The organism is Streptococcus parasanguinis, from assembly GCF_047463195.1.
Taxonomy (GTDB): Bacteria; Bacillota; Bacilli; order Lactobacillales; family Streptococcaceae; genus Streptococcus; species Streptococcus parasanguinis_R.
Genome location: NZ_JASHEI010000002.1, coordinates 173,015 through 230,685, shown reverse-complemented (window position 1 = coordinate 230,685; position 57,671 = coordinate 173,015). Strand labels below are relative to the sequence as shown.

Annotated in this window: 53 protein-coding genes and 1 pseudogene (2 of these 54 running past the window's edge); 8 read left to right on the top strand and 46 right to left on the bottom strand. The window is 42.6% G+C overall.

What is annotated here, in order from left to right; all coding sequences use genetic code 11:
* From QM870_RS02670 to dnaG, 4 genes are all read right to left on the bottom strand, one after another.
* Nucleotides 1-426: the 5' portion of an ABC transporter ATP-binding protein gene (locus QM870_RS02670; RefSeq protein ID WP_021152925.1), read on the bottom strand. It extends 282 nt beyond the left edge of the window; 426 of the gene's 708 nt are visible here — the first part of the coding sequence; its start codon is at nt 424-426; the stop codon falls past the left edge of the window.
* 168 nt (nt 427-594) lie between these two features.
* Nucleotides 595-924: a metal-sulfur cluster assembly factor gene (locus QM870_RS02665; RefSeq protein ID WP_004220168.1), complete on the bottom strand. Its 330-nt coding sequence runs from the start codon at nt 922-924 to the stop codon at nt 595-597.
* A gap of 170 nt (nt 925-1,094) precedes the next feature.
* Nucleotides 1,095-2,204 carry an RNA polymerase sigma factor RpoD gene (gene rpoD / locus QM870_RS02660; protein WP_003003251.1) on the bottom strand — a complete coding sequence of 370 codons (1,110 nt, stop codon included), beginning with the start codon at nt 2,202-2,204 and terminating at the stop codon, nt 1,095-1,097.
* A gap of 2 nt (nt 2,205-2,206) precedes the next feature.
* A complete protein-coding gene (dnaG, locus tag QM870_RS02655; protein WP_129299531.1) occupies nt 2,207-3,985 on the bottom strand; it encodes a DNA primase in 1,779 nt (592 codons plus the stop codon).
* A gap of 214 nt (nt 3,986-4,199) precedes the next feature.
* Between dnaG and mscL the strand changes: the two genes are divergently transcribed.
* The gene (mscL, locus tag QM870_RS02650) at nt 4,200-4,580 is read left to right on the top strand and encodes a large conductance mechanosensitive channel protein MscL (protein WP_031573326.1); all 381 of its coding nucleotides are present in this window, start codon (nt 4,200-4,202) and stop codon (nt 4,578-4,580) included.
* A gap of 101 nt (nt 4,581-4,681) precedes the next feature.
* On the opposite strand, the gene rpsU is transcribed toward mscL, so the two are convergent.
* Entirely contained in the window at nt 4,682-4,858 is a 177-nt protein-coding gene (gene rpsU, locus QM870_RS02645) for a 30S ribosomal protein S21 (RefSeq protein WP_000048054.1), read from the bottom strand.
* A 179-nt stretch (nt 4,859-5,037) separates the two neighbouring features.
* Between rpsU and QM870_RS02640 the strand changes: the two genes are divergently transcribed.
* Nucleotides 5,038-6,006, top strand: a complete 969-nt coding sequence (locus tag QM870_RS02640) for an NAD(P)/FAD-dependent oxidoreductase (protein WP_414368488.1) — start codon at nt 5,038-5,040, stop codon at nt 6,004-6,006.
* 454 nt (nt 6,007-6,460) lie between these two features.
* Here QM870_RS02640 and whiA read toward each other — a convergent pair whose 3' ends face one another.
* The 10 genes from whiA to cdaA all read right to left on the bottom strand — a co-directional run bounded on the left by whiA (nt 6,461) and on the right by cdaA (nt 14,603).
* Nucleotides 6,461-7,378: a DNA-binding protein WhiA gene (whiA, locus tag QM870_RS02635; protein WP_049474808.1), complete on the bottom strand. Its 918-nt coding sequence runs from the start codon at nt 7,376-7,378 to the stop codon at nt 6,461-6,463.
* A complete protein-coding gene (locus QM870_RS02630; RefSeq protein ID WP_049523645.1) occupies nt 7,375-8,352 on the bottom strand; it encodes a YvcK family protein in 978 nt (325 codons plus the stop codon). Before QM870_RS02630 ends, whiA begins: the two co-directional genes overlap by 4 nt.
* On the bottom strand, nt 8,349-9,239 hold the full coding sequence (gene rapZ, locus QM870_RS02625) for an RNase adapter RapZ (RefSeq protein ID WP_009732574.1): 891 nt from the start codon (nt 9,237-9,239) through the stop codon (nt 8,349-8,351). The genes QM870_RS02630 and rapZ overlap by 4 nt, the downstream gene beginning before the upstream one ends.
* A gap of 77 nt (nt 9,240-9,316) precedes the next feature.
* On the bottom strand, nt 9,317-9,700 hold the full coding sequence (locus QM870_RS02620; protein ID WP_003006514.1) for a RidA family protein: 384 nt from the start codon (nt 9,698-9,700) through the stop codon (nt 9,317-9,319).
* 18 nt (nt 9,701-9,718) lie between these two features.
* Nucleotides 9,719-9,883, bottom strand: coding sequence for a hypothetical protein (locus QM870_RS02615; RefSeq protein ID WP_003006512.1), 165 nt, complete (start codon nt 9,881-9,883; stop codon nt 9,719-9,721).
* A gap of 51 nt (nt 9,884-9,934) precedes the next feature.
* Nucleotides 9,935-11,248, bottom strand: coding sequence for a GTPase ObgE (obgE, locus tag QM870_RS02610; RefSeq protein WP_023917726.1), 1,314 nt, complete (start codon nt 11,246-11,248; stop codon nt 9,935-9,937).
* 33 nt (nt 11,249-11,281) lie between these two features.
* Nucleotides 11,282-11,413 carry a DUF4044 domain-containing protein gene (locus QM870_RS02605; protein WP_003011566.1) on the bottom strand — a complete coding sequence of 44 codons (132 nt, stop codon included), beginning with the start codon at nt 11,411-11,413 and terminating at the stop codon, nt 11,282-11,284.
* A 223-nt stretch (nt 11,414-11,636) separates the two neighbouring features.
* The gene (glmM, locus tag QM870_RS02600) at nt 11,637-12,986 is read right to left on the bottom strand and encodes a phosphoglucosamine mutase (protein WP_023917722.1); all 1,350 of its coding nucleotides are present in this window, start codon (nt 12,984-12,986) and stop codon (nt 11,637-11,639) included.
* 22 nt (nt 12,987-13,008) lie between these two features.
* Complete coding sequence (locus QM870_RS02595) at nt 13,009-13,758, bottom strand: CdaR family protein (RefSeq protein ID WP_118397085.1); 750 nt, start codon at nt 13,756-13,758, stop codon at nt 13,009-13,011.
* Nucleotides 13,755-14,603 (bottom strand): diadenylate cyclase CdaA, encoded by an 849-nt coding sequence (gene cdaA / locus QM870_RS02590; RefSeq protein WP_414368486.1) that lies wholly within the window; start codon nt 14,601-14,603, stop codon nt 13,755-13,757. Before cdaA ends, QM870_RS02595 begins: the two co-directional genes overlap by 4 nt.
* A 103-nt stretch (nt 14,604-14,706) precedes the next feature.
* On the opposite strand from cdaA, the gene murT reads away from it, so the two are divergent.
* Genes murT through QM870_RS02575 form a run of 3 tightly spaced genes read left to right on the top strand, consistent with a single transcriptional unit; the run spans nt 14,707 to nt 17,133 of the window.
* Complete coding sequence (gene murT, locus QM870_RS02585) at nt 14,707-16,050, top strand: lipid II isoglutaminyl synthase subunit MurT (protein WP_414368485.1); 1,344 nt, start codon at nt 14,707-14,709, stop codon at nt 16,048-16,050.
* The gene (gene gatD / locus QM870_RS02580) at nt 16,050-16,838 is read left to right on the top strand and encodes a lipid II isoglutaminyl synthase subunit GatD (RefSeq protein WP_368404009.1); all 789 of its coding nucleotides are present in this window, start codon (nt 16,050-16,052) and stop codon (nt 16,836-16,838) included. Before murT ends, gatD begins: the two co-directional genes overlap by 1 nt.
* A gap of 10 nt (nt 16,839-16,848) precedes the next feature.
* Nucleotides 16,849-17,133, top strand: coding sequence for a lipopolysaccharide assembly protein LapA domain-containing protein (locus QM870_RS02575; protein WP_024056107.1), 285 nt, complete (start codon nt 16,849-16,851; stop codon nt 17,131-17,133).
* 33 nt (nt 17,134-17,166) lie between these two features.
* On the opposite strand, the gene QM870_RS02570 is transcribed toward QM870_RS02575, so the two are convergent.
* The 25 genes and pseudogenes from QM870_RS02570 to QM870_RS02450 form a co-directional block, all read right to left on the bottom strand.
* Nucleotides 17,167-18,345: an MFS transporter gene (locus tag QM870_RS02570; protein WP_414368483.1), complete on the bottom strand. Its 1,179-nt coding sequence runs from the start codon at nt 18,343-18,345 to the stop codon at nt 17,167-17,169.
* A gap of 33 nt (nt 18,346-18,378) precedes the next feature.
* The gene (locus tag QM870_RS02565; protein WP_414368481.1) at nt 18,379-19,287 is read right to left on the bottom strand and encodes an XRE/MutR family transcriptional regulator; all 909 of its coding nucleotides are present in this window, start codon (nt 19,285-19,287) and stop codon (nt 18,379-18,381) included.
* Nucleotides 19,288-19,291: 4 nt separating this feature from the next.
* Nucleotides 19,292-19,648 (bottom strand): hypothetical protein, encoded by a 357-nt coding sequence (locus QM870_RS02560; RefSeq protein WP_041826267.1) that lies wholly within the window; start codon nt 19,646-19,648, stop codon nt 19,292-19,294.
* Between the two features lie 33 nt (nt 19,649-19,681).
* Nucleotides 19,682-19,780: pseudogene (locus tag QM870_RS02555) on the bottom strand (ATP-binding cassette domain-containing protein); the annotation flags it as partial.
* 76 nt (nt 19,781-19,856) lie between these two features.
* On the bottom strand, nt 19,857-21,764 hold the full coding sequence (locus QM870_RS02550) for an ABC-F family ATP-binding cassette domain-containing protein (RefSeq protein WP_195915431.1): 1,908 nt from the start codon (nt 21,762-21,764) through the stop codon (nt 19,857-19,859).
* Nucleotides 21,765-21,868: 104 nt separating this feature from the next.
* Nucleotides 21,869-22,591 (bottom strand): M57 family metalloprotease, encoded by a 723-nt coding sequence (locus tag QM870_RS02545; RefSeq protein WP_223325364.1) that lies wholly within the window; start codon nt 22,589-22,591, stop codon nt 21,869-21,871.
* 81 nt (nt 22,592-22,672) lie between these two features.
* The gene (locus QM870_RS02540) at nt 22,673-23,512 is read right to left on the bottom strand and encodes a DNA/RNA non-specific endonuclease (protein WP_414368478.1); all 840 of its coding nucleotides are present in this window, start codon (nt 23,510-23,512) and stop codon (nt 22,673-22,675) included.
* An 83-nt stretch (nt 23,513-23,595) separates the two neighbouring features.
* On the bottom strand, nt 23,596-23,784 hold the full coding sequence (locus QM870_RS02535) for a DNA-directed RNA polymerase subunit beta (protein WP_003006464.1): 189 nt from the start codon (nt 23,782-23,784) through the stop codon (nt 23,596-23,598).
* Nucleotides 23,774-25,057 carry a UDP-N-acetylglucosamine 1-carboxyvinyltransferase gene (murA, locus tag QM870_RS02530; RefSeq protein ID WP_049474821.1) on the bottom strand — a complete coding sequence of 428 codons (1,284 nt, stop codon included), beginning with the start codon at nt 25,055-25,057 and terminating at the stop codon, nt 23,774-23,776. The genes QM870_RS02535 and murA overlap by 11 nt, the downstream gene beginning before the upstream one ends.
* Before the next feature lie 66 nt (nt 25,058-25,123).
* The gene (locus QM870_RS02525) at nt 25,124-25,354 is read right to left on the bottom strand and encodes a DUF1146 family protein (protein ID WP_003006458.1); all 231 of its coding nucleotides are present in this window, start codon (nt 25,352-25,354) and stop codon (nt 25,124-25,126) included.
* 97 nt (nt 25,355-25,451) lie between these two features.
* Nucleotides 25,452-25,871: a F0F1 ATP synthase subunit epsilon gene (locus tag QM870_RS02520; protein WP_003002471.1), complete on the bottom strand. Its 420-nt coding sequence runs from the start codon at nt 25,869-25,871 to the stop codon at nt 25,452-25,454.
* 13 nt (nt 25,872-25,884) lie between these two features.
* Nucleotides 25,885-27,291 carry a F0F1 ATP synthase subunit beta gene (gene atpD, locus QM870_RS02515; RefSeq protein ID WP_003006453.1) on the bottom strand — a complete coding sequence of 469 codons (1,407 nt, stop codon included), beginning with the start codon at nt 27,289-27,291 and terminating at the stop codon, nt 25,885-25,887.
* An 85-nt stretch (nt 27,292-27,376) separates the two neighbouring features.
* Complete coding sequence (locus QM870_RS02510; RefSeq protein ID WP_004219777.1) at nt 27,377-28,258, bottom strand: F0F1 ATP synthase subunit gamma; 882 nt, start codon at nt 28,256-28,258, stop codon at nt 27,377-27,379.
* Between the two features lie 15 nt (nt 28,259-28,273).
* Nucleotides 28,274-29,779: a F0F1 ATP synthase subunit alpha gene (gene atpA, locus QM870_RS02505; RefSeq protein WP_414368475.1), complete on the bottom strand. Its 1,506-nt coding sequence runs from the start codon at nt 29,777-29,779 to the stop codon at nt 28,274-28,276.
* A gap of 15 nt (nt 29,780-29,794) precedes the next feature.
* Nucleotides 29,795-30,331: a F0F1 ATP synthase subunit delta gene (locus QM870_RS02500; RefSeq protein WP_118228341.1), complete on the bottom strand. Its 537-nt coding sequence runs from the start codon at nt 30,329-30,331 to the stop codon at nt 29,795-29,797.
* Nucleotides 30,331-30,825: a F0F1 ATP synthase subunit B gene (gene atpF / locus QM870_RS02495; protein ID WP_004219970.1), complete on the bottom strand. Its 495-nt coding sequence runs from the start codon at nt 30,823-30,825 to the stop codon at nt 30,331-30,333. Before atpF ends, QM870_RS02500 begins: the two co-directional genes overlap by 1 nt.
* A 19-nt stretch (nt 30,826-30,844) precedes the next feature.
* Complete coding sequence (gene atpB / locus QM870_RS02490; protein WP_004219958.1) at nt 30,845-31,558, bottom strand: F0F1 ATP synthase subunit A; 714 nt, start codon at nt 31,556-31,558, stop codon at nt 30,845-30,847.
* Nucleotides 31,559-31,591: 33 nt separating this feature from the next.
* Complete coding sequence (locus QM870_RS02485; RefSeq protein WP_003006433.1) at nt 31,592-31,792, bottom strand: F0F1 ATP synthase subunit C; 201 nt, start codon at nt 31,790-31,792, stop codon at nt 31,592-31,594.
* 228 nt (nt 31,793-32,020) lie between these two features.
* Nucleotides 32,021-37,975, bottom strand: a complete 5,955-nt coding sequence (locus tag QM870_RS02480; protein WP_414368472.1) for a ZmpA/ZmpB/ZmpC family metallo-endopeptidase — start codon at nt 37,973-37,975, stop codon at nt 32,021-32,023.
* Nucleotides 37,976-38,208: 233 nt separating this feature from the next.
* Entirely contained in the window at nt 38,209-39,636 is a 1,428-nt protein-coding gene (glgA, locus tag QM870_RS02475; protein WP_003006424.1) for a glycogen synthase GlgA, read from the bottom strand.
* Nucleotides 39,636-40,772 (bottom strand): glucose-1-phosphate adenylyltransferase subunit GlgD, encoded by a 1,137-nt coding sequence (glgD, locus tag QM870_RS02470; RefSeq protein ID WP_414368469.1) that lies wholly within the window; start codon nt 40,770-40,772, stop codon nt 39,636-39,638. Before glgD ends, glgA begins: the two co-directional genes overlap by 1 nt.
* Nucleotides 40,762-41,904, bottom strand: a complete 1,143-nt coding sequence (locus QM870_RS02465; protein ID WP_021152896.1) for a glucose-1-phosphate adenylyltransferase — start codon at nt 41,902-41,904, stop codon at nt 40,762-40,764. The genes glgD and QM870_RS02465 overlap by 11 nt, the downstream gene beginning before the upstream one ends.
* A gap of 50 nt (nt 41,905-41,954) precedes the next feature.
* A complete protein-coding gene (gene glgB, locus QM870_RS02460) occupies nt 41,955-43,862 on the bottom strand; it encodes a 1,4-alpha-glucan branching protein GlgB (protein ID WP_414368467.1) in 1,908 nt (635 codons plus the stop codon).
* Nucleotides 43,863-44,189: 327 nt separating this feature from the next.
* Nucleotides 44,190-45,923 carry a phosphoenolpyruvate--protein phosphotransferase gene (gene ptsP / locus QM870_RS02455; RefSeq protein ID WP_414359278.1) on the bottom strand — a complete coding sequence of 578 codons (1,734 nt, stop codon included), beginning with the start codon at nt 45,921-45,923 and terminating at the stop codon, nt 44,190-44,192.
* Nucleotides 45,924-45,927: 4 nt separating this feature from the next.
* Nucleotides 45,928-46,191, bottom strand: a complete 264-nt coding sequence (locus QM870_RS02450) for a phosphocarrier protein HPr (RefSeq protein WP_003006411.1) — start codon at nt 46,189-46,191, stop codon at nt 45,928-45,930.
* A 475-nt stretch (nt 46,192-46,666) separates the two neighbouring features.
* Here QM870_RS02450 and nrdH point away from each other — a divergent pair, with 475 nt between their 5' ends.
* From nrdH to nrdF, 3 genes are all read left to right on the top strand, one after another.
* Nucleotides 46,667-46,885, top strand: a complete 219-nt coding sequence (gene nrdH / locus QM870_RS02445; protein WP_003006408.1) for a glutaredoxin-like protein NrdH — start codon at nt 46,667-46,669, stop codon at nt 46,883-46,885.
* 114 nt (nt 46,886-46,999) lie between these two features.
* Nucleotides 47,000-49,159, top strand: a complete 2,160-nt coding sequence (gene nrdE, locus QM870_RS02440) for a class 1b ribonucleoside-diphosphate reductase subunit alpha (protein ID WP_414368464.1) — start codon at nt 47,000-47,002, stop codon at nt 49,157-49,159.
* A 123-nt stretch (nt 49,160-49,282) separates the two neighbouring features.
* Nucleotides 49,283-50,242: a class 1b ribonucleoside-diphosphate reductase subunit beta gene (nrdF, locus tag QM870_RS02435; RefSeq protein WP_003011591.1), complete on the top strand. Its 960-nt coding sequence runs from the start codon at nt 49,283-49,285 to the stop codon at nt 50,240-50,242.
* A gap of 111 nt (nt 50,243-50,353) precedes the next feature.
* Here nrdF and alaS read toward each other — a convergent pair whose 3' ends face one another.
* The 6 genes from alaS to QM870_RS02405 form a co-directional block, all read right to left on the bottom strand.
* A complete protein-coding gene (alaS, locus tag QM870_RS02430) occupies nt 50,354-52,972 on the bottom strand; it encodes an alanine--tRNA ligase (protein WP_414368461.1) in 2,619 nt (872 codons plus the stop codon).
* A gap of 24 nt (nt 52,973-52,996) precedes the next feature.
* The gene (locus QM870_RS02425; RefSeq protein WP_003012021.1) at nt 52,997-53,482 is read right to left on the bottom strand and encodes an LURP-one-related/scramblase family protein; all 486 of its coding nucleotides are present in this window, start codon (nt 53,480-53,482) and stop codon (nt 52,997-52,999) included.
* A gap of 253 nt (nt 53,483-53,735) precedes the next feature.
* A complete protein-coding gene (prsA, locus tag QM870_RS02420) occupies nt 53,736-54,680 on the bottom strand; it encodes a peptidylprolyl isomerase PrsA (protein ID WP_251458039.1) in 945 nt (314 codons plus the stop codon).
* A gap of 72 nt (nt 54,681-54,752) precedes the next feature.
* Nucleotides 54,753-55,472, bottom strand: coding sequence for an O-methyltransferase (locus QM870_RS02415; protein ID WP_070595154.1), 720 nt, complete (start codon nt 55,470-55,472; stop codon nt 54,753-54,755).
* Nucleotide 55,473: 1 nt separating this feature from the next.
* Nucleotides 55,474-57,276, bottom strand: a complete 1,803-nt coding sequence (gene pepF, locus QM870_RS02410; protein WP_414368456.1) for an oligoendopeptidase F — start codon at nt 57,274-57,276, stop codon at nt 55,474-55,476.
* Nucleotides 57,277-57,348: 72 nt separating this feature from the next.
* Nucleotides 57,349-57,671, bottom strand: the final stretch of a protein-coding gene (locus QM870_RS02405) for a competence protein CoiA family protein (protein ID WP_070595152.1). It continues 628 nt past the right edge of the window; only the last 323 of its 951 coding nucleotides appear in the window; its start codon lies off the right edge, out of view; the stop codon is at nt 57,349-57,351.

Sequence of the window (57,671 nt, the reverse complement as noted above, 5' to 3'; positions counted from 1 at the left end):
CAAAATCAATTGTACTTTTTCCTTGTTCCCTTTTGAAAGGCTGTTCAATTTTTGATTTGGATGCAAATGCAAATCGTTGAGCAATTGGTAAGCTCGTTGGACATTAAAATCTGAATAAAAATCTTGGAAATAGCTAATAGCATCACTAATTTTTATATTTTCACTCAGATAAGTCGTATCCGGCAAATAGGAAACAACTTTTTTAGAAGCTGGGGATGGTAATTGCCCATGAATATAGATATTTCCAAGGCTTGGTTGCAATAAACCATTAATCAATTTAATGATGGTTGTTTTCCCGCTACCATTAGGCCCCAAAAGGCCAATAATACGGCCAGGTTGGATGTTCAAACTAACATCCATGAGAGCAACTTCATGCCCATAATTCTTTGTCACATGGTCCAAGTAGACCAAAGGATACTGATTCATGTAAATCTCCTTTATTTTCTATTTATGCTATTATACCTTGTCCTCTTGATGATTGCAACTTTATCTGAAAATTTGCTAAGAATTTGAAAATGGTTGTTCAAAAATACAGATGTAAACAAATCAGAGGTTAGGGAAGCCCCTAACCTCTTGTTTTCATGAATAGAATTTTTAACTAATTCCAAGTGCGATCCGTGCATAACGGCTCATCTTTTCAACCGTCCAAGCAGGGTACCAGACCAACTTCACATCCACTGATGTCACTTCTTCTACTTCTGCTAAAACATCATGAATCTGATCTGTCAGAAGATCCGCTAATGGACACCCCATGGTCGTTAGAGTCATATCAATGATGGTTGCTCCAGTTTCACCGTCAAAATGGATCTCGTAGACAAGACCTAAATTGACAATATCAATCCCAAGCTCAGGATCGATTACCTCTTCCAAAGCATTTAAGATTTTATTTTTAATTTCTTCAATTTGCTCAGTTGTATATGCCATATGACTTCCTTTTTTGCTATTTTACTCTCGATAGAATTACTTGGCTCGGGTTAAAAAGATCCGCAGGATCTGGCCACTCTCTTATTTTTGGGTGGCCGTTAAAAATGTCCCCCAGACCTTCCTCGCTTCCGAATTTCTCAGCTCGGGTTAAAAAGATCCACAGGATCTTTTTAATCCTCAATAAAATCACGCAATGGTTTGCTTCTGCTTGGGTGGCGGAGTTTGCGGAGGGCTTTGGCTTCGATCTGACGGATCCGTTCACGGGTCACGTTGAAGACTTTACCCACATCTTCCAAGGTCCGCATTTTTCCATCATCCAAACCGAAACGTAAACGAAGGACGTTTTCTTCACGGTCTGTCAGGGTATCGAGGACTTCATCTAATTGTTCACGTAGAACCACACGAGTGGTGTAGTCTACTGGATTTTCAATCACTTCATCTTCGATGAAATCTCCCAAATGGCTATCGTCTTCTTCCCCGATTGGCGTTTCCAAAGAAACAGGCTCTTGGGCAATCTTCAAGATTTCACGCACCTTATCAGGCGTCATATCCATGCGTTCAGCGATTTGTTCAGGGGTTGGGTCTTGTCCCAATTCTTGCAAGAGATTGCGTTGTTCACGAACCAACTTGTTAATGGTTTCCACCATGTGAACAGGGATCCGAATGGTCCGTGCTTGGTCTGCAATGGCACGAGTGATAGCCTGACGGATCCACCAAGTAGCATAGGTAGAGAACTTGAACCCTTTGGTGTAGTCAAACTTATCAACCGCCTTCATCAAGCCCATGTTTCCTTCTTGGATCAAGTCCAAAAATTGCATCCCACGACCAACGTAGCGTTTCGCAATGGAAACAACCAAACGAAGGTTAGCCTCAGCTAGACGTTGCTTGGCTTCCAAGTCACCTTGTTCCACCAAGATAGCCAATTCTTGTTCTTCCTCATTGGTCAAAAGTGGAACAACCCCAATTTCTTTCAAGTACATCCGTACTGGGTCATTGACCTTAGCAGAGTTGCTTCCAAGCAATTCCTCATCTGACAACTCTGGCTCTTCCTCATTGTTCAACACACGCGCACTTGGGTTGCCGTCTTTATCAGTGATCGAAATCCCTGCATCTTGAATGCGTTGCAAAAGATCTTCAATCCCATCTGCATCGAGCGTGAATGGAATAACCAATTGGTCATTAATTTCATCATCTGTTGCAGTTCCGCTTTTCTTGTGGCTGCGAATAAATTCTGCAATTTGAACGTCCAATGTTGTAATATCTTTTTGTTCTTTAGCCATTCTTACTCCATTCTTCTTTTTTGAGCGATTAAACGCTCGAGTTCCAATAAAGCTTTTTCCGCATCCCCTATTGAGGAAGCTTCCTTCACTTTATTTCCAATTTGTTGACTTTCTTTGCGAAGAAGCTCACGATTCCGCGTCGCTTCTACTTCTTCTAACTCACCATCTGCTATCTCTTCTGGTAAATCTTCTTCTAACATCCGGTACCAGGCGTGCTGGATCCCTTCAGGCTGCTCGGATAAATCCTGAGAGGTGACTTCTCCATTTTGACAGAGCAATTGATACAAGATCTGTAACTCCGGCGTGTCAAAGGCAAAATCAGGTCGCAAACGGTAATCATTGAGCACCATTGGAAAATCCTTCATCCTACTTAATAAATGATTTTCCGCCTTGATCAAGCGCGTCATCCCACGATTCGGCAAGAGCTCTACTGAAAAATTCGACGTTTTTGATCGTCCACCTTTTTGCGCTTCTTGCCGTTGATGCAAGCGACTATTATTGACAATCTGCTCAATCTGCAAGTAATCAAAGTCCGGCAATAAATCAGCCAACTTATAAATATAGGTGTTTTGCGCTGTAATGGAGCGCGTCTGGGCGATCATCGGTGCCAGCTTTTCGACAAACTCAATTTGCGCCTGCAAGTTCTCAATATACTGGGGTTTCCAGTAGTGCATCAAGAATTCAACCTTACTGATTCGAGAATTCTTCAAGAGGGTAGCAAGATCTTCTGGGGACGTCTTTTTGAGGTACTCATCAGGGTCCATCTGATCTGGGATACGGACGATCTCTAACTCCAGATCCTGCAAGACATCCAAGGCCTTAGCTGTTGCTTCAAGCCCTGCCTTATCCCCATCATAGGTCAAGATGACCTTTTTGGTAAAATGAGACAGGTGCTGGACATGCTCTGGTGTCAAGGCTGTCCCCATAGAAGCGACCGCATTTTCAATCCCAGCTCGATATGCCGCAATGACATCCATAAAGCCTTCCATGATATACATTTCATGTTGCTTTTTGGCGCTTGCCTTAGCCTGATCTAAATGATAGAGTTCATAACTTTTATTAAATAGACGGGTACTACGACTATTCTTGTACTTGGCTTGATGACTGCCATCATCCGTCATTTTCCACAGCCTACCAGAAAAGGCAATGACACGTCCACTATCATCTGTCAAGGGAAACATGATCCGATCCTGAAAAGCATCAAAAACCGTTCCAGCATCTGAGATTGTAAACAAACCCGAATCGGTAATCACTTTCTCAGAGAATTTCTCAGAGAGATTGCGATAGAGGTAATTTCCTTCTGCAGGTGCTAAACCCAATTGAAAATGTCGGATGACTTCATCCGTCAGACCACGTTCATGCAGATAGTGTCGCGCTTCTTCCCCCATCTTAGTCGTCATCAAAATCGCCTGATAAAACTTACTAGCTTCCTGATGAATCTCATAAAGTTCTTGGTTTGGATTGACAGACGCTGGTTGAGCCGGCCTTACTTGGTACTGAAGCGCAATGCCAGCTTTTTCTGCTACGATCTGGACCGCATCCATAAAGGCGACTCCACGGTAGTCCTCAATAAACTTAAAGACATCTCCAGAGCGACCACATCCGAAACAATGGTAAAACTGCTTGTCTTCAACGACATTAAAGGAAGGAGTCTTTTCACCATGAAAAGGACAGAGGCCTAAAAAGTTACGGCCCGCCTTGGTCAAAGAAACAACTTCTCCAATGACTTCAACAATGTTTACACTGTTTTTAATCTCTGCAATCAGCTCTTTATCAACCATAAACAGTGCCTCCATTTTACCATAGATTATCACTTTATATTTTATACTAAAAGTTAGTAAAAGTAAATTTTTTCCTACCGATTTCACACAGAAAAGAAAAGATTTTCAACCTTTATCACTAATTTAAAAAAATTGGGCATATTTCTTGTCAGTCACATATTTTTCCGTTATACTATCATAGTAAAAAATTATTATGAAAGGACATATATAGGATATGTTAAAAGATTTGAAAGCTTTTCTCCTTCGTGGAAACGTTGTTGACCTTGCTGTTGCAGTCGTTATCGGAGCTGCATTCGGAGCTATCGTAACATCATTTGTTAACGATATCATCACTCCACTTATTTTGAAACCAGCTTTGAAAGCTGCTCATGTTGAAAATATTGCACAATTGTCATGGAACGGTGTTGCATACGGTAGCTTCTTGAGCGCTGTGATCAACTTCCTTGTTGTTGGTACTGTTCTTTTCTTCGTAGTGAAAGCTGCTGAAAAAGCTCAAAACCTTGGTAAAAAAGAAGAAGCTGTCGAAGAAGAAGCTGCTGCTCCTACTCAAGAAGAGTTGCTTGCTGAAATCCGCGACTTGCTTGCAAACAAATAATCAGATAAAAAGATCCGATCTTCTAGCTGGAAGGTCGGTTTTTTTGTCTTTGATGGATGAGAAAAAACAAAAAACAGACCGAAGTCTGTTTCTGTATTCAATTAGAATTTTTTACGTTTACGAGCTGCTTCTGATTTACGTTTACGTTTTACAGAAGGTTTTTCATAGAATTCACGTTTGCGTGTTTCTTGAAGAGTACCAGCTTTAGTAACCGCACGTTTGAAACGACGAAGAGCATCGTCAAGAGATTCATTCTTACGTACTACTGTTTTTGACATATTTTTCACTCCCTTCAAGCCTAAAATCTTAATCATTTTATCACACTTTAAGGACGCTGTCAAGATCTTTTAAAACTTTTCTAGCCTTCCTAGCCTTCATGCCATTTCTTTTTTCCGACTTTTTCATTCTTTCTATTTTATGATACAATGGAAACATAGAAAACCCTGAAGGAGATACCATGTCAGAAATTTATGATATTACGATTGTTGGGGGCGGACCAGTTGGTCTGTTTGCTGCTTTTTATGGCAATATGCGCCAAGTTAAAGTCAAACTGATTGATTCCTTACCTCAACTTGGAGGACAACCAGCCATTCTCTATCCAGAAAAAAGTATCCTCGATGTACCCGGATTTACCAATTTAACAGGTGAAGAATTGAGCAACCGCTTGATCGAGCAAGTCAAACGATTCGATACACCGATCTTCCTCAATGAAACTGTAGAGGATATCCGAAAAGAAGGCGATCTCTTCACTATCACTACTTCTCGTCAGGTACATCAGTCTAAAGCCGTCATCATTGCCATGGGTGGCGGTGCCTTTAAACCACGTGCTCTTGATATCGAGGGGGCTGAAGACTTCGATAATGTCCACTACCATGTTTCAAACATCCAGCAATATGAAGGACAGCAAGTGACCGTCCTTGGTGGTGGGGACTCTGCTGTGGACTGGGCTCTTGCTTTTGACAAGATTGCTCCAACTACAATCATTCACCGTCGGGACAACTTCCGTGCCTTGGAACATAGCGTTGAAGAACTCAAACAATCTTCTGTCAGCATCAAAACACCATTTGTTCCTAGCCGCTTGATTGGCGAAAATGGTCATGCCACTCATCTTGAAATCACAAAAGTTAAATCCGATGAAACCGAACTTATCCCGATTGATCACTTATTTGTCAACTATGGCTTTAAATCTTCTATCGGAAACTTGAAAGAATGGGGTGTAGAATTGCAACGCCATAAAATCAAGGTGAACCAAAAACAAGAAACCAGCCTTCCTGGAATTTATGCCTGTGGAGACTGCTGCTTCTACGAAGGAAAGATTGATCTCATCGCTACAGGTCTTGGGGAAGCTCCAACAGCCGTAAACAATGCCATCAACTACATCTATCCAGATAAGAAAGTCCAACCAACGCACTCAACTAGTTTATAATAAAAAAGGCCTTTGGCCTTTTTTAAATTGAAGTCAAACTATTTTAAGTTAATCGATTCTGCAAAGAAGTAAAAATGAGTTCCTATTTTTAGTATGAATCAAGAAAATACAAAAACTTTCCGCTGTGAGAAAAGTGCCTGAAACAATACGTTTCAGGCACTCGGAAGTTTTGAGAGTAAAACAGTTTGGGAAACTATTTTAGCCTGAGCCCAGAAATTAAAGAGCGAAGGGGCTCAATACGAATTGAACACGGGCTGCGGCTTGTGTCAAAAAGATAAGTTTTCCTAGAACCTAAGGATTCTGCGTCAAACTTCCTATTTTGACTTGATCCGCAGACGCCCTTAGTATCTTGATTTAGTCATGGAACTTCTATGAAGTTCGCTGACGTCCGTACTCACCTAAGGAAAGTTTTTAAAAAGACTTTAACCTCATTATGAAAGGCCTTTGGCCTTTTTTATTTGTCTAGATCGTCTGCGATCTTATTGATCTTACGCAAGCGGTGGTTAACGCCGCTTTTTGAAATAGGTTGTTGCAAGCTATCTGCGATTTGCTGGATGGAATAATCTGGATGGTTCATCCGGATATAGGCAACTTCTTGCAAGTCACTTGGTAAACTACCTAGGCCGACCGTATCCACAATTTTACTAATATTATTAATGGTTTTCATACTGGCTGTGACTGTGCGCTGGATATTGGCCATTTCGGCATTATTGGCCCGATTGAGGTCATTGCGCGTCTCTCTCATGACCTTGATAGACTCAAATTCCTGCATGGCTTGCATGGCCTCTACTACAATGAGAAAATCAATAATATCTTCCGCTCGTTGCAGATAGGTTACCACTCCTTTTTTCCGCTCGATGGTTTTCGCATCTAGTAAAAATCCTTGCATGAGAAGGGCAATTCCTTCCGCGTGGTCTGTATAAACAGAATGAATTTCCAGCTGGTACTTCCCTTTTTCAGGATCTTTTATCGAACCACTCGACAGAAAAGCTCCCCGAAGATAAGCACGGCTAGCTGCTTCATCTTCTAAAACACTAGCATCAATGCCTGTCTCAATCCCAAAAAAGGCATCTGCCAAATGCAAGTCAGCTAAAATCTCTTCTACCTTTTCATCCAAGAATACTGTGTAGACACGATTCTTTTTCAAATTGGTTTTTTGATGGTGGCGAATATCTGATTTGGCCTCATAAAAATGATGCAATAATTCATAGATATGGCGAGCGATCTTGGCATTTTCTGTCGTTACCGATAGCGTCAAGCCGCCCATTGATATGCCGAGGCTCCCAGACATCTTGATAATAGCAGCTAATTCACTCTTTTCAAATCGCTTGAGAGACAATAATTCTTCTTTGACACGAACCGTAAAACTCATTTTCTCACCTGCACGATCTGCATCAGCTCTTCGACCACTTTTTCACCATCATGAAAAGCTCCCCCGTTGACCAGCTTTAAGAAATCGGAAGAAATCACTTGAGGCACTTGCGATCGCAAGCCCTTAAAATCGTGCTCTACCTGGACCAAGTATTCATCAAATTTATTGCTGTTCATATAAGCTGCGGGAACCTGATTGATATTGACAAGGACGGTGTCGATGAACTTTTCTCCCAAATGTTTATGGAGCACGGCAACGTGGTCACTATCTGTGAAATGCTCGGTTTCTCCTCTTTGGGTCATGATATTACAAACATAGGCTACTTGGGCCTTGGTTTCAAGGATGGCTTTCCCAATCTCATCGATCATCAAATTAGGAAGAATCGAGGTAAAGAGCGAACCAGGACCCAAGACGACCATGTCACTTTCAAGAATAGCTTCCACCACTTTCTTACTAGCCTTTGGACGCTCTTGATCAAAGGTATTGGTCACATAAACATGATCAATCATGCCAGTGTAGTTGGCAATGTGGCTTTCTCCTACTATTTCTTTTCCATCTTGAAAAACGGCATGAAGGGTCAAGGGACTATCACTGGACGGATAGATCTTGCCGGTTGTATGAAAGAACTTGGTCAACAACTGCATGGCATTATAGGTCGAGCCTTGCATCTCTGAAATCCCTGCAATAATCAAGTTTCCCAAAGGGTGCCCAGCCAAAGGGCCATCATCGTCAGCAAAGCGGTATTGAAAGACCTTCTCATAAAAACGAGGCATATCTGACATGGCAACCAGCACATTTCGAAGATCTCCAGGTGGTGTCAATTTTTGGATGTTCTTCCGCAATTCACCTGAACTCCCGCCATCATCTGCAACGGTTACAATAGCAGTAATATCGACCGGTTTCTTTCTCAGACTATCGAGAATAACAGAAATCCCTGTTCCTCCTCCAATAACGGTTACTTTAGGTTTTCTCATGAGCGATTCACCGTTTCTTTCCGTCTGTCCTTGTCTCTATGACTGCAATTGACCTGCCAATTTTTTTCTAAATCATGCGCTAAGCGCTCTGCAAAGGCTACTGAACGGTGTTGCCCACCGGTACAGCCCATAGCGATGGTGAGAACGGACTTACCCTCCCGTTTATAAGACGGTAAAATAGGAACGATCAAGTCATGGAGATGACGGTAAAAGTCCTCTGATTCAGGGTGATCCATGACGTAATCATAGACTGCTGGATCTTGACCGGTTAAATTCCGTAACTCCAATTTGTAGTAGGGATTTGGAAGGAAACGCACGTCAAAGACAAGGTCAGCATCGATCGGAAGGCCATATTTAAACCCAAATGACATGACTTCAACCCGAAAATCTGGCTGATTGTCTTGACTGGCAAATTGCTCTGCAATCGTTTTTCTCAGATTACGAGGCGTCAACTCAGTCGTATCCACAACATTTTGACTGATATTTTTTAATGGCGATAAAAGTTCGCGCTCTAGGGTAATCCCATCTAAGACACGGCCATCTGCCGCTAATGGATGGCTACGACGGGTTTCCTTGTATCGTGCTACCAACTCACTGTCAGTGGCATCCAAGAACAAGACCTTGAAATCGAGGTCTTCTTGGTTGTCCAATTCATCCAAAATGGTGCGAATTTCATTGAAAAAAGAACGGCTCCGCATATCCACAACAACGGCTAATTTATTGTTATCGGGACTGTGGCGCATGAGCTCAATAAATTTCAGCAAGAGCGCCGGTGGCATATTATCGATGGTAAAGTAACCCAAATCCTCAAACGATTGGATGGCGACGGTCTTACCCGCACCGCTCATCCCTGTTACCATGACCAGTTGAATCTTACTTTCTGTCATTTTCTCCTCCCATAAATAAAACAGAGTGGCCTACAGTTTCCTGCTCTCCACTCTGTCTTTTTGTCTTTGAATGGTTATTAGGCTTTGATTTCCGCAATAACTTCAATTTCAACCTTCACATCACGTGGCAGGCGTGCTACTTCAACAGCAGATCGAGCTGGAAACTCTGTAGTAAAGACTGTTTTATAGACCTCATTAAAAGGTACAAAGTCATTCATATCACTTAAGAAACAAGTGGTTTTCACCACGTGGTCAAAGTCTGTTCCAGCCTCTTCCAAAATAGCCCCAATGTTCTTTAAGACTTGCTCTGTTTGTTCTTGGATGGTTTCTCCAATGATTTCACCTGTTTCAGGTGACAAGGGAACTTGTCCACTTGCAAAGAGAAGATTCCCTACGATTTTCCCTTGAACATAAGGTCCAATTGCTGCGGGTGCTTTGTCTGTATGAATTGTTTTTGCCATAGTATTCTCCAAGTCTATTTACTTCTGCTGGTTTTCTTTTGCTAATTTTTCCCTTTGTAAGCGCAATTTTCGCTTAGGATTTAGCGTATTAAAGAGTTCTTCTAGTTTTTCAGCATTCCAAACATCGGCTGCTGAAACAAAATTTCCATTTTCATCTCGAAAAGATATTGGTTTATCTCCCACTGAAAAAGCCTCACTTCTTATTTGGAATCCTTGATCCTCTGGGGATCTATCTTAATCTACAAACTCAAATTCAAATTTACCGATCCGGACGATATCGCCATCTTTTGCCCCACGCGCACGGAGAGCTTCATCAACACCCATGCCACGCAATTGACGAGCAAATTTCATGACCGCTTCATCACGATCGAAATTCGTCATATTAAAGAGTTTTTCAAGTTTTTCACCAGACAAGACCCAAGCGGCATCGTCATCCCGACTGATGTCAAAGGCTGGCTGGTCTTCATCAAAGCCATAGTAGACTTCTTCTTGGGCCATTTCGTCTTCTGAATACAAGAGGAATTCTGGCGTTTTGTCTAACAATTCTGCCGTTGCTTCTAACAAGTTGTCCAAACCTTGATGCGCCAAACTAGAGATCGGAAAGATCTGTGGCAGTTCATCAAACTCATCATAATTGGCCGCCAATTTCTTCTTGAATTCTTTCAAGTTTTCTTGGCTCTCCGGCATATCCATCTTATTTGCCACGATAATCTGAGGACGTTCCATCAAACGAAGATTATAAGTTTCAAGCTCTTTATTGATTTGAACATAATCTTCGTAAGGGTCGCGTCCTTCACTGGCTGACATATCGATGACATGCAAGATAACCCGGGTGCGCTCGATGTGACGAAGGAACTGGGTTCCGAGTCCAACACCTTGGCTAGCTCCTTCAATCAATCCAGGAAGGTCTGCGACTGCAAAGGATTCACCTGACGGCGTCCGAACCATGCCCAAGTTTGGAACGATGGTTGTGAAATGATAAGCTCCAATCTTTGGTTTGGCTGAAGTGATGACACTAAGAAGGGTTGATTTCCCTACTGATGGGAAGCCAACCAAACCAACATCTGCCAAAACCTTAAGTTCTAACTCTAATTCGCGTTCCTGACCCGGTTCCCCATTCTCAGAAATCTCTGGGGCTGGATTCTTAGGAGTAGCAAAACGAATATTTCCACGTCCTCCACGGCCACCGTGTGCGACAATGTACTCTTGTCCATTTTCAACTAGGTCTGTAATGACCTTGCCAGTCTCAGCATCTCGGACGGTCGTCCCTTGAGGGACTCGTACATAGAGATCTTCTGCTCCCCGTCCGTGCATCCCTTTGGTCATTCCTTTTTCCCCATTTTGGGCTTTGAAATGCCGGTTATAACGGAAATCCATCAAGGTACGCAAGCCTTCGTCTACTACGAAGATGACATTGCCACCACGACCTCCATCACCACCCCAAGGTCCGCCATTAGGGACATATTTTTCGCGACGAAAAGCCACCATGCCATCGCCACCATTACCAGCCTTGACCTTAATCTTGGCTGTATCTAAAAACATACTCATAAATAGATGATTTCCTTTATTTCTGCGTGCATCTTAATAAGAAAGAGCACCAATTGCTGTTGCAAAGATTGCACCAACGGTGACAATCAACATGATCACAATAACCACCATCGTGATCATTTCAAATGGTGTTTTTTTACGTTTTCCGTTATCTCCAAAAGCCACTTCTAATACCTCGATTACTATAAATTCATTAGCCCTATTTTACCACGAAATAGGGGATTTTTCAAATCGAGCCTACACAAAAAGACCAGACAGATGTCTGATCTCTTTTTCTCTTTAGGTGTGTCTTTCTCAGAGCGAAAGATAGGAACGCTCATGGGCAGGATCGGTAAGACTGGTCCCTAACTTTTGAACACACAAAGCTCACACCTAGACACATTCATTTTTAAAGTCCGATTTCTGCTTGAACAACTGCAGCAATGGTATCCACATAGTAGTCCACTTCTTCATGGGTTGGTGCTTCTGCCATCACACGAAGGAGGGGTTCCGTTCCACTTGGGCGCACGAGGATGCGACCATTTCCTGCCATTTCCGCCTCCATTTTTTCAATGATTTCACGAATGGCAGGCACTTCCATCGCCTTGTCTTTCATGCTATTTTCAACCCGGATATTGACGAGTTTTTGTGGATAAATGGTTACTTCAGCAGCCAATTCAGATAATTTCTTGCCAGTTTCTTGCATGATTTTAGTCAATTGAACTCCTGTTAATTGACCATCACCAGTTGTGTTGTAATCCATGATGACGACGTGACCGGATTGTTCACCACCAAGGTTGTATCCTGATTTGCGCATTTCTTCGACTACATAACGGTCTCCAACAGCTGTGATTTCTTTTTGAATTCCCTTCGCATCTAATGCCTTGTGGAAGCCGAGATTGGACATGACGGTTGTGACGATCGTATTTTTTTCGAGCAAGCCCTTGCTTGAAAGATAAGAACCGATGATGTACATGATCTTATCTCCATCTACGATCTCTCCATTTTCATCAACAGCAATCAAGCGATCGCTGTCTCCGTCAAAGGCAAGACCAATCGCTGCGCCTACTTCTTTTACTTTCTCTTGCAAATGCTCTGGGTGAGTAGAACCAACCCCATCATTGATGTTCAAACCATCTGGGTTTTCACCGATGACGGTCAATTGAGCTCCCAAATCTGCAAAGATTTGACGCGCACTAGTAGAGGCTGCACCATTTGCTGTATCTAAGACTACGTGCATGCCTTCGAGTTGGACACCTGTCGATACAAGGAATTCTTGATACTTACGCAAGCCTTCCGGATATTCCATGACCGTTCCTAAACCTTGCGCACTTGGACGTGGAAGCGTATCTTCAGCCGCATCAAGCAAGGCCTCAATTTCAAGTTCGCGATCGTCATCCAATTTGAAACCATCACCACCAAAGAATTTGATGCCATTGTCCAAGGCTGGATTGTGGCTAGCAGAAATCATCACTCCGGCGCTGGCTTTTTCCGTACGAACTAGATAAGCGACACCTGGTGTTGCAATCACACCCAACTTGTAGACACGAATCCCAACAGATAAGAGGCCAGCAATTAAGGCATGCTCTAACATTTCACCAGAAATACGCGTATCACGTCCAACAAATACCAAGGGCGTTTCTTCTTCGTGTTGGCTCAAGACATAGCCACCGAAACGGCCTAGTTTAAAAGCCAATTCTGGCGTTAATTCTACATTTGCTTCTCCACGGACACCGTCCGTCCCAAAATATTTACCCATTCTTAATTACCTTTTTTACTTTCTAATTACTTGAACTGGAGGAGGTCGACGACGAGCTGCTTGAGCTTGACGTAGACGAGCTACTCTTTGTGGTCACTTGAATCCGTGTTTCACTCGGCTTGACCAAACCTGGTAGAACATTTCCTTGGGCATCTACTGCATTTAAGGAAATAGTTCCGCTATAATTTCCACTAATGATCTCACTGGATGGGAAGACCGCTTGGACATGATCAATGCGACTCAAGGTTTCTTGATCGCTGGTCACTTCTACCTTGGTGGTTTCAAGAGTAATATCCGATACCGTTATTCCATCCACAATTTGATTGTCCGGGATCGTGGCCCTGACCGCAAACGATTTTTTCGCTTTCTTCCCGATTTTTACAGAAACTTTTTGAGGCTCTACGGTTGCGGTCAAACCAGCCGGAAGATCTTCCACAATCAACGGCACTTCAACGGTACCTTCCTTGGCCTTACGAAGATCCGCTACCACGCGAAACTTCCGAGTTCCCGGCTGCATTTCGCTTGCTAGAGCGACCCGGTTTGAACCCTTTAGAAAGACCGTTACCTCTGATGTTAACCCACTGACAAAGTATGTCTTGTCATTGTACTTGGCATCAATTGGAATATTGGTCAAGGTATTGGTGTAGGTCTCTGAGCTCACTTGTCTAGCGCTACTATTATTTTGAAAATTAAAGGATGACGCATTGATAAACAAGATAAAGGACAATAAAACGGAGGCGAAAACATAAAGAAATTCTTTTTTCGATCTCATTTTGTTACCCTCCCAAATAGACGCTCTTTCCAACTAATCGTTTTATTCTCTTCAGGAACCAAGAAGGCTCTCAATTCTGCCTCGAACTCTTCTAAAGTTAAATCGTGTCGGAAAGTTCCATTATAGGTCACAGAGATCCCGCCCGTTTCTTCTGATACCACAAAGGTAAAGGCATCCGAAACTTCAGACAAACCAATAGCCGCGCGGTGACGCGTTCCGAACTCTTTTGAAATTCCAGTATTTTCGGTCAAGGGCAGGTAGGCACAAGAAACAGCGATTTTATCATTGCGAACAATGACGGCTCCATCGTGTAAGGGAGTATTAGGAATGAAGATATTAATCAGCAATTCTCCTGAAATTTCCGCATCTAGTGGAATCCCTGTTGAAATGTATTCCTGAAGGGTTCTGGCCCCTTGAATAGCTACCAAGGCACCAATCTTACGTGGGCTCATATAAGCCACTGCCTTAACATAGGCCTGTACCATCTTCTCTTCCTGACTGACTTCACTTGTCGTAAAGAATTCTGTCGCTCGACCCAGACGCTCTAAACCAATCCGAATCTCAGGGGAGAAAATCACAACCAGGGCGATAACCCCATAAGTAATCACTTGATTGATCAGCCATGAAATAGTCGTGAGCCCTAAGAAATTGGCTAAAAACTGCACCAAGAAAAAGATAATAACTCCACGAACCAAAATCATGATCTTAGTCCCTACGATGGCCTTGATCAAAAAATACAACAACCAAGCCACCAGAGCAATATCAATGATATTGATAATAATACTCCACCAATTCGGGAACAAACTGGTCCAAAATTGTGGATTTGTAAACTGTTGAATATTCATATTCTCATACCTACCACTTCTCTAAAAGACATCACCTTATTATAACATGTTTCAACAGATTTTTCTGTAACCTTCTGATGCTTTTTATGATAAAATATGATTTATGAAGATAAATACAACCTTGGGCCTTCTGGCAGGAAAGCTTTCCGGCTCTATTCTAAAAAAAATGGGGCGGGGATCAACCCTACCAGGTAAAGTAGCCCTCAAATTTGATAAAGATATACTCAGTCAACTGGCAAAAAACTATGAGATTGTTGTGATTACAGGGACAAATGGGAAAACCCTAACCACTGCGCTAACCGTAGGTATTCTCCAAGAAGCTTTTGGACCTATTTTAACCAATCCAAGTGGGGCCAATATGATCTCTGGGATTACAACGACCTTCTTACGGGCTAAGCATTCGAAATCAAATCGACCGATTGCGGTACTTGAAATTGACGAGGCTAGCCTCTCTCGGATTTGTGATTATATTAAGCCCAGCCTGTTTGTGGTCACCAATATTTTCCGGGACCAGATGGACCGCTATGGAGAGATCTATACAACTTACCAGATGATTTTGGATGCCATTCATAAGGTCCCAACTGCCACGGTTCTGTTAAATGGAGATAGTCCTCTCTTTAATAGTCAGACCTTATCCAATCAAATCCAGTATTATGGATTTGATACAGACAAATCAGAGCCACAACTAGCCCATTACAATACGGAAGGAATCCTCTGCCCGCATTGCCACAACATTCTCAAGTACAAGCTCAATACCTATGCTAACCTTGGCGACTATGTTTGTGAACACTGTGGGTTCCACCGGCCCCCTCTGACTTATGCCGTGTCCGACTTACTGTCTTTAACCCATCGCTCTTCCCAATTCCGGATTCAAGGCCAAGACTACCACATCAATATCGGCGGTCTCTACAACATCTATAATGCCTTAGCAGCTGTTTCCGTTGCTGGATTCTTTGGGGTTCAACCTGAAGTGATTAAGCAAGGATTTGATCGCAGTCGCGCTGTCTTTGGTCGCCAGGAAACCTTTAAGATTGGGGATAAGGAATGTACCTTGGTTTTGATTAAGAATCCAGTTGGTGCGACCCAAGCTATTGAAATGATCAAACTAGCTCCTTATTCCTTTAGCTTATCAGTCCTCCTCAATGCGAATTATGCGGATGGGATCGACACCAGCTGGATTTGGGATGCGGACTTTGAGCAAATCACCCAGATGGATATTCCAGAAATCAATGCTGGTGGGGTGCGCCACTCTGAGATTGCTCGGCGACTTCGGGTCACTGGCTATCCGGCTGAAAAGATCACAGAAATGGCTGAATTAAAAGAGGTCTTCCAACGCATCCAGCAACAGGAAACCCCTCACGCCTATATCTTAGCCACTTATACGGCCATGCTTGAATTCCGTGAACTCTTGGCCCAAGAACACCTGATTGAAAAGGAGATGCACTAATGACTTATACTTCTCTAGAATCTTCTGATCAGGCACAGTATCCATACAGCCTGCGCATTGCCCATCTCTACGGCAACTTAATGAATACCTACGGAGACAATGGAAATATCCTCATGCTCAAGTACGTTGCTGAAAAACTTGGAGCCCATGTCACAGTGGATATCGTCTCTCTCAAAGACCGGTTCGACCCTGATGCCTATGATATCGCCTTTTTCGGTGGCGGCCAAGACTACGAACAGACCATTGTATCAGAAGATCTACCAGATAAAAAAGAAGATCTTGAACGCTTCATTCATGACGATGGTGTGGTCCTTGCTATCTGTGGTGGCTTTCAGCTTCTGGGTCAGTACTACATTGAAGCTTCTGGCAAACGTATTGAGGGACTTGGTATTATGGGCCACTATACGCTCAACCAAGTCAACAACCGCTATATCGGTGATATCAAAATCCATAACGCAGAATTTAACGAAACCTATTATGGTTTTGAGAACCACCAAGGTCGGACCTTCCTGGCTGAGGATGAAAAACCGCTAGGTAAGGTCGTCTACGGAAATGGGAACAACAAAGAAGATGGTTGCGAAGGGGTTCATTACAAGAACGTCTTTGGGAGCTACTTCCACGGTCCTATCTTGTCCCGAAATGCCAATTTGGCCTATCGCTTGGTGAGCACTGCCTTAAAAAATAAATATGGCACGGACCTTTCCCTACCGGCTTATGAGGAGATTCTAAGCCTAGAGCAGCCGGAAGAATACGCTGATGTGAAAAGCAAGGCACCGACTGAACAATAAGGAGATAATGATGAACAAAAATAATCTACACTACATTGCTTTATTACTTTTAATTTTATTGATTGCTGGTATTTCCCTTGCAAACATGCAATCAGTCACTGTGAATTTCCTCTTGGTCCAATTTAAATTGCCCTTGATCATTCTGATCTTGCTCTGTGTCCTCTTGGGTGCATTTGTCATGACCTTGGTTAATTTTTCAAAGGGCTTCTCCCTAAAAAAAGAACTCAAGAGCACTCAAAAGCAACTGGAGGAAGAAAAGAAAGAAGTTAAAATAGAAGAAAAAAATAACAACTAAAAAAGCACCATTCGGTGCTTTTTTCATGTTGTTCTAATGATTTTTTGCTTGTAGGTGCTTGGCGACTACTTGAGCTAAGAGTGAAAAGAGAATGACACCAGCTCCGATCAGGAGAAAGGATTCTACTCGGACGCTTGGTAACCAGGTCATCAAGCCTTTAGCCACAGGCATAAAGAGAATGGCCAAGGTAAAAATGGTGCTTAAGACCCTGCCCAGGTAGTCTCCTTCCACCTTGGTTTGCACTTGGGTAAAAAAGTGAATATTAAAAATCGTCATAAAGAGTTCACAGACCAAATTTCCAGAATAGGAAAGAAGGTGAGGAAGAGGCAAGCCCATCATGAACACTCCCACTCCTGTTAAAATCAATAAGAAGAGAAGCATCTCCATGCTTGACTTAAATTTATTAGCAATCAAGGCTCCGATGATGGAACCGATAGCCCCCAAGGTTAAGATGGTCGCATAAGCCCCCTTGACCCCGTAAAGTCGATTGGAAAAGGGAAGTAAAAATTCAAAGGCTGCAAAAAAGAAATTGACGCTGGAAGCCACCAAGAGGAGGAAGAAAATCTCTTTCTGATGCCAGATATAGTGCAGTCCATCCTTGATATCCGAAAAAATATCTTTTCCTGTGAACCGTTTCTTTTCTTGAACTTTGGCTTCTTCTTTCGGAAGGAATGCCACTAGGACAAAGGCGATGAAAAAGGTCAGCGCATCCAGTAAGAGGGTCACATGGAGACTGGCAAATTGTAAAACAAGGAAAGAGAGCACAGGAGAGCTAACACCCACCACTTGTAAGACCAACTCCAAGCGAGCATTATAGGTCACAATCTCTTCTTTCTCTACAACTTCTGTGATAATAGCTTTGTTGGCCGTACGAGAAAATGCAAAGGCAATGGCCTGGACAATATTGGCAAAAATCAGGGCCGCAATCATCAAGCTATCATTCGTAATAAAAGAAATGCCCAAACAAAGGAGACCACAAACCAAGTCGGTTGTCATCAAAATCTTGCGACGGGAAAAACGGTCTGAGATCACGCCTCCAAATGGATTGACTAGAATGGAGGTGACAAGTTCAGAAATCTGATAAATCCCTAATACCGTCTTTCCTACCGTCCCCATCGAGGCCAGCCAGACACTATTCCCGTAATCATAGAGCATATTTCCCATTCGATTGATCGCTCCACGAGCAATCAACTGGATAGCATGTCGATTCATAAAAAACCTCCTTCATTTTCTGAAACTATTGTATCAGTTCATGAAAGAGGTTTTCATTTTGTCCCCTATTTGGGAAAAATAATGATTTACAATTTTATCAAAGTGTTCTTGATAATAGGCTACCTGCTCTGGCAGTCCCAGTACATCAAAGATATGCATGGCTTCCTGCATTTGCTTCTGCCCTTCTTCTTTTCTGCCCTTCTGATACAGAGCAAATCCCTTGAGATAATGAAAGATATTGCGTTCGTAGAGCTTGATGCTCTTCCCGATAATCTTTTCTACATAGGCTTCAAAATAGCTGGCATTTTCAAAATAACGGTGTTCTAAACAATGCTGGTAACAATTCAGGGCTAGAATTAAGACCAGTTTTCGATGGCGACCAATTTCTTTGTAGAAATCCTCGCGCTCCATCACTTCTCTCCCAAGGCGAGAAACATAGTCCACCTCATAAAAGCTATAGAGATTGCCAAAGAGGATCAATTCATACATGGTCCACTCTTCCGTTTGAAAGAGGTAATCCGCCACCTTATCCAGATCACGTTGCTTCATCGTGTAGCTGGCATCTCTCTGGCAAATCAGGCCTTGTAGCAGGATCCAGTTCAGCTCAAAATAGAGGGGATTGGTCGAACCTTTAGCCTTTTCAAGTTCCTCTTCTTGAAGCTTCTGAAAACCTGCAATATCATTTGAGTAGTAAAGCGGAATAATCTGAGCCATCAAAGCGACATGCTCATGGTGTTGAAAATTTCTGGCCTTATCCATAAAATTCTCTATCGTCACATGGATATTGTCCAAAATGTCAAAGAAGCGCGAAGCAGCCAGATCTGACTCCCCCAATTCAAAACGGGATAATTGGGAGGTCGAGCAAGCTTCTCCTGCAGCTTCTTTCAATGAATAATTTTTACTAATTCGAAATTCACGAAAAACTTTGCCTAAATCTTCCATTTGATTACCACTTAAATTCCTTTAAGTGCCTTTCTAACTCTTGCAAGTACCCTTCGTAGAATCCTTGATCTTCTTTCACGGAAACATCTAATTGTCTTAGGTAGGAAATCAGCCAATCAACCAATAGATCATACTGATGAAGAGGTAGGCGTTTCATCTGCTCTTCAACAAAAGAAATGGCCTCTGCAAAGCGCTGCTCTTCTAGAACTTGCTGAAGATAGTGAGCCCCGTTGATGAGTCTCCCTTCCTCATCCTCATACTGCCCCAAATCTAAATTCTGAATCTGTAGGCGCAAAGTTGTACCAATCATGTCGGCTACACCTTTAACCTGCTTCATAAACCAATCATTTTCAGTCGCCATAATGTTCTCCTTATACAAATTAGAAAACTATACTTACTGCGCTAGTTCTTCCCATTCTAGCATGGCTTCTTCTTGGGCGACAGTCAGCTGGTCGATTTGCTACTGGCTCTCCATGAGTTCGCCGGGTTCATTGATGGCCTGCAGCTTCTTTCAACGAATAATTCTTACTGATTCGAAATTCACGAAAAACTTTTCCAAGATCTTCCATCTATTCCACCTGCTCTGACAGTTCTGCCCACTCTTCCATGACCGCTTCCTGCTGGACAGTTAGTTGATCCAGCTCGCTCTGGAGTTGAACCAAGTCAGCTGCATCGTTGGTGCTATGCATGGTTTCAGTGATGTCTTGGATTTTTTGATCCAGCTCTTCCATCTCTGCTTCCAATTGCTCAATGCGACGGGTGATTTTACGGAGTTCCTTCTGGTTTTGTTTCTGCAAGTGATAATCATTGCTGGTGACTTCTTCGGTCGAAGAAACAGGCACAGCCTCTGCTTGTGCTGCAGCAAGGGCCTCTAACTCTGCTTTCTTCTCCAGATAATAGTCGTAGTCTCCTAGATAAAGAGTTGAGCCTTCTTCTGAGAGTTCCAAAACTTGTGTGGCTACCCGATTGATAAAGTAACGGTCGTGGCTGACAAAGAGCAAGGTGCCGTCAAAATCAATTAAGGCATTCTCCAGCACTTCCTTGCTATCGATGTCCAAGTGGTTGGTTGGCTCATCGAGAATCAAGAAATTGTTATTTTCCATAGACAGCTTGGCTAGAAGTAAGCGGGCACGCTCTCCACCCGACAGCATGCCGACGGTTTTCTTGACATCATCCCCAGAGAAAAGAAAGGCTCCCAGGCGATTGCGAATTTCCACTTCTGGCGTCAGTTTAAAGTCATTCCAGAGCTCATCCAAGACACTGTTGTGAGGCGTCAGTTTACTTTGGGTCTGATCATAGTAGCCCACCTCGACATTGGCCCCAAAACGAGCTTCACCCTTGATAAAAGGAATCTGTCCGACAATAGACTTGATTAAGGTCGATTTCCCGATCCCATTTGGTCCCACAATAGCGACCGCATTCATCTTGCGGATGTCCAGATTAATAGGCTCTGACAGGATTTGATCGTCATAGCCGACGGTTGCCTCTTCTACTGTTAAGACGACATTTCCCGAGGTCTTATCGGAATGGAAGGTCATATGGGCAGACTTGGTCCCAGCTTCAGGCTTGTCTAGACGCTCCATTTTTTCCAACTGCTTGCGTCGAGACTGGGCTCGCTTGGTAGTCGACGCCCTCACCAAATTACGATTAACAAAGTCTTCGAGAGCAGCTATTTCTTTTTGTTGCTTCTCGTAGTTCTTGGCTTCGGTCAGCAATTTTTGTTCTTTTTGCTCGACAAAGCTGGAGTAATTGCCGACATAGCGGTCCAAGGAATGCTTGGTCAAGTCCAGTGTAATGGTGGCGACCTTGTCTAGGAAATACCGGTCGTGGCTGACAATGAGAAGAGCTCCGCTATAATTAACCAAGTAATTTTCCAACCAGGCGATGGTCTCAATATCCAAGTGGTTGGTTGGCTCATCCAACACCAAGAGATTTGGCTTTTCCAAGAGCATCTTGGCCAGAGCGAGACGGGTATTTTGCCCACCAGACAGCTCTTCAATCTTCATCTGCCACATGGACTCATCGAACTTGAAGCCGTTAAGAATAGCGCGGATATCTGCCTCATAGGTAAAGCCACCAGCTTGACGGAATTCTTCCGATAAACGGTCATAATCCTGCATGAGCTTTTCTAAGTCAGCCCCAGTTTTTTCCCCCATCTCAAGCTCCATCTGCCGCAAAGTTTTCTCCGTTTTACGGAGGTCGTCAAAGACATGAAGCATCTCATCGTAGATGGTATTGGACGACTCAAAGCGGCTATCCTGGGCCAGATAGGAGAGAGAAAGATCCCGCTTTTTATTGATTTCTCCTGAAGTTGGTTCTTCTTCTCCCACCAAGATTTTCAAGAGCGTAGACTTGCCTGCTCCGTTCTTTCCGACCAGGGCAATCCGGTCCCGTTCATCCACCTGCAGGCTAATATGATCAAAAAGAACCTCCCCTGCAAAAGAGCGTTCAATTTTGTTGGCTTGTAAAATAATCATGTCCCTATTTTACTATCTTTTTACGGATTAAACAAGAAAAGACGAGCCATCAAAAAAATCCTGAGCCCCTTGAGGCTCAGAACTTTTAGAAAGTATTTTAAAACTTATTCTTCCTTATACAATTGTCGAACTGCTTCCACATCTGTATCCTGAATACTGTAGAAGGAACCAGCCGGTTGCATGACCGATTCTCCATCAGTGTGGTCCAGCCCTATCGCATGGCCTAGCTCATGCTCAGCTGTATTGACAATCCGATCATAACTATAGTTATAGACATAATTTAAAAGATAATGGCGATTGAGACGCACTGTGATGTGGGTGAAGCGGTTGGTTAAGAGGTTAGTCTGAGAGGCAGTCTCTCCAGCAGCAGAAACCGATGCGTTATCCATTTCCGTCAAGACCACATTAGCTTCTTTTTCATTTGTAACCAGCTTGAAGGTAAAGGCGCCTGTTTGGTTCCAAGCCTCAATAGCATCCCGATAAGCTTTTATAAAGGTTTGATTGATATTGGGATCCAAATAGACCGTGGCTTCCGCTTTTTCCCAGCGAGCGCCACTATGCTCATGATTGTCCGTCTGCGTGGTCTGTGAGCTAGGTGTCATCCCAAAGCGCGATGCAAAGCCCTGATCACCAAATAAATTGCCGACTTGATAGACAACCTTTTGGGCAGCTCGTCCAAATCCATCCATACCAGAACTAGGAGAATCTGTGAAATAGATGATCCCCACTAGGACGAGAAAACTGATGGCAATGGTCCAGAAAAATCCCCAAAAAAGACTCCAAGCCATGCGAAGGATTCCTCTGAAAAATCGAAAAATGGTTCTCATACATTCTCCTTTCTCTTAAAGAAGGTATGCCATTGTAACACTCCATTCTTAAAAAAAACTTAAATAGCCATGCTTTCTGGCTTATTGATGAACGGTTACTTTTCCTGTCTGGTAATCCAGGCTAATCCCACTTTGAACATTGGGAACAAAGACATTGAACTCAAGGCTCCCATCACTCGATTTGGCTTCGATATGAGAACCTAACGGAATCAAATCTTCTGGTTGGTTGTAGATCAAGGTTACTCGATAGCGGATCCTCTTGTTCTTATCCAGTGCTTTTCGAACCAGGGTCTCGTAGTAGTTTTGACCGGTAGAATGAGGGTCATTGGCTTGATTGGACCAAGCCGTTTGTACAGCGATATTTTTGGGATTGCTCGTCGAAGCATCGAAACCTTTGAGATTGCCGATCAAGGCGTAGCCCAATAGGTGGCCCCGATCCACAGCATGGTCATACTCACCGGACAGATTGTGGACCTGGTGCCAACCTGCTGGTTTCCAATCGGTTAGACCACTTCCTGTTGCCTCCCGATCTCTGTACTGGCGAGTCGCTTTGGTCATGATGGCATTGGCAACCGTAGGCACAGTCTTTCCATTGACTTCTTTTGTCTTGTTATCCGCATAGGGTTGACTAGCCACACTGGCATCCAGATCTGTTCGATTTCCCTTAACTACAAAGGCTCCAGCACCATTCCATTCCAAGTCATTTCCTAATTGTGAACGAGCAGATTTCGTTAGTACAGAGCTAGCTAACTCTTTACTAGGTGTTTCTTGTTGGCTACTAGTCACCACCGAAACAACCTGATCTGTCGCTTCTTTTACCGTCGGTTGATTGAAATAATAGCCCCCAATAGCTAGGGCCGTTGCCACCACAAAACCTGCTAGGGTTTGTTTGGTTCGTTTGCTTACTGTTTGTTTTGCCATACATCTCTCCAAAAAAGAGCAGCGCTAGATGGGTCACTGACTCGATTCGCTGCTCTCCTTTTTACTCAATTTTAGTTAAAAGCTTATTTGCCTGTTAGTTTTCCAATGATCTCTGACCAAGTGTCCGGAGAGAGAATGGACCATGGATTTTTTCCATCTCCAATCACTCCATAACCAATGACCAAACCAACTGCAAAAATGATGATTCCAATCACAGCCAACAGGAGGACAATTCCTAGCTGTTTTCCAACATAGCGAAGATTAGTTTTCATCGTCTTCTTCCTCTACACGTTTCACGTCTGCACCTAGTGCCACTAATTTCTCATGGAATTGATAATAACCACGATCTAAGTGACTTAATTTGCTGACTTTCGTCTCTCCTTCTGCTACCAAGCCCATCAAGACCAAGGTTGCACTTGCTCGTAAATCTGTCGACATGACCTCTGCACCTTGGAAGCTTTCCCCTCCAACGATACGAGCTGTATCCCGCATAATATCCGAGTGAACGCCCATCCGACGCATTTCTTCCAAATGCTGGAAGCGATTCTCAAAGACCGTTTCAATCATGGTAGACTCACCTTTAGCCATGGCCATCAAGGCTGTGAATTGAGCCTGCATATCGGTTGGGAATCCTGGGTAGGGAAGAGTTTTAACGGTCACTGGACGGAGCTTACTGATATCCGACTGAATCCGAATGCCATTTTCTTCTTCGGTTACCGTTACACCCATCTCCTGCATCTTAGATAGAAGCGGACGGTTGTGTTCCCAAATGGCATCTTCGATCAAGACATCTCCACCAGTCATGGCTGCCCCAATCATAAAGGTTCCGGCCTCGATGCGGTCTTGCACAACATTGTGGTTTGCCCCATGCAAGCTCTCCACACCAACAATGGTCAAGGTCTCAGTTCCTGCCCCCTTAACATTAGCCCCCATTTTATTCAGCAAGAGAGCTAGGTCAACAATTTCAGGTTCCCGAGCTGCATTTTCAATCACCGTGACTCCATCTGCCAAGGTTGCCGCCATCATAATATTTTGTGTCGCCCCTACTGATGGGAAGTCCATATAGATGTGTGCACCCTTGAGACGATCTGCTTTTGCTTCAATATAGCCGGCTGTTTGGGTAATTTCAGCCCCCATAGCTTCCAGACCTTTCAGGTGGAGGTCAATCGGACGACTACCGATCGTACAGCCTCCAGGCATGGAAACTTTGGCATGGCCATTGCGTGCCAAGACAGGACCTAGGACAACGATAGAAGCCCGCATCTTGCTCACATACTTATAAGGTGCTTCCTCTGATAATTTTGCTTGCGCATCTACGACAACCGTATTGTCTTCTTCATTGAAGGTTACTTGTGCATTCAACCCACGAACAACATTGTTCATTGTAAAGACATCTGATAAAACAGGTACATTTTTCAAGGTTGTCACGCCCTCGCTTGCTAGAACTGTTGCAGCAAGAAGAGGAAGGACAGCATTTTTTGCTCCTTCGATTTTGACGGTTCCAACCAGTCGATTATGACCACCATTAACGATTATTTTTTCCATACGGGATTGTTCTCCAATTTCTTAAAGTCACGCTTTCTATCATACCATATTTTTTATAAAATGTGGCTAGAATTGGCCAATAAAAATCTGCCGACTCATCTCATAGACACTGATAAAAAATGAGCTTGCTAGATAGCCTATTCCAACGCTGATCATCAAGATCAAAAAACGGATTTTAACTGCATTTTCAGCACTTACTTTTAAAAACTTTTCCCATTGAACCAAGTTCATCAATAGGTAATAGGCAAAAAAGATAAACAATAGATGGCTTGAAAGATTAAAAATCATTTGAATCATACAGCTATTATACCATATTTGGTCCGTACTTTCTTCTTTTGATTCTCTCCCAACAAAAATAAGGTGAGGACAAAACCTCCACCTTATTTTGAATATCTTATAAACGATTTCCGACATTAATCCGGTTAATGGCGCGTTGAAGAGCAATTTTAGCACGACGTTCCATATCAACCGAATGCTGATCTTTGGCTTCTTCAATCGCTTTTTCAGCTCGCAGTTTGGCACGTTCTGCACGACTAATGTCGATATCTCGAGCACGTTCGGCAGAATCGGCAACAATGGTAATGACATTATCAGCTACTTCGATAATCCCACCATTGACTGCAATCCAATCAATATGTTTGTCATCGTCGACACGACGAACCTTTACTTGGTCTACAGCCAAAACCGCAATGGTATTGATATGATGAGGTAAAATCCCTAATTCACCATCAATTGTCTTGACAGATACAAATGCGGCATGATGATCATAAACCAGTCCATCCGGTGTAACGATTTGGACGTTCATTTGACTCATCTTTCACCTCTTCTTAGAATCCCATTTTTTCAGCTTTGGCGATCACATCTTCGATCGATCCAACACCACGGAAGGCATCTTCAGGAAGATGGTCATATTTCCCATCCAAAATTTCTTTAAAGCCACGAACAGTTTCTCCAACTGGTACATAAGAACCAGGTTGACCTGTAAATTGTTCCGCAACGTTGAAGTTTTGTGACAAGAAGAATTGGATCCGGCGAGCACGAGCAACCAAGGTCTTTTCTTCGTCAGACAATTCATCCATCCCCAAGATAGCAATGATATCTTGCAATTCATGGTAACGTTGAAGGACGCGTTTGACTTCAGAAGCTACTGCATAGTGTTCTTCTCCTACGATTTCTGGAGAAAGGGCACGTGAGCTTGATGCCAATGGATCCACCGCAGGGTAGATCCCCAATTGTACCAATTTACGTTCCAAGTTGGTGGTTGAATCCAAGTGAGCAAAAGCGGTTGCTGGCGCTGGGTCTGTATAGTCATCGGCTGGCACATAGATGGCTTGGATCGATGTAACAGAACCTTTCTTCGTTGACGTAATCCGTTCTTGCAATTGACCCATTTCAGTTGCCAAAGTAGGTTGGTAACCAACGGCTGATGGCATCCGTCCCAAAAGGGCTGATACTTCAGATCCGGCTTGAGTGAAACGGAAGATATTGTCGATAAACAAGAGAACGTCCTGACCTTCGACATCACGGAAGTATTCCGCAATGGTCAAACCAGTCAAAGCAACACGCATCCGTGCTCCAGGTGGCTCATTCATTTGTCCAAAGACCATGGCTGTTTTTTCAATAACGCCAGATTCTTTCATTTCCCAGTAAAGGTCATTCCCTTCACGTGTCCGTTCCCCAACACCGGTAAATACAGAAATACCACCGTGTTCTTGGGCAATATTATGGATTAATTCTTGAATCAAGACGGTCTTCCCAACTCCGGCACCACCGAAGAGTCCGACCTTCCCACCTTTCAAATAAGGGGCTAAGAGGTCAATAACCTTGATCCCTGTTTCAAGAATTTCTTCTGAAGTAGAGAGCTCGTCAAAGGATGGAGCTTTTTTGTGGATGGAGTCACGAGGAGCATCCTCAGCAAAAGGTTGATCCAAGTCAATGGTATCTCCAAGAACATTGAAGACACGTCCCAAGGTTTCTTTTCCGACAGGAACAGAGATTGGACGACCAGTGTCCAAGACTTCCATTCCACGTGTTAAACCATCAGTTGATTCCATGGCAATGGTCCGTACGACCCCATCACCAAGTTCCAAAGCTACTTCAAGAACGACTTTTGATTTTTGTTGGTCATTTTTATAGACTACAAGCGCATTATTGATCTCAGGAAGTTTATCTCCAACGGAAAAGGCAACGTCTACGACGGGACCTACGACCTGAGAAATTTTGCCTAAACTCATGTCATTCTCCTATTCTAAGTAATTTCTACTGCTCAAAAGTTCTCTTTCGAGCATCTGTTTTTGTATATAAAATTGTATCCGACAACTATTCAAGGGCGCTAGCACCAGCAACGATTTCAGTAATTTCTTGTGTAATCGCTGCTTGACGAGCACGGTTGTATTGAATCGTTAATTCATCAATGACTTTCTTGGCATTGTCTGTTGCAGTTTGCATGGCCATCATCCCCGCAGCATTTTCAGCTGTTTTAGCATCAATAATGGCACCATAGATCATGCTTTCAGCAAATTGAGGGAGCAATTGATCCAAAATGGCATCTCGACTAGATTCCAATTCTAGATTCAATACATAATCCTCATCTGCTTCATTGGGGTCCAAATCAATAATCGGAAGCATCTGTTCTACCCGCATTTGACTAGTCAAACTGTTGACGTGATGGTTGTAACAGACGTACAACTCATCAAACAAGCCTTCCTGATACATTTGGACTGTTTTCGAAATGATCGTACGAACTTCCTTAAAGCTAGGTTGATCAGGCAAACCACGCAATTCATAAACCGGCTGAATCCCACGGGCACGGAAGAAATCCGCCCCGACACTTCCAATACAGATCACTTCAAAGTCATCTCCAATTGGATGGTATTCTGCCTTCATTTCCATCATGGTTTTAAGTATGGAGGCATTGTAGCCTCCGACCAAACCACGATCGGATGTAATCACGATATAAGCTGTCTTTTTTACCGGCCGACTCACCAACATGGGATGGGACTTAGCATTTTCTGTTTCATGTCCATGGAGCAAGTCTGTTAGTAACTTACGTACCTTAGCAGCATAAACCTGAAAATCCTTGGCTGCTTGCTCCGATTTTCCGAGTTTAGCAGCAGACACCATCTGCATGGCATTGGTAATTTGACTAGTATTTTTAGTGGATGCAATTTTATTTTTTATATCATTTAATGAAACTGCCATCTTCCACTCCTATTTCTATTTGAAATTTGACTGGTTGACAAATTCTGTAAGGGCTGCATCCAGTTCTTCTTCTGCTGGAAGATCATGTGTCGAACGAATCGTCTCAAAGATTTGATTAAAATGTGCTTCAAAGTAATCAAACAACTCTTCTTGGAAACGAAGAATATCGTCTACTGGAACACTATCTAAGAAACCATGAGTCAAGGCATACAAGATCACGACTTGTTTTTCAACTGTCAATGGTTCATGAACAGGTTGTTTCAAGACTTCCACTGTCCGACGACCACGGTTCAATTTCGCTTGAGTGGCCGCATCCAAATCACTACCAAATTTCGTGAAGGCTTCCAACTCACGGTAGGAAGCGAGGTCGATACGAAGGGTACCAGCAACCTTCTTCATAGCCTTGATTTGAGCAGATCCACCAACCCGGGAAACAGAAGATCCGGCATCAATGGCTGGACGAATACCGGCATTAAACAAACTATCTTGCAAGAAGATTTGTCCGTCTGTGATCGAAATCACATTGGTTGCGATATAAGCGGAGATGTCCCCTGCTTGGGTTTCAATGATTGGAAGAGCTGTAATAGAACCCCCACCCAATTCATCCGAAACTTTCGCAGAACGTTCCAACAAACGGCTGTGGAGATAGAAGACATCCCCTGGGAAGGCTTCACGTCCTGGTGGACGACGGAGAAGAAGGGACAATTCACGGTAAGCTACGGCTTGTTTTGACAAATCATCATAGACGATCAAAACATGTTTACCGTTATACATGAACTCTTCTGCCATGGCAACCCCAGCATAAGGGGCCAAATAAAGCAATGGAGACGGTTGAGAAGCCGAAGCGGTTACCACAATCGTATAATCCATAGCTCCGTATTTACGGAGAGTTTCTACTTGCGTACGAACTGTTGATTCTTTTTGACCAATCGCCACATAGATACAGATCATGTCTTGACCCTTTTGGTTCAAAATGGTATCGATGGCAATCGAAGTTTTCCCTGTTTGACGGTCCCCGATGATCAATTCCCGTTGACCGCGTCCAATTGGAACAAGGGCATCAATGGCTTTCAAACCAGTTTGTAGGGGTTCTGAGACAGATTTCCGTTGCATAACACCAGGAGCTGGTGTTTCAACTGGACGGAATTTATCTGTCACAATCTCACCCAAACCATCTACTGGTTGGCCAAGTGGGTTGACAACCCGACCAATCAAGGCATCCCCTGCAGGGACTTCCATGATTTTACCTGTACGACGGACAGAGTCTCCTTCACGAATATCCGTGAAATCACCCAAGATGATGATCCCGACATCCGTTGTTTCTAAGTTTTGGGCCATCCCGTATGAGCCATTTTCAAAGATTAACAACTCACCACTCATGGCATTTTCAAGCCCATGAGCGCGGGCAATCCCGTCACCAATGTAGGTTACAACACCTGTCTCAGTGACGTCAAAGTTTGGCTTGAAATTTTCAATTTGTTGCTTAATTAAAGCGCTGATTTCTTGTGCGTTAATCGCCAAAATTCACACCACTTTCTATTTCAATTTAGATTTTATAACTTGCAATTGGTGTTTGAGACTGGTATCCAACGTTTTATGATTGGCTGTCACGACAAAGCCACCAATTAAATCTGGATCGATCTTTTGTTGGATCGAGCGAACTTGAATCCCAAATTTTCTTTCGATAATGGGTACTAGCTTTTGCTCTTGAACAGGATCCAAACCAGCAACTGTCGTAACAGTGACGACAAATGCGTTGCTCAACAGTTGAATCTGATCCAAACAAATCGTTACAATGTCATAAAATAAGGCTTCACGATGATTGAGAATAACCACTTCAATCAAATGGTCGAGTAATTGTGAATCAGAGGGTTGAAAAAGTCTTAGACTTTTTGCTTTCTCTTCATCCTCTACACCGATATGAGCTAAGAAGTTAGCAAGTCCAGTCTCTTCAAAAATAGCCTTGATTTGAGTCAATTTTTCAAAGACTAGGTCTTGTTCTCCTTTTTCAAAGACCAATTGAACAAAAGGCTGGGTATATTTCTCAATCACCATCAGTTGCTTTTTGTCCATTAGGCTTCTCCTAATTCATCAAGATAGCGATCGATCAGTTGGCGTTGACCTTCAGCATCCAGCTGTTGGCTCAACAATTTGCTGGCAAGATTGACAGTGAGATCTGCCACATCACCTTTGATACTGTTCAATGCTTCTTCTTTGTTATGCGCAATTTCTTGTTGCGCTTTTTCTTTCAAACGTACTGCTTCTTGAGTGGCTTCTGAAAGGATCTGAGATTTATTCTTTTCTGCAGTTTCCTTTGCATTTTCGACGATAGACGCAGCTTCTTTGCGGCTACCTGCCAACTCTTCTTCACGTTTACTTGCTAGTTCCTCAGCTTTTTGACGAGCTGATTCTGCTCCATCAATATCATCTGTAATCTTTTTGGCACGCGCTTCTAAAATTCCATTGATATTGTTCCATGCAAATTTCTTTATTAAAAAGATTAATAATAGGAAGGAACCAGCAATGAGAATAAAGTTACCAATAATTTCACTCATTGATACATGCATTCTTCTACTCCTCCTCTACTTACTCTTCGCCATTAATTTTCTTACCAATATAGATTGATGACAACATGGTAAACACATAGGCTTGGATACATGAAATAAAAATTGAAAATGCAGTCCATGCCATGCTACCAATAAAGGCAAATGGATACCAATAGAAAGCTTGGTGTGATAAGTTCACGAGCAAGCTTGCTAATACCTCACCCGCAAAGATATTTCCGAAGATCCGAAGTGCCAAGGAGGCAAAGTTCGTTAATTCTTCCAAAATATTCATGGGGGTCATAAATCCAGGTGTCACAAAAGCCTTTAAATATTCCTTCACACCACGTCGGCGAATTCCTTCTACATGGGCGATTAAGGTGATCAAAAATGAAAAGGCAAAGTCATAACCCAGGTTAGCGGTTGGTGATGTCCACAAATTGTAACCATTGGTCGTTTCGATTTTAGCCATCAATCCAATGTTATTGGCCACTAAAAGAAATAGGAAAAGAACAAACAAGAACAAGGAATAGTCCTTTATATAATGTTCCCCAATATTTCCTTTGGTGAAGCCTACGACAAAGTCATATGCGTATTCCAGCACATTTTGTTTGCCCTTTGGTCGGATCGTCATTTTACGGCTGGCCCAATAAATAAAGCCAAAAACCACCAAAACAGCAATCAAGGTCATAGCAAGTAGGGTCAAATTAAAAGTTACAGGTCCAAGAGTTATCGTTGGAGTGATACTTTCTTCCAAGTTTTGACACCTCCTTTTCTAAAATAGAAGTGCTTATTTGATAATGAAGGCCATAACCAAGGTTACGAAGAAAGTACCTTCGACAAAGGCAACACCAAGAATCAAGAGGCTACGCAATTGACCAATAATTTCTGGTTGACGAGACGCAGATTTCAATAGGCTGCTCATCATCAAACCTTCTGCCAGTGATACACCAAAGCAGGCTAAACAAAGACCTAAAAATGTTAAATTCATGATGAATTCTCCTTTTATATATTTTACCTCCTTAGTTTACTCCTAAAAGATATAATAGTCAAATATTTCCTAGAAAAGAAAGCGTTTTTGTTAAATTACGTTATTTTTTTAATATGATAATTTTTCCGACCTACGATTGATTCCTTTTAATTTTTAGACACTTTGTCCACCTCTATTCATTTTTTCTTCTAAAAAACTCTCACCTGCTCAGCAGATGAGAGAATTCGATTATTTAAAGATAGACGTTTTGAAACTGTCTGTTTGTTGCAGTAATTTCTTAAAGATTTTTTCTTTCAAGGCAAGGGTATTGTCAAATTTGACAGAACCATTCTTCAAGCTGGCCTGATCTTTTTCAACCGCAGTTGCAAAGGCTTGTTTTAAGTCATCATAAGTGCTATAAGTAGTCCCATCAACTTCAATAGCCTGAAGTCCATTTTTAGCACTGGTCACCACTTCGTTGAAGTATGCTTTCTTCCAGTCTTCAAGGGTACTGAATGTTCCATCAGAAATCTTTTGAATGATGTAATCATCCCCTAAAGTCGCATGACCTGCTTGTTTGGATTCTTGTTTATACTTGTTTGAAGCATAGCCTAAGAAGCCTTTTTCATAACCATAGTAGCCCCAGAGTCTAAAGGTATTGTGTTTGAAGGACATGGCTCCAGGAGCCCCTTCACTGGTGTTTCCACCATAGATCCCTGTCATCATCGGCACCGTCACATAGGCTGAGCCAAAGTCTGATGGATTATAGACACCATTTCCAGGACCACGATTGGTCATGAAGTTGTTGGTGATGAGATCATCTACTGAATGTAAGGTGATGGCTTTTTCCTCATCACTCAAAGGACGCACCTTATCAAATTGATTTTTGGTATTAGCCCCTCGGTATTGCTTATCAACCTTCTTGAACCAAGCATTGTTTAATGCTTGACTGCCTTTATTGAGGACAGCCTCTCCTTCCAGGTAATCCAGAAGCATGAGGGTGTCGTTATAGCCTTTCATGTACCGATCAATCTCCTCGCGTGAAGTGAGATCATTTGGATTGGTATTGTACCATTGGTTTCCATCATTTGGACGTTCATAGGCCATGTTGAGACCCAAGGCCTTGTATTCCCCATTTGGATTGGATACTGATGGTGTTTGGAGCATGCCTTGGGCAAAGGCTTCGATATCGGTTCCTTCGCGATGTCTCCAACCACCTAAGTAAACCATGCGGTCATTGACGTGCGTCGTTTCATGGGTAAAAGCAGAAATCCCAAAGTCACTGATCATATCCGTCACCATAAAGAAGACCGAATCATCTTTATAAGGATTTCCATAGACACGAGCGGTTGCTCCCATGCGCCAATCTGTCGCATGGTAACGATCAGTTGGTCCATATAATTCACGAATTGGAGCGACATCTTTTCCACTATTCGTATGGCCATAACGGTCTGTACTAATGCCTTTATAGTTTTGATTATCAAGGACAGGGGTCGGCACCATATTATTGCTCTTTAGGAGCTGGTTGCGAACCTTATCCGTTGCGAGACGTGACCAGAAATCTAGGTAATTCTGTTGCCCTTTAGCCACCTTGTCAATTTCCGCCTTGAAGGCATTTCGTTCTGCCTCAGTGTTTTTACCGTATTTCTCGAAGGAACTATAGGCCAAGGTATTGTATGTTGAAATCAAGAACATGTGCGCATCTTTAAGATTCAAGAGTGGCAAGATCATTTTACCGTGAATATCATTGTTTAAGCCCTCATAGGCTCTATGCTTAGCAGATGCGAAAGCTGGATTGGTCGTCTCAGGCTCCACAATATAGACATTGTCTTTGGTTGCTTTGATGAACCAATCATTCAAGTCTGTATCAGTTGTAAAGAGGTCCATATTGTACTTCAGGAAGTCATTTAGGTTGCTAGAAAGAGTAGACTTCGCAACGACTTCTCGGAAGGCATCATGGGTACGAGTTCCTTTGATGTAGTCTTCTTTTGAACCAATTTCAATCAAACGGTCTAAGACATCAACATTCTTCCCATAGAAGTCTGGCTTGAACAACATGAGCTGCTTAAGATTGACATCATCGAACTTCACTCCGTAATAGCGATTGAGGTAAGAAAGCCCTAAAAGAACGGCCGCCTTGTTGTCATCAACTTTCTTGATAAGGGCACGTTTAGCAGCCTCATCTGTGTTTAATTGATGGTCTTGGTTTTCAACCAGTTGTTTGACAAAGTGAGTCAGATTATCCTTGACTTCTTGGAAACTTTCTTCGAGGTAAAGGTTCTTAATGGCATTGACTTTGTTAGGTCCTGTTCGACCTAAGTGAGTGTAGATTGGATCTGATTGCAATTCTACAGGACTTAATTTCTCTACGATGGCACTGATGAGATCGCTACGGTCCTTGTCCACCATATTTGGCGTGTAGACTACTTCACCGAGCTCCGCCACACTGTACTCTTTGACTTGTTTGACTTTAGAATCTTTCGGTGTCATGCTAAAGACATCTTTGGTCTTATCGGCATAATGGATCAGGATGTGATCAGCATCTGCTAGTTCAGTGACAAAATCATTGCCCTTCATAGCGGTCACAGACAAGACTTCCTTGGTCAAAAGAGGGCTCGTCGCAGCCAATTTATTCCCTTGGTCGACAATCCACTCTTTATTGTAGAATGGTTGCAATTTAGCAATATTACGGTAAGCCAGCTCACGAGTCGCATCGTAAGCAGTGATGGCCTTGTATTGATCGTCTTTGCTAACAAGGTGATTGAGCGTGTCTTCAATCGGTTTGCTGCTGGTGAATGTATCAGCTGTAATTCCCATTGCTTCGATTTTCTGCTCAGCTTCTGCCAGCGAGATGCTAGGGATTTTACGGGAGTTGTTAAAGGATTTCTTCCCTTCACTCACGCCTTCCACACTGTAATTGCGCTTGGTTCTTGAATAGGTGAAATAATCATCTGCGTCGATATCGGAGTGTCCGAAGACCATCTCACCAGTTTTGACTTTCATCATGGTGATGTTGTCTTCAATAGTCCCCAAGGCCCAGTTGGTCCCTAGTAATCCACCAGACTGAACAGCTTCTTTTAGTTCAATCGAACCTTTAGCAACGGAGTTTCTGAGAACCCCTTCTTTACCTACTGTGTGGTTATTTCCACCATTTTGAGAGGAATAAACGAGACCTGCAGCTTTGGCTTTATTACCAGTGATTTCAGCATCAACGTAAGCTTTTTCAACGACACCTTTCCAGTTCTCACCAACAACACCCGCTAGATAGCCACCTTTGTTCCCAGCAGCGTGCAGTTTACCGATAAAGGCAACGTTGCTGACCTTCCCACTACCATCAATTTTATTGACAATTCCTGCTACATCATTGTTCCCGACAACACTTCCTGTTACTTTAACATTCTCGACAGTTGCATTATTTTTGATAACACCTGCGATTGGGGCTACTCGATCTGTCCCAGGTAGGTCGATATTGACATTTTCAAGCAAGAGATTCTTAACCGAGCCACCTTCGATGTTCCCAAACAATGGTCTTGTAATGTTATGGATGGCAAATGTATTCCCATCCGTACTTTCCAAAATTCCCTTGAAGGCATTGGTCACATAGGATTTCCCTGCTGGTTGGACATTAGCCGCATTCATATTGCTACCCAGTTTAAAGGTACCAGTCGGATTGGCTTGCATAGCTTTTACAAGTTCGTTGAAATTGTAGTAGATATCACCTTCATGTGCTTTGGGTTTCGCAATATAGTGGACATAGACCTCACTGAACTGGTTGTCCGCAGTCCGTTGAATGAGATCAGGAGCTTTGGCTGTTATTTTGTAGAGGGTCACGCCATCTACCGTTACTTCTTCAATTTTATCAACGGCTAGTTTTGTAACCTTATTATCATAGGTAGTGACCTTTAAGTAGTAAGGCTTCACATCTGATGGTGTTTCAGACAAGAGGCTGCTATCGGTCTCAAGACCTTGGTCATCCACGCTAATCAGACTGGTTTCCTTGATGTTTTTGATTTCAACTTTTTTAAGATCAATTCTCAGTGGTTCTTCCTTGAGAACTTCTTCTTCATCCCCATTTCCACGGTCATACACCATGGTCGTTGCGAGCGTATAATCCTTGTAGTAGTCCAAGTCCGCTAAAGCAGCTGCCAAGTCCGTCTCTGAAAGGGTCAAGGTTTTCACCACTTGATCACCCTTCTTCAATACAGCCTGGATGGACTTGATGGTCACACCGTCTGGTTTATCCAAATGATAAGTAACTTTAGCACTGCGCTTCAATTCTTCCTGATCAAGATTGGTCAAGGTCAAGGTTGGCTTGTCTAATTCCTTTGTCCCTTGTTGAATGATCTGATCTTGCGCTTGTTCTACTACTTCTTCAGAAATTGTAGGAGCATCCGTTGTTTTGACATCTTTAATGGTCTTATAGACCTTGGTGATTTTTTTCTTCCCATTTTTACCGACTTGAGAAACCCTTTCGGTTCCTTTTAGCAAGGTGGCATCTTGTTCGGTTACCGTCTTAAATGGAATTTCTTCAAACGAAACATCCTCTGTTTGGCCTTCAATCGCCTTAGTCCCACGACTAATTTTTTCTGTCACAGGAGCTTTTACCGTTTCAGTGGTCGTGCTCACGGGCTCGCCAATCTTCTCACCATTGACCGTCTTATAAACACGACGAATCTCCTGGCTACCAGCCTCGCCTTTCTGAAGAAGGCTTTCTTCATCGGTGTAACGATTGGTATCCGTTACATACTCTGTTTCATATGGAAGGATTACCGTTTCTGTCTCTGTTACCGTCCCTTCCGTAACTTGATAGGTTGGATTCTCCGGTTGAACGGGAGCTTCGCCGACATGGCCTTCTTCCTGCGTTCCCTTAGCTTCCACCACACCTGTATAGGCTGGAGTCTCTGGTTGAACAGGAGCTTCACCGACATGACCTTCTTCCTGTGTTCCCTTGGCTTCTACTACACCTGTATAGGCTGGGTTCTCTGGTTGAACAGGAGCTTCGCCGACATGGCCTTCTTCCTGTGTTCCCTTAGCTTCCATCACACCTGTATAGGCTGGAGTCTCTGGTTGAACAGGAGCTTCGCCGACATGGCCTTCTTCTTGTGTCCCCTTGGCTTCCACCACACCTGTATAGGCTTGATTCTCTGGTTGAACAGGAGCTTCGCCGACATGGCCTTCTTCTTGTGTCCCCTTAGCCGTTACAACTGGAGAAGGGCTGGGTTGAGGGGTTGATTGGGCATCTTCTTTTGTCCCAACAGCAAGAATTTGTGAAACTGGTTCTTTGGTGACCTTGCTTTCGACTACTCTGCGAACTTCTTGTCCATCTACTACACTCACTTCCGTCAATATGGTCCGCTCCCCATTTTGACCAGCAGTCAGCACCTTGGTTTGCCCTTTGGCTAATGTAGGATCAGCTTGCTTGACGGTTTCAAATGGCACAGGCTCAGTAGAGACTTCCAGGCTTGGTTTTTCAACTTGAGGAAAGGCTGGAGCGACTTCTGGCGTCACACGCGCTTGTGCTTCCACTTGTGGAATACCTGTACTTGTTTTGATCGTTCCTTCTACAGAAGGTTTCGTTTCCTGCATAGCCTTTGGCTCTCGTAAGCTCGTCTTTTGGACTGACGGGTAGCGCAGATAGCCCACATAGTCATAGCCATCAATTTGAATCACACCATCTGCAAGATCTTCGCTCGATGCGATCGCAAGATCCTGGTTATAAGCGCGCAAAACTTGATTTTGTAGGGCTGCGACTTCAACTGGAAGTAGAAGACTTTGTCCCATGGCTCCAATCAAAAGGACGCCCATAACCTTCTTTCGGTGCTTTTTAGAAAGTAAGAGGACCGCAAAGGAAGCTGTGGCTAGACTTAGGCCAAATAGGGCGACTTCCTGACTTCCTGTTTGAGGAAGAACCGACTGAGTTGCTTCCTTCTTCTTATAGACGAGATAGAAAGTATCTTCATTTTGATATGCTTCAGGGATTGCATGAATCACCTGTGCTTTTTCTTCAGCAGTCAGCTCTTCTTCTGTCACATATCCTAAGTGCACATGAGCAGGTAGAGTCACCTGATCTGCTTTGACAGGACGAGCTCCTAACAAGCTTCCTCCTAATAAAAAGACTCCAATGGCTACCGGACCAACACCGACAGATAATTTTCGAATCGAATATTTGGTCATTTTTTCAAACGTTTGTTTCGCTTTTTTCATCCTAAAATTCCTATATAGTAATATTTAACCCTCAAGCAAGGACCTGATTGTTTTTAGAGAGGCTGGGATCCTTTCTAGAAATAAGAACCTTCCCGGGATTTTTTACCTTTACCTATCTTATCTTTTTTCTTCTATTTTAGCAAGCTCTAAAACTCAAAAAAATAAACCGTTTTCTTTATAGGAAGAAAGCAACACAAAAAACGCCTCGAAAGGCGTTTGTATTATAGATCTATTTATAAGGATTGGTACAAATCATTGTATCGTTGACTAGCCGTATCCCATGAGAAGTCACGCGTCATAGCTTGCTCTTGGAGACCATACCAAGCCTGTTTGTCATTGTAGTAGACAGCCAAGGCTTCATCAACCGCCCAGTTAAACCAATAACCAGACAAATTATTGAAACTAAAGCCTGTTCCACTTCCATCAACAGCATTATACGGTTGAACGGTATCACGAAGTCCACCGACTTCATGCACCAAAGGAAGGGTTCCATAACGCATGGCCATCATTTGAGAAAGGCCACACGGTTCAAAGCGACTTGGCATCAAGAAGACATCTGATGCTGCATAGATTTCTTGAGCCAATTGGACATCAAATGTGATATTCGCTGAAAGTTTATCTGGGTAGGCTTGACCAAACCAAGCAAAGGCATTTTCAAATCCAGGATCTCCTGTACCGAGCAAGACAATCTGAATATCCTTTTGCAAAAGTTGATGCAACTCTTCTACCACCACATCAAAACCTTTTTGACGTGTCAAACGAGAGACGATCCCAAACAAAGGAACATCATCGCGAACAGGTAGACCGACACGTTCTTGAAGAGCTCGTTTGCTAGCTGCTTTACCTGAAAGATCTGAGAGACTGAAGTGATACGTCAAGAGTGGATCCGTTTCAGGATTATACAGATCCGCATCAATCCCGTTAACAATTCCGGTCACCTTGCCAGACTCCATTCGAAGGATCTGATCCAAGCCACAACCATATTCAGCAGTCATAATCTCATGCGCATAGCTAGGAGAAACGGTTGTTACACGGTCAGCATATAGAATACCAGCTTTCATCCAGTTCAGGCAATCATTCCACCGAAGCGTTCCATCTGCATAGCGTTCAAATCCAACTCCGAAAAGATCCCACAACATTCCTGGGTCGAACTGACCTTGGAATTCCAAATTATGGATGGTCAATACTGTTTTAATTCCATGATAAGCTTGAATCCAACGGTATTTTTCCTTCAGCAAGAAAGGAATCATCGCCGTATGGTAATCATGGGCATGAAGAACATCTGGAATGAAGTCAACTCGTTCCATCGTTTCTAAGGCCGCGAGCTGGAAGAAGGCAAAGCGTTCGCCATCATCGAAGTCACCATACACATGTCCTCTAAAGAAATAGTGTTGATTATCAATAAAGTAAAAGGTGACGCCATCGCGCACAATGCGTTTCACACCAACATATTGACTTCTCCAGCCAACCTTGGTCTCAAAATGCAAGACATCTTCAATTTGATCTCCAAACTTAGCCTCTACCATATCATAGTAAGGGAGGATCACGCGCACATCATGACCACTTTTCGCTAAGGATTTAGGAAGAGCGCCAATAACGTCTCCCAAACCACCTGTTTTAGAAAACGGTGCTCCTTCAGCTGCAACAAATAATAGTTTCATTAGACAATATCCTCTGTAACAATCGTTCCTTTTTTAACCACGACAGGTGCTTCTTCTGTCCCACGAATCGTCACACCAGCAGCCACTTCGGCCCCCTTATCCAGGATGGCATGTTCGACGATTGCATTTTCATGAATGAAAACACCAGGGAAAAGAAGACTACTACGGACTTCTGAACCTTGATGAAGGTGTACCCGGCGTGAAACAACAGAGCGTTCAACGGTTCCTTCTACAATACTACCCGAAGCAAATTGGGACGATTTGATATTTGAAGTCTTGGAATAATAAGTCGGCTCTTCATTCTTCACTTTTGTATACACCTTTTGATTTGGTGAAAAGAGCTTCATGAATTTTTGGTTTTCCAACATATCCAAGTTTGCTTGATAATAGGATTCAACTGAGTGAATATTTGCTAGGTAGCCTGTATATTCAAAAGCAAAAGCATTGTATTCCACCGCCAAATCACGCAAGATATAGCGCAATTTTTGTGGGTATTCTTTCTTAGCTTCTTCTTCTATTTTTTCAATCAACCAAGGAGTATCCACAATAAAGACATCTGTTGACATGTTGTATACTTCATCAGGATCCTTGCCATCAAAAAGTTTTTGCTCTGTAACATGGTCTGTTTCATCAATTTTCAAGACAGCATTGACTTCTGAGATGTCTTGCGGATGCAACTTTTTATAAACCACTGTAATCGGACGATCAATGGTATTATGAAGGTGGAAAATCTGATTGAGGTCAATATTCATTAATACATCACAGTTCAAAGCAACTGTTTGATTAGAACCAGACCGTTTCAAATAGGTCAATAATTGTTGGTAGTATTCTGGCCCTACCGTTGTATTTTCAACTGGAGTATTATAGATTCCGAGGTAATAGTGGCTCAATAAAGTAGACAAGCCCCACTCACGACCTGAACGAATATGGTCAAAGACCGAACTAATATTTTCTTGTTGGAAAATCCCAAAAACACTACGAATACCAGCATTTGCAAGACTAGACAATGGGAAGTCGATTAAGCGGTATTTCCCATCAAACGGTAGGGATGCTACCGGACGATGGCTAGTCAAAGTGGACATATCATGATACCCAACTGTATTTCCTAAAATGGCTGAATATTTATCAATCTTCATCTGTTGCTACCCCCACTTTTTCATTGTAACCGACAACTTGTACTTCCTCTGTTCCATCAATCACGACACCTTCTGCAATGACTGCGCCTTCTCCGATAATCGCGCGTTTCACGACAGCTCCTTTACCGATAATGGCATTGCTCATCACGACAGCATCTTCGACAACTGCTCCTTCACGAACTTGAGCTTCTGTTGATAAGATGGAGTGTTTGACTGTACCGTCTACCGAACAACCGTCGACGACAAGAGAATCTTCGATGTGGCCATGTTCCCCAAAGAAGTTCGGTGGAGAAATGAGGTTGCGTGAATAGATTTTCCAGTGACGATCGCGACTATCCAAAGCATTATTCGGATCGATATATTCCATATTGGCTTCCCAAAGAGACTCAATCGTACCAACGTCTTTCCAATAACCATTGAATTCATAAGCATAAACACTTTCGCCTGATTCTAGATAAGTTGGAATGACATTTTTACCGAAGTCTGACATATCGATATCGCTCTTTTCAGCAGCAACCAACATATTGCGCAGACGAGCCCAGTCAAAGATGTAAATCCCCATTGAAGCCTTGGTAGATTTTGGTTCAGCTGGTTTTTCTTCAAATTCAACAATCCGATTATTAGCATCGGTATTCATGATTCCAAAACGACTCGCTTCCTTCAAAGGTACATCTAGGACGGCAACAGTCAAGCTTGCGTTATTATCCTTGTGTGCTTGAAGCATGTCATCGTAATCCATCTTGTAGATATGATCCCCAGATAGAATCAAGACATATTCCGGATTGATGCTATCGATATAGTCGATGTTTTGGAGAATCGCATGACTAGTTCCTTCGAACCACCGATTTCCTTCACTAGCTGAATAAGGTTGGAGAATAGACACACCTGTATTGATTCCATCCAAGCCCCAGCTGGAACCATTCCCAATATGGCTGTTAAGGGCAAGTGGTTGATACTGTGTAATCACACCAACATTGTGAATTCCTGAGTTGGCACAGTTTGAGAGAGCAAAATCGATAATCCGATAGCGCCCACCAAATTGAACCGCAGGTTTCGCGATGTTTTTGGTTAATTTTCCAAGACGTGTTCCTTGCCCTCCGGCAAGAATTAAAGCGAGCATTTCATTCTTCATTGACTACTTCCTCTTTTTAAAGCTTGGACTCCCTTAGAGTCAACCGATCATCATTTTTTATCTGATGTTTTAGATTTCGTTTTGCGAACCTTTCGTTTCACCTTCCAAATGCTAGCTCCTAAAGCCGGCAAAGTAAAGGTCAAAGTTTGTTCATAATCCTTCCACAGTCCATCTTGAGACTGAACTGTCGAATTGTGCTCTTTCCAGACACCTCCCCATTCTTCTAATTCTGTATTCCAAATTTCTTCATAGACCGCTGATATAGGCACACCAATCGTAAAGTCCTTGCGTTCCACTGGTGCCATATTGAAGACGCACACCAAAAGATCGCCTTTACGATTTTTCCGGATCATAGACAAGACGCTCTGATCCCGGTTATCTGCATCAATAATCTCTAAGCCATCAAAGCTATCATCAATCTCCCACAATTCCTTGTGTTCTTTGTAGAAATGATTGAGCTGAGAAGTGAAACGACGCATCTTAGCATTCATTTCATCCTCTAGATTGCCCCATTCTAGTTGCTCTTCTGACTTCCATTCCAAAAATTGACCAAATTCTGAACCCATAAAGAGTAATTTCTTACCTGGATGGCAAATCTGATAGGTCAAGAGGTTACGGAGTCCAGCAAATTGATTGTAACGATCTCCCCACATCTTATGCATCAAACTCTTCTTACCATGCACCACTTCATCGTGTGAAAATGGTAGTAAGAAGTTTTCAGAAAATGCATACATGAAACTAAAGGTTACCAGGTTAAAGTCAAATTTCCGGTAGATGGGATCTTCTTCGTAGAATCGAAGGATATCATTCATCCAACCCATATTCCATTTATAGTCAAAGCCAAGTCCACCTTCTTCTTCAGGACCCGTGATCTTTTGACCAGCAGAACTTTCTTCTGCAATCATCATGACATCTGGGTGTTCGTTCTTGATAATCGCATTCAAACGTCTAAGGAAATGAACGCCTTCGTAGTTGAGGTTTCCACCATCAATATTTGGTGTCCATGGACCACTATCGTAGTCAAGATAGAGCATATTGCTCACAGCATCGACCCGAATCCCATCTAAATGATAGGTATCAATCCAAAACTTCAAACTAGAAATCAAGAATGACTGGACTTGATTCTTTCCTAAGTCGAAGTTCAAAGCTCCCCATCCGTAGTTATGGGCACGATGTTCATCCTGGTATTCAAAGGTTGGTGTTCCATCATAATAAGCCAAGGCATCATCATTGATAATGAAATGTCCTGGTACCCAATCCACGATCACTCCGATATTGTTGAGGTGGCATTCTTCCACAAAGTCTTGAAACTCTTCTGGGCTACCATAAGTCTGCTCGAGTGCAAAATATCCCATAAGCTGATAGCCCCAACTCAAGCCCAATGGATGGGCCATCACTGGCATAAATTCCACGTGGGTGTAGTTCATCTCCACCAAATATGGAATCAATTCTTCTTTTAGTTGTTTGAAGGTATAGGAACTGTGATCCTCATTACGTTTCCACGATCCTGCGTGAACCTCATAAATATTAACAGGTCGTTCCTTAAAACCAAGTTTTTTGCGGCGTGCTCTCCAGAGACCATCTTTCCAGTTTTTCTCTGGAATGGTCTTAATAATAGATCCTGTATTGGGTCTCTTTTCCATCCATAACGCTAGAGGATCGATTTTTTGCACCTGATGACCATTTTGTCGAGTCACCAAATACTTGTAAATATCCCCCTCTTTTGCATCGGAACAGAAGACTTCCCAGACGCCTCCTTCATTACGAACCATTGGAATTTTACGAGCTTCCCAATCAGTGAAATCACCAATCAGATCCACCGCCTGAGCATTGGGAGCCCAAACACGGAAGGTAAAGCCTTCTTGTTCTCCCCTTGTTTCCTTGTGAGCTCCTAAGTACTCTTGAAGATGGAAATTATCCCCTCTTCCAAATGTCCATAAGTCTGTGCTTCTATCCATATACTCACCTCTTTGTTTTTGAAAGCGTTTTCTATTTGTTTTTATTTTACTATAAAATCACTTAAGTTTCAAGTTGATTCCTGTAAAATCATGTAAAATTATCAGGAAAAGTTTTTCCATTTTCTTTCCCGAACCTTTTCTATCCTTCCTTGGTCATCCTCCTTATCTTACTTACGATTATACTATATATACGAGGAAAATCAAACAAAAACCGAACATTTAAATCACTATTTTTATTACTAACTAGTTTATTACGAATAAAATGAACATTTTTATGAACAATGTAAAAAAAGACTAAGACAAATTTGTCTTAGTCTTGATCGACTCTTAGTCTACGTTCACGTATTCTTTTGAAAGTTCAAGAACTTCTTCCATTGTTGAACATTCAGTAAGAGCACGGTTAGCGTATTCTTGCATTTTAGCAGTGTCGAGTTTCTTCATCAAGCTACGTGTACGAAGGACAGATGTCGCTGACATAGAGAACTCATCCAAGCCCATTCCGACAAGAAGTGGAACAGCAGTTTGGTCACCGGCCATTTCACCACACATACCTGCCCATTTGCCTTCAGCGTGAGCCGCTTTGATCACGTTGTTGATCAAACGAAGGATTGATGGGTTATATGGTTGGTAAAGGTATGAAACTTGTTCGTTCATACGGTCAGCAGCCATTGTGTATTGGATCAAGTCATTTGTACCGATTGAGAAGAAATCAACTTCTTTAGCAAATTGGTCCGCAAGCATTGCAGCAGCTGGGATTTCAATCATGATACCTACTTGGATATCATCTGCCACAGCAACACCTTCAGCAAGCAATTTAGCTTTTTCTTCTTCAAGAATACCTTTAGCCGTACGGAACTCTGTCAACAAAGCAACCATTGGGAACATGATCCGCAATTTACCGTGAACAGATGCACGAAGCAAGGCACGCAATTGTGTACGGAACATTTGGTTACCAGTTTCAGAGATAGAAATACGCAAAGCACGGTAACCCAAGAATGGGTTCATTTCTTTAGGAAGGTCGAAGTAAGGAAGTTCTTTATCCCCACCGATATCCATTGTACGAACAACCACAGGTTTACCATTCATACCTTCAAGAACTGCTTTGTAGGCTTCGTATTGGTCATCTTCAGTAGGGAAGTCTTGAGAATCCATGTACAAGAATTCTGTACGGTAAAGACCAACAGCTTCTGCACCATTATCGTTTACACCTTCAACGTCTTTAGGTGTACCGATGTTGGCAGCCAACTCGAAGTGCTTTCCATCAGCAGTCACTGTTTTCGCATCTTTAAGGAGAGCCCATTCAGCTTTTTGTTTAGCATAAGCTTCACCAGCTGCTTTGAACTCTGCAATTTGTTCTTCAGTAGGGTTGATCACTACTTCACCAGTGATCCCTGATACAGCCAAAACATCGCCATCTTTGACAAGTTCTGTGATGTTATTTGTACCAAGAACAGCTGCAATTTCAAGTGTACGAGCCATGATAGCTGAGTGACTTGTACGTCCACCGATATTCGTAACAAAAGCTTTTACATACTTTTTGTTCAACTGTGCTGTATCAGATGGAGTCAAGTCATGCGCAACCACGATTGCTTCTTCATTGATAGAAGCAGGGTTTGGCAATTTCTTCCCAAGCAAGTTGGCAAGGACACGTTTGGTAACGTCACGAATATCTGCTGCACGTTCTTGCATGTAAGGATTGTCTTCCATTCCTTCAAAGATCGCAATGAACATGTCAGTGACTTCTTTCAAGCCAGCTTCTGCATTGATTTTTTTCGTACGAATTGTTTCTTTGATCTGACCAATCATTTCAGGGTCAGCAAGAACCATCATATGCGCATCAAAAACTTGCGCTGCTTCTTCACCAAGGCTTGCTACTGCATTCTCCCGAATAAGAGAAAGCTCGTTTTGTGAAGCTTCAAGAGCTGCATCCAAACGAGCTTCTTCTGCACTTGTATCTTCGACTGAAACAGTCTCAAATGATAAGTCTGGTTGAATGAGCAAATATGCCTTAGCAACGGCAACACCGTCAGATGCTGCAATTCCTTTTAGCATTTTTGTCATATTTTTAAGCCAATCCTTCTTTAGTCATTGTTTCTGAGATAGCTGCGATAGCATCATCAGCGTCAGCACCTTCTGCAGAGATTACAACGTCTGCTCCTTGACCAACACCAAGGCTCATAACACCCATGATTGATTTCAAGTTAACTGATTTACCTTTGTATTCAAGAGTAATATCTGAAGCAAATTTGCTAGCAGTTTGAACCAACAAAGTTGCTGGACGTGCGTGGATACCTGTTTCTGCCACGATGTGGAAATCTTTAGAAGCCATAGTTTGACTCTCCTTTTTAAAAATAGTTTTTGAGTTACCTTTTGATAACCCTTACAATTTGGTATTATATCATCTTTTGAAATTTTTTTCAAGATTTTTATCACTGACTTACAGAAAAAGACTGCGAAAAATCCCAATTTAGATACATTTTAAGAAGCACTTGAAGAACAGAGGAAATATCTTTTCAATTTTCTACTATATTATAAGTAACATTTTCCTCCGCTTTCAATGTAAAGAAGCTCTTGAACCACAGGATATTGATTCACCAAAAAATTATAACTAATTAAAGATGCTTTAAAGCCTATTCCTATCCCATTTCTTCGATTTTCACACTTTTCACTCACCACAATATATTGTGCTTTGAAAACTCCATTTCATCTCTTTGCACAATATTTAGTTTTATTTTGTTGACAAGTTGCTGGATTTTGTTTATACTGTTTACAGATTTATATTTCGATAGGAGAACGGAAAAGAAATGGTAACCATTTATTCAAAAAATAATTGTGTTCAATGCAAAATGACCAAGCGATTCCTCGATAGCAATCACGTGGAATACCGCGAAATTAACTTAGATGAACAGCCAGAATTTGTAGAGCATGTTAAGAACCTTGGTTTCAATGCTGCTCCAGTTATTCAAACACCGGATGAAGTATTTTCTGGTTTTCAACCAGCTAAGTTGAAGAAACTTTCTTAATTAACACAGTATTTTGCTTAAATAGGGTCTAGCGTTAGCAACCTAACACTAGACTTTTTACTTGGAAAGAGAGGACTTCTCCTCTTCATTTTTTTGAACTAGAAAAGGATTATTATGGGATTAAAATCTCTTGAAGATGTGACGTATTTTCGTCTTAACAATGAAATCAACCGTCCAGTAAACGGCCAAATCATGCTTCATAAAGATAAAGAAGCTTTGGATGCGTTCTTTAAAGAAAATGTTGTACCAAATACTAAAACCTTTGACTCGATTACAGACAAGATTCAGTACCTTCTCGAGCACAATTACATTGAGAGAGCTTTTATCGAGAAATACCGTCCTGAATTTTTAGAGGAATTGGCCCAATTTATCAAAGATCAAAACTTCCAATTCAAGTCCTTCATGGCGGCCTACAAATTCTATAACCAATACGCTTTGAAAACAAATGATGGAGAATACTATCTTGAAAGCATGGAAGACCGTGTCTTCTTCAATGCTCTCTATTTTGCAGATGGAAATGAATCTATCGCGCGAGACATCGCAAACGAAATTATCCACCAACGCTACCAACCAGCTACTCCTTCTTTCTTAAACGCTGGACGTGCCCGCCGTGGGGAATTGGTTTCGTGTTTCTTGATCCAGGTAACCGATGATATGAACGCGATCGGACGTTCCATCAACTCTGCCCTTCAACTTTCACGTATCGGTGGTGGGGTTGGGATTTCCCTCAGCAACCTTCGTGAAGCTGGAGCACCAATCAAAGGGTATGAAGGAGCCGCTTCTGGGGTCGTACCTGTTATGAAACTCTTTGAAGATAGCTTCTCTTACTCTAACCAATTGGGACAACGCCAAGGGGCTGGGGTGGTTTACCTCAACGTCTTCCACCCAGACATCATCGCCTTCCTTTCTACTAAGAAGGAAAATGCCGATGAAAAAGTTCGGGTGAAGACTCTCTCACTTGGTGTCGTCGTGCCAGATAAGTTCTACGAGTTGGCTCGTAAGAATGAAGAGATGTACCTCTTTAGCCCTTACTCTGTAGAGCGTGAATACGGAGTACCATTCAACTACATCGACATCACTGAAAAATACGATGAATTGGTTGCTAATCCAAATATCCGCAAGACAAAAATTAAGGCCCGTGATTTGGAAACTGAAATTTCTAAATTGCAACAAGAATCTGGCTATCCATATGTAGTCAACATTGATACTGCTAACCGGGCAAACCCAGTTGATGGAAAAATCATCATGAGTAACTTGTGTTCAGAAATCCTCCAGGTTCAAGAACCAAGCTTGATCAACGATGCCCAAGAATTTGTCCAAATGGGAACTGACGTCTCATGTAATCTTGGTTCAACCAACGTGGTTAACATGATGACTTCACCTGATTTTGGACGTTCGATTCGTGCCATGGTTCGTGCTTTGACCTTCGTTACAGATAGCTCTCATATCGTGGCCGTTCCAACTATTGACCACGGAAATAAACTGGCGCATTCGTTCGGACTTGGAGCAATGGGACTTCACAGCTACCTTGCGCAACAATTGATCGAATACGGATCACCTGAGTCTGTCGAGTTCACTAGCATCTACTTCATGCTCATGAACTACTGGACTCTCGTCGAATCAAATAACATTGCGCGTGAACGTGGTGTTACCTTCCACAACTTCGAAAAATCAGACTATGCCAACGGTACTTACTTTGATAAGTACACGACTGGAGAATTTGTACCAAAATCTGATCGCGTCAAAGAACTCTTTAAAGACATCTTTATCCCAAGTGCTGAGGATTGGGCAGAACTGCGTGCTAAAGTTCAAGCAGATGGTCTTTACCACCAAAACCGCCTAGCTGTCGCACCAAATGGATCTATCAGCTACATCAATGACGTATCTGCTTCTATCCACCCAATTACACAACGGATTGAAGAACGCCAAGAGAAAAAAATCGGTAAGATCTACTACCCTGCAGCAGGATTGTCAACGGAAACGATTCCTTACTACACTTCTGCCTACGACATGGATATGCGAAAAGTCATCGATGTCTATGCTGCCGCAACTGAACACGTAGACCAAGGTCTTTCACTGACTCTCTTTATGCGTAGCGATATTCCAAAGGGTCTTTACGAATGGAAAACTGAAAACAAACAAACCACTCGTGACTTGTCTATCCTTCGGAACTACGCCTTTAACAAGGGTATCAAGTCTATCTACTACGTCCGTACCTTTACAGATGATGGTGGAGAAGTTGGCGCCAACCAATGTGAAAGCTGTGTCATCTAAGACACTCTGATCCATTGCTACTAAAAAGTCGGTTCGCCGACTTTTTGTGCAGTATTCTAACAATTGTGTTAGAATAATAATGATTGTATGATCGAATGAATTAGAAAAAGAAAGAGATTTCAAATGGAAACATACTACAAAGCCATTAACTGGAATGCGATCGAAGATGTCATCGATAAATCGACCTGGGAAAAACTGACAGAGCAATTCTGGTTGGATACACGTATCCCTTTGTCAAACGACTTGGATGACTGGAGAAAGTTGTCTAATAAAGAAAAAGACCTAGTTGGTAAAGTCTTTGGGGGATTGACCCTTCTAGATACCATGCAATCTGAAACAGGTGTTCAAGCTCTTCGTGCGGACATTCGTACTCCCCATGAAGAAGCTGTCTTTAACAACATCCAATTTATGGAATCTGTCCATGCTAAGTCTTACTCTTCTATCTTTTCTACTTTGAATACCAAGTCAGAAATCGAAGAGATTTTCGAATGGACCAACACCAATCCTTTCCTTCAAAAGAAGGCAGAAATCATCAACGAAATCTATCTCAATGGGACCCCTCTTGAAAAGAAAGTCGCCAGCGTTTTCCTTGAAACCTTCCTCTTCTACTCTGGTTTCTTCACACCTCTCTACTATCTTGGAAACAACAAGTTGGCCAACGTAGCTGAGATCATCAAGTTGATCATTCGGGACGAATCTGTTCACGGAACCTATATCGGCTACAAGTTCCAACTTGGATTTAACGAATTACCAGAAGAAGAACAAGAGAAACTCAAAGAGTGGATGTATGATCTTCTCTACACCCTCTATGAGAATGAAGAAGGCTACACAGAGAGCCTCTATGACGGTGTGGGCTGGACAGAGGAAGTCAAGACCTTCCTTCGCTACAACGCCAATAAAGCCCTCATGAACTTGGGACAAGACCCGCTCTTCCCAGACTCAGCAGATGACGTTAACCCAATCGTCATGAACGGAATTTCAACCGGTACCTCTAACCACGACTTCTTCTCTCAAGTCGGAAATGGTTACCTTCTCGGTGAAGTAGAAGCCATGCAGGATGACGATTACAATTACGGACTATAAGAAGAAAAAACCTTTCCAGACGGAAAGGTTTTTTTGTTGCAATCTTTTTCTAATTGGATTTACTTCTTTTTTGAAAAAAGAGGTTGGACAAAGATCCAACCTCTCCGATGATTACAATTTACCTGCTACGGCATCCAACAATTCTTGGATTTTCGCTTGGTTACTTCCTCCTGCCATGGCCATGTCTGGTTTTCCACCACCACGTCCATCGACGATTGGAGCCAATTCTTTAACCAAGTTACCTGAGTGGATGTCTTTAGACTTGCTAGCTACGAGAAGGTTGACCTTGTCACCGATTACTGCGACAAGAACAAGGACGTCAGAGTAATCTTTTTGTTTCCAGTTATCCGCAAAGGTACGAAGGGCACCTGCATCTGATACAGAAACTTGGCTGGCAATGTAACGGTGGCCGTTTGCTTCTTGAACATTCTTGAAGACATCTCCTGCTGCAGCTGCTGCCGCTTTTTCCTTCAATTCTGCATTTTCTTTTTGCAATTGACGGAGTTGTTCTTGAAGACCTTCCACCTTGTGAGGGACTTCCTTAAGTTGAGGTGCTTTCAAGGTTGCTGCGACTGCTTTCAGAGCATCTTCTTGTTCACGATAAGCTTCGAAGGCTTCCTTACCAGTCACTGCCAAGATACGACGAGTTCCTGATCCGATCCCTTCTTCTTTGACAATCTTGAAGAGACCAATTTCAGAAGTATTGCCTACGTGAGTACCACCACAGAGCTCAACAGAGTAGTCCCCGATAGTGACAACACGAACTTCTTTACCGTATTTTTCACCAAAGAGGGCCATGGCTCCCATTTCTTTAGCAGTATCGATATCTGTTTCAATCGTTTCGACTGCGATCGCTTCCCAAATCTTTTCATTGACTTGTTGTTCAATAGCGCGCAATTCTTCAGGAGTTACGGCTTGGAAGTGGGTAAAGTCAAAGCGAAGGAATTCTACTTCGTTGAGAGATCCTGCTTGGGTTGCATGGTTACCAAGGATATTGTGAAGAGCCGCATGGAGCAAGTGAGTTGCAGTGTGGTTCTTCATAACACGATGACGACGATTGGTATCGATAGCCAAGGTGTATTCTTGGTTCAAGGTAAGAGGTGCGAGAACTTCAACGGTATGGAGTGGTTGTCCGTTTGGTGCTTTTTGAACATCTGTCACTGTCGCTACGACGTTTCCTGCAGCATCCAATATTTGACCATGGTCCGCAACCTGTCCACCCATTTCAGCGTAGAATGGAGTTTCTGCAAAGATCAGTGATGCAGTCCCTTCAGATACAGCTTCTACTTCTGCATTGTCCGCTACGATAGCCACCAACTTAGAAGGCAATTGGCTAGCATTGTAGTTGAAGCTACTTTCAACTGTAATGTTTTGAAGGGTTTCATTTTGCATCCCCATAGATCCACCTTTGACAGCAGATGCACGCGCACGTTCTTGTTGTTCCTTCATGGCTGCTTCAAAACCTTCACGATCGACTGTCATTCCAGCTTCTTCAGCGATTTCTTCTGTCAATTCCACTGGGAATCCGTATGTATCATAGAGTTTGAAGACATCTTGACCAGCAATCACTGTTTGACCTTTGGCTTTCAAGTCTTCAACGATAGTTTGGGCAAAGTGTTGACCAGAGTTCAAGGTACGAGCAAATGATTCTTCTTCACTCTTGATGATTTTTTCAATAAAGTCTTGTTTTTCAAGTACTTCTGGGTAGTAGCTTTCCATGATCTTCCCAACAGTTGGAACCAATTTATACAAGAAGGTTCCTTCGATCCCCAATTTTTGACCATGCATGGAAGCACGACGGAGGAGACGACGAAGAACGTAACCGCGTCCTTCATTACCTGGAAGAGCCCCATCTCCAATCGCAAATGAAAGCGAACGGATGTGGTCAGCAATCACCTTGAAGCTCATGTTATCGCCATCTGGATCATAGGTTTTACCAGACATCTTTTCCACTTCACGGATGATCGGCATGAAGAGGTCTGTTTCAAAGTTGGTCTTCGCTCCTTGGATAACGGCTACCAAACGTTCCAAACCAGCGCCCGTATCAATGTTCTTGTGTGGCAATTCCTTGTATTCGCTACGAGGAACAGCAGGGTCTGCGTTAAATTGTGACAAGACAATGTTCCAGATTTCGATGTAACGGTCGTTTTCGATATCTTCTGCAAGCAGACGAAGACCGATATTTTCAGGGTCAAAGGCTTCTCCACGGTCAAAGAAGATTTCTGTATCTGGTCCAGAAGGCCCTGCACCGATTTCCCAGAAGTTGTCTTCGATTGGGATCAAGTGAGTTGGATCTACCCCAACAGCGATCCAACGGTTGTATGAATCCTTGTCATCAGGGTAATAGGTCATGTAAAGTTTGTCTTTAGGGAAATCAAACCATTCCGGACTTGTCAAAAGTTCATAAGCCCACGTAATGGCTTCATCACGGAAGTAATCTCCGATAGAGAAGTTCCCCAACATTTCAAACATGGTATGGTGACGAGCAGTCTTCCCTACGTTTTCGATATCATTGGTACGGATGGCTTTTTGAGCATTTGTAATCCGTGGATTTTCAGGTTTGATGGTTCCATCGAAGTATTTCTTAAGAGTGGCAACCCCTGAGTTAATCCACAAAAGTGTAGGGTCGTTTACAGGAACCAAGCTAACAGATGGTTCTACAGAGTGGCCTTTGCTTGCCCAGAAATCAAGCCACATTTGACGAACTTGTGCACTAGATAATTGTTTCATATTTGTCTCCTAATTTTTTTAAGATTAATTTGCGCCAGCTTCTAACATTTCGACATAATCGATGGCGACACAAAGTGAGATGACTAAATCAGCGTATTCATCCTCATACACCGATACTTGGTAGGTAGAGGTTAGATGAAAGAGTTCCTTGCTAATCTCAGCGACGATTTGATCCCGATCATCAAACAATTTGAATTCTAGGTCCCAGATATTTCCCTGTACCCGCAGTCCCAAATCTTCGATATCGTATTTATCCCTGAAGAGCGTCAGCTTTTTATGGATAAAAAAGCGATCCCCATCCTTCAACTCAACCACAAACTTGGGAAGAAAGCTGATTGTTTTTTTGGTGATATGGCTCACTTCTTGTCCATTCTTATCGTAGATGGTAAAAGTCTTGGGAATCTTAAGAAAAGATCCCTCAACCTGGTACTCAACATTTCCCAACTCATCTTTGATATCGAACCGCTCGCCACCCAATCGAAATTTTTGTTTCACTTGATAGGTTCGCATCTTTTGATCTCCTTTAAAAAGCTCCAGACAACTGCCCATAAACAAAAGACAAGCCACTAAACGAAGGGCGAAAAACCGCGGTACCACCTTCATTCAATGAACTTGTCATTCTTCATTTTATATGCAATTGTCTCAGCCGAGTAGCAAAATCATTTCTCTTCCATGGCTCACACCCCCGCCACTTCTCTGATTCCGAGTAACAATGATTTATTCTCAACTATTTCATTATACAAGTTCCAAAAGGAACCGTCAACTATTTTTTAGATGATGATTTGCTATCGCTCGTTTGAACACCGATATTTTGCAAATATTGGTTAAATGTTGATTTGAAGGCATCATCTTTGACCTTGATATTGGCATTGGTCATCGCTTTTGCAATAATGCTACGGATGTAGTTGGTATCTTGCTTACGACCATCAACAATGATCTCTTTCAAACGTTTTTCGTATTTCTTCCAGTCAGAGCCTTTTTCTGTCTTCTTATTCAATTTGACAATATAGTAGCTAGCAGAATAGTTTTGACCTGCTGAAACTGTGATCACATCTGAAATGCCGTTCTCATCCAACTTAAAGGCAGCTTCTTTGACTTGAGATGGAATATCTGCTGTTCCTGAATCGAACTTAACTTCGCCACCTTTGTCTTTTGTAGTAGTATCTGTTGAATTGTCTTTGGCGATTTGGGCAAAGTCTGCACCTTCCGCTTTAGCTGCTTCCAACACTTCTTTTGCTTTGTCTTCTGAATCTAACTTGATAATTTGTGCTGTTACTTCTGGTGTGTAAGATTCAAAAGCCGCCTTGTAGTCAGACTCTTTGATATCTTTCTTAGCAGCTTGGTTGACTGCATATTCTAACAACATATTGCTACGGATTTGTTTCTTCGCTGTTTCTTCCGTCAAGCCTTGTTGCGCCAAGTAAGCATCGAATCGGTTCCCCAATTGTTTCTTTTGTTTAGCCAATTCTTTATCGACTTCTTTATCAGAAACTTTTGATCCATATTCTTTTTCAAAGACTTTATTGATGGTCATTTGGAAAAGAACTTGTTGAGCACCTTGGTTAGTTTTGATTTCATTATAGAAATCAGAAACTGTGATCGTGTCCCCTTTCATGGTCACGACATCTTTGTTTGTGCCATTGGCACAGGCTGCTAGTGTTACGACTGATAGCAAGGTCACAGCACCCGCTACAAGTTTTTTCTTCATGAAAATTATTCTCCGTTCCTTTTTAAACTTCTTCTATTTTACCACAAATTAGAGAGAATACCTTAAATTTACCTAAAAAGAGCTAGGATCTGGCAAAGTTACCGTCTCTGCATTTTTCCGAATTATTAAAATACCATCTCCAAGTGGCACCAAACTAGCGGTCAAATCTGGATGATTGAGAGTCGCATTAAAGAGGTTCTGAAGCCCCCGGTAAATGGTTCGTTGCCCACGACGCACTTCCATGATGTCCTTGGCAACATCTCCTCCTTGGAAAATATCATCCAATACCACGACTCCCCCAACCTCTAAGAGTTCGAGAATTCGTGGCAAAAAGACGATGTACTTAGACTTAGCAGAGTCCATGAAGACAAAGTCATAGGTCTCTGTCAAATCCTGCAAAACATCTACTGCATCTCCTTCAAGCAAGGTGATTTGTTTTCTCTGATCGTATTTAGCCAGATTTTCCTTGGCAAAGCCAATCATCTCTTCATTCCGATCAATAGTGGTAATTTGTGCATCGGGAGCATTTTCGGCCATTAAGAGCGCTGAAAATCCAATTGCCGTCCCAATTTCAAGGATTTTCTTTGGTTGTAGGGCTTGCAAGAGTAGTCTAAAGTAAGCTACCGTTTCATGCGGAATAATCGGAATATTTTCCTTGCGGGCGAATGCTTCTAACTCCTCCAAGGCACCTGCTACCGGTTTTTGACGCGTGCGCATAAAGTCAACGATCTCGTCTTTAACCACTGGCCGGCGCATATTGTGGTTGGCATTTTTACTATAAGACTCTACCATCTTATGCGAGTCCTAATTTTTCTACTAGGGCTTCAAATTCATTCAACCGACGTTCAAAGACCGCAAAGGCTGCGTCCAAGTAGTCTTCTTTTTCCATATCCACACCTGCTTTGCGGATGACATTGAGTGGATAATCAGAATTTCCAGCTTTCAAGTAGTCGATATATTTATCACGATCTTCTTGTGTTCCATGAACAATCTTTTCAGCTAAGGCTGAAGCTGCTGCAAAACCTGTTGAATATTGGAAGACATAGTAGTTATAGTAGAAGTGAGGAATCCGAGCCCATTCATATTGGATCTCAGGGTTGTCTTCTTTTGAAAGACCATAGTATTTTTCATTGAGCTCTGCATAAAGGTTGTTCAAGAACTCACTAGTCAATACCGTACCTTCTTGGTCTGCTTTATGAATGGCATGCTCAAATTCGGCAAACTGGGTTTGACGGAAGACGGTTCCACGGAAGCCATCCAAGAAGTGATTCAAAATAGCAAAGCGAGTTGCATCGTCTTCTACTTCTTCTAACAGACGTTCGGTTAGGATATTTTCATTGGTTGTAGAGGCGATTTCAGCAAGGAAGATAGAATAGTCCCCATAGACATACGGCTGGGTTTCACGAGTATAGCTAGAATGCATACTGTGACCAGTTTCATGCACCAAGGTGAAGAGATTATCCAATGTATCTTGCCAGTTCAACAACATGAAGGCATTGGTATCATAAGAACCACCTGAATAGGCACCTGAGCGTTTCCCTTGGTTGACATGCACATCAATCCACCGTTCGCTGAAGGCACGTTTTACACGAGAAAGGTAGTCCTCACCCAAAACAGCCAAGACTTCTTCTGCTTTGGCCAATGATTCTTCATAGGTAAACTTGTAGTCTGTATCGTATAATGGCGTATACATATCGTACATCTTCAAGTCTGAGATTCCAAGAATTTTTGAACGCAATTGCACATAGCGTTGCAAGAGTGGCAAGTGTTTGTTCACAGCTGCTACCAAGCTATCATAAACACTTTCTGGTACAAAGTTTTCAGAAAGGGCCGCTTCACGGGCAGATGAGAATTTACGAACTTTGGCATTAAAGTTGTGAACTTTCACATTGGTTTGCAAGGTTTTAGCATAGGTATGTTGGTACTGTTCATAGACCTTGTAGAGACCTTCGTAAGCTTCTTTACGAACGGCACGATCTTTTGATTCTACCAAAGAAATATAGTTTCCATGGGTTAATTGAACTTCTTCGCCCTTGTCATCATGCACAGTTGGGAAAACAATATCTGCATTGTCCAATATTTCAAAGGTTTCACCACCAGCCGCAAAGATCTCACCAGCTCCTGCAAGTAATTCCTCTTCTTTTTGAGACAAGACATGTTCTTTCTTCTCTAGCAAACGATCAAAATAATGACCATATTGTTCCAAGGCCGGAACCTCACTCACAAAGGCCTTGTACTGCTCATCCGTAATGGCCATGAATTCAGGCTCATAGAAGGCAAATGTTTCACCCAACAAGCTATAAAGAGACATCCCTTTTGATTGGTACTCTTGGTATTTAGCCACTCGTGTGTCTTGGTCATTTTTCATATGGGCATAGACGTAGACCTTTTCTAAGCGACGGCTCAATTCCAAATATGCATTGGTTGTATCCAAAAGTGTTTGCGCTGAATCCAACAAATGACCAGCATAGTGACTTGCTGCTTTAATATCTGCAGCTAAGCTAGCTGCTTCTTCTTCCCAAGCTTGATCTGTCGCAAAAATTGTCGACAAATCCCATTGGTATTTTTCATCAATTTCATTACGTTGTTTTACCATTTCGATTAATCCTCCAATGGTACTATTTTAGCATAAAAATGAACATTTCGGGAGGATTTCTATCTTAGAAAGTTAGCTTTTCTGTTGAGCATAAAAACGTGGGGGATAAAGGATCTGAACGGGTTGGATCCCTTGCGACTGATAATAGGTCATAAATTGCTGGTAGTAACCTTCTACATCCTCTTTAATTTGGAGCAAGTTCTGTGAAAGGATCGGACGACAAAGAGGATAAAAGAAATCTAGCCCCAGTTCCATCAGATGGTGTCCCTGCATATAGAGTTCTTCCTGAAGCTTCAGCCACTTTGGGTGACGATAAAAGAGTTGCTGCTGTATATACGTTAAAAATGTACGATCGAGCTCGACTGCCATATGCTGCATGGGCTGCGAAAGGTAAG

Bases quoted from the DNA above. Each gene is read 5' to 3' on its own strand.
- QM870_RS02550 (WP_195915431.1), bottom strand. From the start codon at position 21,764: ATGATTATTTTACAAGCCAACAAAATTGAACGCTCTTTTGCAGGGGAG.
- QM870_RS02535 (WP_003006464.1), bottom strand. From the start codon at position 23,784: ATGAAAACTAATCTTCGCTATGTTGGAAAACAGCTAGGAATTGTCCTC.
- QM870_RS02560 (WP_041826267.1), bottom strand. From the start codon at position 19,648: ATGGCGACTGAAAATGATTGGTTTATGAAGCAGGTTAAAGGTGTAGCC.
- pepF (WP_414368456.1), bottom strand. From the start codon at position 57,276: ATGGTAAAACAACGTAATGAAATTGATGAAAAATACCAATGGGATTTG.
- QM870_RS02510 (WP_004219777.1), bottom strand. From the start codon at position 28,258: ATGGCAGTTTCATTAAATGATATAAAAAATAAAATTGCATCCACTAAA.
- nrdH (WP_003006408.1), top strand. From the start codon at position 46,667: ATGGTAACCATTTATTCAAAAAATAATTGTGTTCAATGCAAAATGACC.
- glgD (WP_414368469.1), bottom strand. From the start codon at position 40,772: ATGAAGATTGATAAATATTCAGCCATTTTAGGAAATACAGTTGGGTAT.
- QM870_RS02465 (WP_021152896.1), bottom strand. From the start codon at position 41,904: ATGAAGAATGAAATGCTCGCTTTAATTCTTGCCGGAGGGCAAGGAACA.
- nrdE (WP_414368464.1), top strand. From the start codon at position 47,000: ATGGGATTAAAATCTCTTGAAGATGTGACGTATTTTCGTCTTAACAAT.
- glgB (WP_414368467.1), bottom strand. From the start codon at position 43,862: ATGGATAGAAGCACAGACTTATGGACATTTGGAAGAGGGGATAATTTC.
- cdaA (WP_414368486.1), bottom strand. From the start codon at position 14,603: ATGAATATTCAACAGTTTACAAATCCACAATTTTGGACCAGTTTGTTC.
- obgE (WP_023917726.1), bottom strand. From the start codon at position 11,248: ATGAGTATGTTTTTAGATACAGCCAAGATTAAGGTCAAGGCTGGTAAT.
- QM870_RS02480 (WP_414368472.1), bottom strand. From the start codon at position 37,975: ATGAAAAAAGCGAAACAAACGTTTGAAAAAATGACCAAATATTCGATT.
- alaS (WP_414368461.1), bottom strand. From the start codon at position 52,972: ATGAAACAATTATCTAGTGCACAAGTTCGTCAAATGTGGCTTGATTTC.
- atpF (WP_004219970.1), bottom strand. From the start codon at position 30,825: ATGCATGTATCAATGAGTGAAATTATTGGTAACTTTATTCTCATTGCT.
- nrdF (WP_003011591.1), top strand. From the start codon at position 49,283: ATGGAAACATACTACAAAGCCATTAACTGGAATGCGATCGAAGATGTC.
- murA (WP_049474821.1), bottom strand. From the start codon at position 25,057: ATGGAAAAAATAATCGTTAATGGTGGTCATAATCGACTGGTTGGAACC.
- whiA (WP_049474808.1), bottom strand. From the start codon at position 7,378: ATGAGTTTTACGGTTCGTGTCAAAGAAGAATTATTGTCTCTCAAGCGA.
- QM870_RS02640 (WP_414368488.1), top strand. From the start codon at position 5,038: ATGTCAGAAATTTATGATATTACGATTGTTGGGGGCGGACCAGTTGGT.
- mscL (WP_031573326.1), top strand. From the start codon at position 4,200: ATGTTAAAAGATTTGAAAGCTTTTCTCCTTCGTGGAAACGTTGTTGAC.
- rpsU (WP_000048054.1), bottom strand. From the start codon at position 4,858: ATGTCAAAAACAGTAGTACGTAAGAATGAATCTCTTGACGATGCTCTT.
- QM870_RS02425 (WP_003012021.1), bottom strand. From the start codon at position 53,482: ATGCGAACCTATCAAGTGAAACAAAAATTTCGATTGGGTGGCGAGCGG.
- prsA (WP_251458039.1), bottom strand. From the start codon at position 54,680: ATGAAGAAAAAACTTGTAGCGGGTGCTGTGACCTTGCTATCAGTCGTA.
- QM870_RS02620 (WP_003006514.1), bottom strand. From the start codon at position 9,700: ATGGCAAAAACAATTCATACAGACAAAGCACCCGCAGCAATTGGACCT.
- QM870_RS02485 (WP_003006433.1), bottom strand. From the start codon at position 31,792: ATGAATTTAACATTTTTAGGTCTTTGTTTAGCCTGCTTTGGTGTATCA.
- QM870_RS02595 (WP_118397085.1), bottom strand. From the start codon at position 13,758: ATGAGATCGAAAAAAGAATTTCTTTATGTTTTCGCCTCCGTTTTATTG.
- QM870_RS02500 (WP_118228341.1), bottom strand. From the start codon at position 30,331: ATGGACAAAAAGCAACTGATGGTGATTGAGAAATATACCCAGCCTTTT.
- QM870_RS02525 (WP_003006458.1), bottom strand. From the start codon at position 25,354: ATGATTCAAATGATTTTTAATCTTTCAAGCCATCTATTGTTTATCTTT.
- atpD (WP_003006453.1), bottom strand. From the start codon at position 27,291: ATGAGTTTAGGCAAAATTTCTCAGGTCGTAGGTCCCGTCGTAGACGTT.
- glgA (WP_003006424.1), bottom strand. From the start codon at position 39,636: ATGAAACTATTATTTGTTGCAGCTGAAGGAGCACCGTTTTCTAAAACA.
- QM870_RS02540 (WP_414368478.1), bottom strand. From the start codon at position 23,512: ATGGCAAAACAAACAGTAAGCAAACGAACCAAACAAACCCTAGCAGGT.
- QM870_RS02570 (WP_414368483.1), bottom strand. From the start codon at position 18,345: ATGAATCGACATGCTATCCAGTTGATTGCTCGTGGAGCGATCAATCGA.
- QM870_RS02630 (WP_049523645.1), bottom strand. From the start codon at position 8,352: ATGAGAAAACCTAAAGTAACCGTTATTGGAGGAGGAACAGGGATTTCT.
- dnaG (WP_129299531.1), bottom strand. From the start codon at position 3,985: ATGGTTGATAAAGAGCTGATTGCAGAGATTAAAAACAGTGTAAACATT.
- QM870_RS02575 (WP_024056107.1), top strand. From the start codon at position 16,849: ATGAACAAAAATAATCTACACTACATTGCTTTATTACTTTTAATTTTA.
- murT (WP_414368485.1), top strand. From the start codon at position 14,707: ATGAAGATAAATACAACCTTGGGCCTTCTGGCAGGAAAGCTTTCCGGC.
- ptsP (WP_414359278.1), bottom strand. From the start codon at position 45,923: ATGACAAAAATGCTAAAAGGAATTGCAGCATCTGACGGTGTTGCCGTT.
- rpoD (WP_003003251.1), bottom strand. From the start codon at position 2,204: ATGGCTAAAGAACAAAAAGATATTACAACATTGGACGTTCAAATTGCA.
- QM870_RS02415 (WP_070595154.1), bottom strand. From the start codon at position 55,472: ATGGTAGAGTCTTATAGTAAAAATGCCAACCACAATATGCGCCGGCCA.
- QM870_RS02450 (WP_003006411.1), bottom strand. From the start codon at position 46,191: ATGGCTTCTAAAGATTTCCACATCGTGGCAGAAACAGGTATCCACGCA.
- QM870_RS02565 (WP_414368481.1), bottom strand. From the start codon at position 19,287: ATGGAAGATTTAGGCAAAGTTTTTCGTGAATTTCGAATTAGTAAAAAT.
- QM870_RS02665 (WP_004220168.1), bottom strand. From the start codon at position 924: ATGGCATATACAACTGAGCAAATTGAAGAAATTAAAAATAAAATCTTA.
- gatD (WP_368404009.1), top strand. From the start codon at position 16,050: ATGACTTATACTTCTCTAGAATCTTCTGATCAGGCACAGTATCCATAC.
- rapZ (WP_009732574.1), bottom strand. From the start codon at position 9,239: ATGACAGAAAGTAAGATTCAACTGGTCATGGTAACAGGGATGAGCGGT.
- QM870_RS02545 (WP_223325364.1), bottom strand. From the start codon at position 22,591: ATGAGAACCATTTTTCGATTTTTCAGAGGAATCCTTCGCATGGCTTGG.
- glmM (WP_023917722.1), bottom strand. From the start codon at position 12,986: ATGGGTAAATATTTTGGGACGGACGGTGTCCGTGGAGAAGCAAATGTA.
- QM870_RS02520 (WP_003002471.1), bottom strand. From the start codon at position 25,871: ATGAGTCAAATGAACGTCCAAATCGTTACACCGGATGGACTGGTTTAT.